Source organism: Thiobacillus sp. (assembly GCF_030696885.1).
In the GTDB taxonomy this organism is placed as follows: Bacteria; Pseudomonadota; Gammaproteobacteria; order Burkholderiales; family Thiobacillaceae; genus Thiobacillus.
Window position 1 is genome coordinate 1 of the sequence record NZ_JAUYRI010000027.1, and the last position, 55696, is coordinate 55696.

At 64.6% G+C, this 55696-nt stretch carries 54 protein-coding genes, 1 pseudogene and 1 riboswitch (1 of these 56 cut by a window edge); of the genes and pseudogenes, 33 read left to right on the forward strand and 22 right to left on the reverse strand.

Annotation, left to right across the window (positions count from 1 at the left end):
• The 6 genes from glyQ to gloA all read left to right on the forward strand — a co-directional run.
• Positions 1–696, forward strand: a 696-nt coding sequence (glyQ, locus tag Q8R61_RS12610; RefSeq protein ID WP_305537788.1) for a glycine--tRNA ligase subunit alpha, incomplete at its 5' end; no start/stop codon positions are given.
• Complete coding sequence (gene glyS, locus Q8R61_RS12615; RefSeq protein WP_305537790.1) at positions 693–2828, forward strand: glycine--tRNA ligase subunit beta; 2136 nt, start codon at positions 693–695, stop codon at positions 2826–2828. The genes glyQ and glyS, both read left to right, overlap by 4 nt.
• A gap of 10 nt (positions 2829–2838) precedes the next feature.
• A complete protein-coding gene (gene gmhB / locus Q8R61_RS12620; protein WP_305537792.1) occupies positions 2839–3381 on the forward strand; it encodes a D-glycero-beta-D-manno-heptose 1,7-bisphosphate 7-phosphatase in 543 nt (180 codons plus the stop codon).
• Entirely contained in the window at positions 3378–4100 is a 723-nt protein-coding gene (locus Q8R61_RS12625) for a 1-acyl-sn-glycerol-3-phosphate acyltransferase (protein ID WP_305537794.1), read from the forward strand. Before gmhB ends, Q8R61_RS12625 begins: the two co-directional genes overlap by 4 nt.
• A 4-nt stretch (positions 4101–4104) precedes the next feature.
• Positions 4105–4788 (forward strand): M48 family metallopeptidase, encoded by a 684-nt coding sequence (locus Q8R61_RS12630; protein ID WP_305537796.1) that lies wholly within the window; start codon positions 4105–4107, stop codon positions 4786–4788.
• A gap of 141 nt (positions 4789–4929) precedes the next feature.
• Positions 4930–5343, forward strand: a complete 414-nt coding sequence (gene gloA / locus Q8R61_RS12635; RefSeq protein WP_305537798.1) for a lactoylglutathione lyase — start codon at positions 4930–4932, stop codon at positions 5341–5343.
• Positions 5344–5366: 23 nt separating this feature from the next.
• Here gloA and Q8R61_RS12640 read toward each other — a convergent pair whose 3' ends face one another.
• The gene (locus Q8R61_RS12640) at positions 5367–5960 is read right to left on the reverse strand and encodes a DUF4202 domain-containing protein (RefSeq protein ID WP_305537800.1); all 594 of its coding nucleotides are present in this window, start codon (positions 5958–5960) and stop codon (positions 5367–5369) included.
• Between the two features lie 114 nt (positions 5961–6074).
• Here Q8R61_RS12640 and Q8R61_RS12645 point away from each other — a divergent pair, with 114 nt between their 5' ends.
• The gene (locus tag Q8R61_RS12645) at positions 6075–7154 is read left to right on the forward strand and encodes an alkene reductase (RefSeq protein ID WP_305537802.1); all 1080 of its coding nucleotides are present in this window, start codon (positions 6075–6077) and stop codon (positions 7152–7154) included.
• 3 nt (positions 7155–7157) lie between these two features.
• Here the strand turns inward: Q8R61_RS12645 and rsmA are convergent, their stop codons facing one another.
• The 4 genes from rsmA to Q8R61_RS12665 all read right to left on the reverse strand — a co-directional run bounded on the left by rsmA (position 7158) and on the right by Q8R61_RS12665 (position 12496).
• Entirely contained in the window at positions 7158–7940 is a 783-nt protein-coding gene (gene rsmA, locus Q8R61_RS12650; RefSeq protein WP_305537804.1) for a 16S rRNA (adenine(1518)-N(6)/adenine(1519)-N(6))-dimethyltransferase RsmA, read from the reverse strand.
• 68 nt (positions 7941–8008) lie between these two features.
• Positions 8009–9001 (reverse strand): 4-hydroxythreonine-4-phosphate dehydrogenase PdxA, encoded by a 993-nt coding sequence (pdxA, locus tag Q8R61_RS12655; protein ID WP_305537806.1) that lies wholly within the window; start codon positions 8999–9001, stop codon positions 8009–8011.
• Between the two features lie 11 nt (positions 9002–9012).
• Positions 9013–10326: a peptidylprolyl isomerase gene (locus tag Q8R61_RS12660; protein WP_305537808.1), complete on the reverse strand. Its 1314-nt coding sequence runs from the start codon at positions 10324–10326 to the stop codon at positions 9013–9015.
• Positions 10304–12496, reverse strand: coding sequence for an LPS-assembly protein LptD (locus Q8R61_RS12665; protein ID WP_305537810.1), 2193 nt, complete (start codon positions 12494–12496; stop codon positions 10304–10306). Before Q8R61_RS12665 ends, Q8R61_RS12660 begins: the two co-directional genes overlap by 23 nt.
• 42 nt (positions 12497–12538) lie before the next feature.
• On the opposite strand from Q8R61_RS12665, the gene Q8R61_RS12670 reads away from it, so the two are divergent.
• Genes Q8R61_RS12670 through Q8R61_RS12705 form a run of 8 tightly spaced genes read left to right on the forward strand, consistent with a single transcriptional unit; the run spans position 12539 to position 19802 of the window.
• Entirely contained in the window at positions 12539–13546 is a 1008-nt protein-coding gene (locus tag Q8R61_RS12670) for an aminoglycoside phosphotransferase family protein (protein ID WP_305537812.1), read from the forward strand.
• Positions 13547–13602: 56 nt separating this feature from the next.
• Complete coding sequence (locus tag Q8R61_RS12675; protein ID WP_305537814.1) at positions 13603–14133, forward strand: TonB C-terminal domain-containing protein; 531 nt, start codon at positions 13603–13605, stop codon at positions 14131–14133.
• Between the two features lie 60 nt (positions 14134–14193).
• Complete coding sequence (gene murU / locus Q8R61_RS12680; RefSeq protein WP_305537816.1) at positions 14194–14883, forward strand: N-acetylmuramate alpha-1-phosphate uridylyltransferase MurU; 690 nt, start codon at positions 14194–14196, stop codon at positions 14881–14883.
• Positions 14876–16174, forward strand: coding sequence for an aminopeptidase P N-terminal domain-containing protein (locus Q8R61_RS12685; protein WP_305537818.1), 1299 nt, complete (start codon positions 14876–14878; stop codon positions 16172–16174). The genes murU and Q8R61_RS12685 overlap by 8 nt, the downstream gene beginning before the upstream one ends.
• On the forward strand, positions 16171–17307 hold the full coding sequence (locus tag Q8R61_RS12690) for an FAD-dependent oxidoreductase (RefSeq protein WP_305537820.1): 1137 nt from the start codon (positions 16171–16173) through the stop codon (positions 17305–17307). The genes Q8R61_RS12685 and Q8R61_RS12690 overlap by 4 nt, the downstream gene beginning before the upstream one ends.
• On the forward strand, positions 17304–18461 hold the full coding sequence (locus tag Q8R61_RS12695; RefSeq protein ID WP_305537822.1) for a UbiH/UbiF family hydroxylase: 1158 nt from the start codon (positions 17304–17306) through the stop codon (positions 18459–18461). The genes Q8R61_RS12690 and Q8R61_RS12695 overlap by 4 nt, the downstream gene beginning before the upstream one ends.
• A 28-nt stretch (positions 18462–18489) precedes the next feature.
• Complete coding sequence (locus Q8R61_RS12700) at positions 18490–19200, forward strand: DsbC family protein (RefSeq protein WP_305537824.1); 711 nt, start codon at positions 18490–18492, stop codon at positions 19198–19200.
• Positions 19197–19802: a class I SAM-dependent methyltransferase gene (locus Q8R61_RS12705; RefSeq protein WP_305537826.1), complete on the forward strand. Its 606-nt coding sequence runs from the start codon at positions 19197–19199 to the stop codon at positions 19800–19802. Before Q8R61_RS12700 ends, Q8R61_RS12705 begins: the two co-directional genes overlap by 4 nt.
• 31 nt (positions 19803–19833) lie before the next feature.
• Here Q8R61_RS12705 and hmpA read toward each other — a convergent pair whose 3' ends face one another.
• Complete coding sequence (hmpA, locus tag Q8R61_RS12710) at positions 19834–21027, reverse strand: NO-inducible flavohemoprotein (RefSeq protein WP_305537828.1); 1194 nt, start codon at positions 21025–21027, stop codon at positions 19834–19836.
• A 125-nt stretch (positions 21028–21152) separates the two neighbouring features.
• Between hmpA and Q8R61_RS12715 the strand changes: the two genes are divergently transcribed.
• Positions 21153–21590, forward strand: a complete 438-nt coding sequence (locus Q8R61_RS12715) for an Rrf2 family transcriptional regulator (RefSeq protein ID WP_305537830.1) — start codon at positions 21153–21155, stop codon at positions 21588–21590.
• Positions 21591–21597: 7 nt separating this feature from the next.
• On the opposite strand, the gene Q8R61_RS12720 is transcribed toward Q8R61_RS12715, so the two are convergent.
• A complete protein-coding gene (locus tag Q8R61_RS12720) occupies positions 21598–22449 on the reverse strand; it encodes a LysR family transcriptional regulator (protein ID WP_305537832.1) in 852 nt (283 codons plus the stop codon).
• A gap of 102 nt (positions 22450–22551) precedes the next feature.
• Here Q8R61_RS12720 and Q8R61_RS12725 point away from each other — a divergent pair, with 102 nt between their 5' ends.
• Together Q8R61_RS12725 and Q8R61_RS12730 are read left to right on the forward strand one after the other, a co-directional pair.
• On the forward strand, positions 22552–22890 hold the full coding sequence (locus Q8R61_RS12725; RefSeq protein ID WP_305537834.1) for a TusE/DsrC/DsvC family sulfur relay protein: 339 nt from the start codon (positions 22552–22554) through the stop codon (positions 22888–22890).
• Complete coding sequence (locus Q8R61_RS12730; RefSeq protein WP_305537836.1) at positions 22890–23609, forward strand: HPP family protein; 720 nt, start codon at positions 22890–22892, stop codon at positions 23607–23609. The genes Q8R61_RS12725 and Q8R61_RS12730 overlap by 1 nt, the downstream gene beginning before the upstream one ends.
• 24 nt (positions 23610–23633) lie before the next feature.
• Here Q8R61_RS12730 and Q8R61_RS12735 read toward each other — a convergent pair whose 3' ends face one another.
• The 4 genes from Q8R61_RS12735 to katG form a co-directional block, all read right to left on the reverse strand.
• The gene (locus Q8R61_RS12735) at positions 23634–24566 is read right to left on the reverse strand and encodes a ZIP family metal transporter (protein WP_305537837.1); all 933 of its coding nucleotides are present in this window, start codon (positions 24564–24566) and stop codon (positions 23634–23636) included.
• Between the two features lie 75 nt (positions 24567–24641).
• A complete protein-coding gene (locus tag Q8R61_RS12740) occupies positions 24642–25154 on the reverse strand; it encodes a GNAT family N-acetyltransferase (RefSeq protein WP_305537838.1) in 513 nt (170 codons plus the stop codon).
• 105 nt (positions 25155–25259) lie between these two features.
• Positions 25260–25565 (reverse strand): hypothetical protein, encoded by a 306-nt coding sequence (locus tag Q8R61_RS12745; RefSeq protein ID WP_305537840.1) that lies wholly within the window; start codon positions 25563–25565, stop codon positions 25260–25262.
• Between the two features lie 68 nt (positions 25566–25633).
• The gene (gene katG, locus Q8R61_RS12750) at positions 25634–27814 is read right to left on the reverse strand and encodes a catalase/peroxidase HPI (protein WP_305537842.1); all 2181 of its coding nucleotides are present in this window, start codon (positions 27812–27814) and stop codon (positions 25634–25636) included.
• A 117-nt stretch (positions 27815–27931) separates the two neighbouring features.
• Between katG and Q8R61_RS12755 the strand changes: the two genes are divergently transcribed.
• The 6 genes and pseudogenes from Q8R61_RS12755 (at position 27932) to Q8R61_RS12780 (ending at position 35371) form a co-directional block, all read left to right on the forward strand.
• Complete coding sequence (locus tag Q8R61_RS12755) at positions 27932–28837, forward strand: hydrogen peroxide-inducible genes activator (protein ID WP_305537844.1); 906 nt, start codon at positions 27932–27934, stop codon at positions 28835–28837.
• Positions 28838–28974: 137 nt separating this feature from the next.
• Positions 28975–29427 (forward strand): annotated as a pseudogene (locus Q8R61_RS12760) (TolC family protein); the annotation flags it as partial.
• 61 nt (positions 29428–29488) lie between these two features.
• Positions 29489–30334, forward strand: a complete 846-nt coding sequence (locus Q8R61_RS12765; protein WP_305537846.1) for a TolC family protein — start codon at positions 29489–29491, stop codon at positions 30332–30334.
• A gap of 8 nt (positions 30335–30342) precedes the next feature.
• Positions 30343–31506, forward strand: coding sequence for an efflux RND transporter periplasmic adaptor subunit (locus Q8R61_RS12770; protein WP_305537848.1), 1164 nt, complete (start codon positions 30343–30345; stop codon positions 31504–31506).
• Positions 31507–31525: 19 nt separating this feature from the next.
• Positions 31526–34615 carry an efflux RND transporter permease subunit gene (locus Q8R61_RS12775; protein ID WP_305537850.1) on the forward strand — a complete coding sequence of 1030 codons (3090 nt, stop codon included), beginning with the start codon at positions 31526–31528 and terminating at the stop codon, positions 34613–34615.
• Between the two features lie 3 nt (positions 34616–34618).
• A riboswitch (yybP-ykoY riboswitch) is annotated at positions 34619–34787 on the forward strand.
• 8 nt (positions 34788–34795) lie between these two features.
• On the forward strand, positions 34796–35371 hold the full coding sequence (locus tag Q8R61_RS12780; protein ID WP_305537852.1) for a TMEM165/GDT1 family protein: 576 nt from the start codon (positions 34796–34798) through the stop codon (positions 35369–35371).
• Between the two features lie 7 nt (positions 35372–35378).
• Here the strand turns inward: Q8R61_RS12780 and Q8R61_RS12785 are convergent, their stop codons facing one another.
• Together Q8R61_RS12785 and Q8R61_RS12790 are read right to left on the reverse strand one after the other, a co-directional pair.
• Positions 35379–35786: a YqaA family protein gene (locus Q8R61_RS12785; RefSeq protein WP_305537854.1), complete on the reverse strand. Its 408-nt coding sequence runs from the start codon at positions 35784–35786 to the stop codon at positions 35379–35381.
• Positions 35787–36224 carry a DUF3617 family protein gene (locus Q8R61_RS12790; RefSeq protein WP_305537856.1) on the reverse strand — a complete coding sequence of 146 codons (438 nt, stop codon included), beginning with the start codon at positions 36222–36224 and terminating at the stop codon, positions 35787–35789. It abuts the gene before it with no gap.
• 306 nt (positions 36225–36530) lie between these two features.
• On the opposite strand from Q8R61_RS12790, the gene Q8R61_RS12795 reads away from it, so the two are divergent.
• The 3 genes from Q8R61_RS12795 (at position 36531) to Q8R61_RS12805 (ending at position 38480) form a co-directional block, all read left to right on the forward strand.
• Positions 36531–37004: a rubrerythrin family protein gene (locus tag Q8R61_RS12795; protein WP_305537858.1), complete on the forward strand. Its 474-nt coding sequence runs from the start codon at positions 36531–36533 to the stop codon at positions 37002–37004.
• 44 nt (positions 37005–37048) lie between these two features.
• On the forward strand, positions 37049–37222 hold the full coding sequence (locus Q8R61_RS12800; protein ID WP_305537860.1) for a rubredoxin: 174 nt from the start codon (positions 37049–37051) through the stop codon (positions 37220–37222).
• A 61-nt stretch (positions 37223–37283) separates the two neighbouring features.
• Complete coding sequence (locus Q8R61_RS12805; protein WP_305537861.1) at positions 37284–38480, forward strand: FAD-dependent oxidoreductase; 1197 nt, start codon at positions 37284–37286, stop codon at positions 38478–38480.
• A 3-nt stretch (positions 38481–38483) separates the two neighbouring features.
• Here Q8R61_RS12805 and merR read toward each other — a convergent pair whose 3' ends face one another.
• Positions 38484–38891 (reverse strand): Hg(II)-responsive transcriptional regulator, encoded by a 408-nt coding sequence (gene merR / locus Q8R61_RS12810; protein ID WP_305537863.1) that lies wholly within the window; start codon positions 38889–38891, stop codon positions 38484–38486.
• A 62-nt stretch (positions 38892–38953) separates the two neighbouring features.
• Between merR and Q8R61_RS12815 the strand changes: the two genes are divergently transcribed.
• Positions 38954–39205, forward strand: coding sequence for a GDCCVxC domain-containing (seleno)protein (locus tag Q8R61_RS12815; RefSeq protein ID WP_305537865.1), 252 nt, complete (start codon positions 38954–38956; stop codon positions 39203–39205).
• Here the strand turns inward: Q8R61_RS12815 and Q8R61_RS12820 are convergent.
• The gene (locus Q8R61_RS12820; RefSeq protein WP_305537867.1) at positions 39202–39648 is read right to left on the reverse strand and encodes a rhodanese-like domain-containing protein; all 447 of its coding nucleotides are present in this window, start codon (positions 39646–39648) and stop codon (positions 39202–39204) included. The genes Q8R61_RS12815 and Q8R61_RS12820 overlap by 4 nt on opposite strands.
• Before the next feature lie 111 nt (positions 39649–39759).
• Positions 39760–40785, reverse strand: coding sequence for a triacylglycerol lipase (locus Q8R61_RS12825; protein ID WP_305537869.1), 1026 nt, complete (start codon positions 40783–40785; stop codon positions 39760–39762).
• A 265-nt stretch (positions 40786–41050) separates the two neighbouring features.
• On the opposite strand from Q8R61_RS12825, the gene queD reads away from it, so the two are divergent.
• A complete protein-coding gene (queD, locus tag Q8R61_RS12830; RefSeq protein WP_305537871.1) occupies positions 41051–41404 on the forward strand; it encodes a 6-carboxytetrahydropterin synthase QueD in 354 nt (117 codons plus the stop codon).
• Between the two features lie 106 nt (positions 41405–41510).
• On the opposite strand, the gene Q8R61_RS12835 is transcribed toward queD, so the two are convergent.
• The 6 genes from Q8R61_RS12835 to Q8R61_RS12860 form a co-directional block, all read right to left on the reverse strand.
• Positions 41511–41681, reverse strand: a complete 171-nt coding sequence (locus Q8R61_RS12835) for a hypothetical protein (protein WP_305537873.1) — start codon at positions 41679–41681, stop codon at positions 41511–41513.
• A 230-nt stretch (positions 41682–41911) separates the two neighbouring features.
• On the reverse strand, positions 41912–42223 hold the full coding sequence (locus Q8R61_RS12840; RefSeq protein WP_305537875.1) for a hypothetical protein: 312 nt from the start codon (positions 42221–42223) through the stop codon (positions 41912–41914).
• A 56-nt stretch (positions 42224–42279) separates the two neighbouring features.
• Positions 42280–43425: a hypothetical protein gene (locus Q8R61_RS12845; protein WP_305537877.1), complete on the reverse strand. Its 1146-nt coding sequence runs from the start codon at positions 43423–43425 to the stop codon at positions 42280–42282.
• A 157-nt stretch (positions 43426–43582) separates the two neighbouring features.
• Positions 43583–46096 (reverse strand): outer membrane beta-barrel protein, encoded by a 2514-nt coding sequence (locus tag Q8R61_RS12850; protein WP_305537879.1) that lies wholly within the window; start codon positions 46094–46096, stop codon positions 43583–43585.
• 319 nt (positions 46097–46415) lie between these two features.
• Positions 46416–47120: a Crp/Fnr family transcriptional regulator gene (locus tag Q8R61_RS12855; protein ID WP_305537881.1), complete on the reverse strand. Its 705-nt coding sequence runs from the start codon at positions 47118–47120 to the stop codon at positions 46416–46418.
• 365 nt (positions 47121–47485) lie between these two features.
• On the reverse strand, positions 47486–47929 hold the full coding sequence (locus tag Q8R61_RS12860; protein ID WP_305537883.1) for an Hsp20/alpha crystallin family protein: 444 nt from the start codon (positions 47927–47929) through the stop codon (positions 47486–47488).
• A gap of 190 nt (positions 47930–48119) precedes the next feature.
• Here Q8R61_RS12860 and Q8R61_RS12865 point away from each other — a divergent pair, with 190 nt between their 5' ends.
• The 4 genes from Q8R61_RS12865 to nirB all read left to right on the forward strand — a co-directional run.
• Complete coding sequence (locus Q8R61_RS12865; protein WP_305537885.1) at positions 48120–49514, forward strand: bifunctional diguanylate cyclase/phosphodiesterase; 1395 nt, start codon at positions 48120–48122, stop codon at positions 49512–49514.
• 156 nt (positions 49515–49670) lie between these two features.
• Positions 49671–52352: a nitrate reductase gene (locus tag Q8R61_RS12870; protein WP_305537887.1), complete on the forward strand. Its 2682-nt coding sequence runs from the start codon at positions 49671–49673 to the stop codon at positions 52350–52352.
• Positions 52353–52416: 64 nt separating this feature from the next.
• Entirely contained in the window at positions 52417–53382 is a 966-nt protein-coding gene (gene ybiB / locus Q8R61_RS12875) for a DNA-binding protein YbiB (RefSeq protein ID WP_305537889.1), read from the forward strand.
• Between the two features lie 206 nt (positions 53383–53588).
• On the forward strand, positions 53589–55696 hold the 5' portion of the coding sequence (gene nirB, locus Q8R61_RS12880) for a nitrite reductase large subunit NirB (protein WP_371133630.1). Its footprint extends 349 nt past the window's final position; only the first 2108 of its 2457 coding nucleotides appear in the window; the start codon lies at positions 53589–53591; the stop codon falls past the right edge of the window.

Below are 55696 nucleotides of genomic sequence, written 5' to 3' on the forward strand. Positions count from 1 at the left end.
TACCAGTTCCAGGTGGTGCTCAAACCCGCGCCGGCGGAAATTCTGGAGTTGTATCTCGGCTCGCTCGAAGCGCTGGGCTTCGATCTGAAGAAGAACGACGTGCGCTTCGTCGAGGACGACTGGGAGAATCCCACGCTGGGCGCCTGGGGGCTGGGCTGGGAGGTGTGGCTGAACGGCATGGAGGTGACGCAGTTCACCTACTTCCAGCAGGTCGGTGGAATCGACTGCAAGCCAATCACCGGCGAAATTACCTACGGCCTCGAGCGCCTCGCCATGTACCTGCAGGGCGTGGAAAGTGTGTACGACCTCGTCTGGACCGAGGGCCTGACTTACCGCGACGTCTACCACCAGAACGAGGTTGAGCAGTCAACCTACAATTTTGAGCACAGCGACGTCGATTTCCTGCTCACTGCGTTCGGCGCGCACGAGAAGAAGGCGCAGGAACTGATGGGCGCGCATCTCGCCCTGCCGGCGTACGAACAGGTATTGAAAGCCGCACACACCTTCAACTTACTCGATGCGCGCGGCGCGATTTCGGTGACCGAGCGTGCGGCCTACATCGGCCGCATCCGTAATCTGGCGCGTGCGGTGGCGAAGAGTTATCTCGACAGCCGCGCTCGACTCGGATTTCCGATGGCGCCCAAGGCCTGGGCAGACGAAGTGCTGGCACAGATTGAAAAGAAGGCCGCAGCATGACCGCCGCAAATTTGCTCGTTGAACTTTTTGTCGAAGAACTGCCGCCCAAGGCGCTGAAAAAGCTGGGCGAGGCCTTTGCCGAGAAAATATTTGAAGGCTTGAAGCTGAATGATTTTCTGGAACCGGGCTCCCAGCTGACATCCTATGCCACGCCGCGTCGGCTGGCCGTTCACATCACCAGTGTTCGAGGCATTTCACAACCCCGCCCCCAACCCCCAAAAACACTCATGCCTGCCTCAGTGGGCCTCGATGCGGAGGGTAAACCGACCGCTCCGCTTCTCAAGCGATTGCGTTCGATGTATCACGATGATGTAGATATCCAGTGGTTAATGAGCGAACGAGTTTTCGTTGAAGAGGAGGCTGGGAAAAAGGTACTTAAGCACCGCGATGATCTCGCTGCGGGTGCTCCTTTATTCATCAGTTTGGAAGGTGCACTTGAAGACGCACTGGAAAACCTACCCATCCCCAAGGTGATGACATATCCCAATCCATCAGGCGATGGCTGGGAAACTGTTAATTTCGTACGCCCCGCCCACAGCCTGATTGTTATGCATGGCGGCGAGATCATGAAAGAAGTTTCCGTGCTGGGCTTACAGGCTGGGTGCAATACACAAGGCCATCGCTTTGAAGCGCGTGTGAACCCGGTCGTTGTACAGAATGCAGACAGCTACGCTAGCCAATTGAAAGACGACGGCGCGGTGATCGCGAGCTTCGCCGAACGGCGTACGGAGATCATCCGCCAGCTGCAGGCGGCTGCTGCCCCGTCAGGCTTGAAGCCGATCGAGGACGATGCGCTGCTGGACGAGGTCACGGCACTGGTCGAGCGTCCCAATGTGCTGGTCGGCAAGTTCGAGGAGGCTTTCCTAGAAGTGCCGCAGGAATGCCTGATTCTGACCATGAAGGCAAACCAGAAATACTTCCCTCTGCTCGACGCCGCAGGCAAGCTGACCAACCAGTTCCTCATCGTTTCAAACATCTCGCCTGCCGACGCGTCTGCCGTGATCCAAGGCAACGAACGCGTGGTGCGTCCGCGTCTGGCCGATGCCAAGTTCTTCTTCGACCAGGACCGGAAGAAGGCGCTGGATTCGCGCGTGCTGGGGCTTGCCAAGGTGGTCTACCACAACAAGCTTGGGACCCAGGGCGAGCGTGTGACGCGGGTGCAGGCGATTGCCCGCGCTATCGGTGAAAAGCTGGGCGGCGAGACCTTGGCATTACGGGCCGACCAGGCTGCGCTGCTCGCCAAGGCCGACCTGCTCACCGACATGGTCGGCGAGTTCCCCGAGCTGCAGGGCATCATGGGGCGCTATTACGCGCAGCACGATGGGCTGTCGGACGACATCGCCTTTGCCATCGAGGATCACTACAAGCCGCGCTTTGCTGGTGACGAACTGCCGCGCAGCGATGTGGGCGTATGCGTGGCGCTGGCGGACAAGCTGGAAACACTGGTGGGGTTGTTTGGCATTGGTGAGAAGCCGACCGGCGACAAGGACCCGTTCGCGCTGCGCAGGCACGCGTTGGGAGTCATCCGCATGCTGATCGAGAAGAGCTTGCCGCTGAGCCTGGACGATCTGGTCAACATCGCCTTCGCCGGTTTCCGGAAGGGCATGCTGGGACAGGCGCACACCGATGTGTACCAGTTCGTGTTCGAGCGCTTGAGCGGGGCGATGCGCGAACAGGGCTATTCCGCAAATGAGGTCGATGCGGTGCTGAGCCTGAATCCAACGCAGATATATCTGGTGCCCAAGCAACTGGAGGCGGTGCGGGCCTTTGCGGGCTTGCCCGAAGCCCCCGCGCTCGCTGCCGCCAACAAGCGCGTCGGCAACATCCTGAAAAAGGCCGAGGGCGAAGTAGGCGGTACGGCTGACCCGGCGCGCTTCGTTGAAGCGGCGGAAACGGCGCTGTTTGCCGCGCTTTCGGAGATCGCGCCGCGCGCCGATGTGGCCTTTGCCGCGGGCGACTACACTGGCTCGCTGCAGGCGCTGGCTGCGCTCAAGACCCCCGTCGATGCCTTCTTCGACAGCGTAATGGTCAACGCCGACGATCCCGTCCTCAAGGCCAACCGGCTGGCGCTGCTGAACCAGTTGCACCGGACGATGAACCGGGTTGCGGACTTGTCGCGTCTGGCGGCGTAAACTTTCGTTTATGAAACTGATCATTCTCGACCGCGACGGGGTCATCAACTTCGGCTCCGAGCAGTTCATCAAGACGCCCGACGAGTGGAAACCCATTCCCGGCAGCCTGGAGGCGATCGCGCGTCTGACGCGTGAGGGCTGGCGCGTGGTGGTGGCGACGAATCAATCCGGACTGGCGCGAGGGCTGTTCGAGATGGCGACGCTCAATGCCATCCACGCCAAGATGCACAAGGCGGCGGCGCAGGCGGGCGGTCGTATCGAGGCGGTTTTTTACTGCCCGCACGCGGCCGAGATGGAGTGCGACTGCCGCAAGCCCAAAGCGGGTCTGTTCGACGAGATTGCCGCGCGCTATGGTCGTGACCTTGCCGATGTGCCGGCGGTGGGCGATTCGCTGCGCGACCTGATGGCGGCGACCAGCGTGGGGGCACGACCGGTGCTGGTGCGCACCGGCAAGGGCGAAAGAACACTGGCTGCGGGCGGCCTGCCCAAAGACACGCCGGTGTTTGCCGATCTGAACGAGGCCGTCGAATTCTTGTTGTCGACAGCAGCATGAGTCTGGTGCGCTCGCTGATTTTCGCGGCCTTGCAGACCGTACTGACGATCTTTTTCAGCCTGGTTGCCTTCCTCAGCTTTCCGTTTTCGGCGCATGCGCGCTACCAGCTGATCACCGGCTATAACCACACGGTGATCTGGCTGGCGCGCTGGGTGCTGGGCATCCGCTATGTGGTGGAAGGGCGCGAGCACCTGCCGACGCAGCCCGCGATCATCCTCGCCAAGCATCAATCGGCCTGGGAAACGGTTGCTTTTCTTTTCCTGTTCCCGCCTGTCGCCCCGGTCATCAAGCAGGAGTTGCTGAACGTGCCGTTCTTCGGCTGGGCGTTTCGCCTGCTGTCGCCGATTGCGATCGACCGCAGCGCCGGACGCGAAGCCTTGAAGCAGATCGTCAGCCAGGGCCGCGACAAGCTGGCACAGGGATTCTGGGTGCTGGTGTTCCCCGAGGGCACGCGCGTGGCGCCAGGCGAAAAGGGCCGCTACGGCATCGGCGGCGCCTGGCTGGCGGCGGAGACCGGCGCGCCGATCGTTCCGGTGGCGCACAACGCCGGCGAAGTGTGGCCGAAGAATGCCTTTATTAAACACCCCGGAACCATCACCGTGCGCATCGGCCCGGTGATCGACAGCACCGGCAAGAGCGCGGCCGAGCTCACGCGTGCGGTCGAGGCCTGGATCGAGACTGAAATGACGAGGTTGCCCCCTGCTGCCGCGCGTCAATAATGGCGTGCTGCAGCTCGGCGACGTCGACGTGCCGTACCAGCTGCGGCGCTCGCACCGCCGTCGCACGCTGGGCCTGACCGTCACGGCCAACGAAGTGCGTATCCATGCGCCGAGCTGGACCCCGCGTGCCGAAATCGAATGCTATGTGCTGCTGCAGCGCGACTGGCTGCGCCGGACCTGGGCGCGCATGCGGGTGCGCAAGCCGGACATGCGGGCAGACAAGGCAGGCGAGGTGCGCTACCTCGGCCGCATGCTGGCGCTCGACATTCGGGATTCCCTGTTCGTCGAGGTGCAGCGACATGGCGACACGCTGCGCGTGCATGCACCGCTGGATGCCGATATCGGATCCCTTGTACGCGCCTGGTTAAGCGCGCAGGCCCAGCGCCTGCTGGCCTGGCGGCTCGCGCGCCTGGCCCGCAAACTGGGACGCGCCCCCAGCCGCTTTGCCTTGTCCGACGCACAAACGCAATGGGGCAGCTGCACCCGCCACGGCCACATTCGGCTCAACTGGCGCCTGGTGCAGGCGCCGCTGGCGCTGATCGACTACGTCGCCGCGCACGAACTCGCCCATCTCGTCCATCTCGATCATTCGCCGCGCTTTTGGGCCCAGGTGGGCGCGCTGTATCCCGACGCCTTGGCAAGGCGGACCGAGTTGCGCAAAATGGGTCAGTCCTTGTTTCAAGTGTAACTCTTATGCGCATTCTTCACACCATGCTGCGGGTGGCGCCCAGAAGCGTTGGGCGAGGGGCCCCCGCAGGGGGATCGACCCGCAGGAGGGATGCCCCTACCCGCATGTGGATGTTCAAACGAAGCCAGAAGGGATAGCCCCATGAGATTACTTCATACCATGTTGCGGGTAGGCGATCTCGATCGTTCGATCGATTTCTACACCCATGTCCTCGGCATGAAGCTGCTGCGCCGCAAGGACTATCCCGGCGGCAAGTTCACGCTGGCCTTCGTCGGCTACGATACTGAAGACAAGGCGGCTGTACTCGAACTGACCTACAACTGGGGCGTGGACAAATACGAGGTCGGCAGCGGCTACGGCCACATCGCGATCGAGGTCGATGATGCCTATGCCGCCTGCGATGCCGCTGCGGCCAAGGGCGGTAAGGTGCTGCGCCCGGCCGGGCCGATGTCGCACGGCAGCACGGTGATTGCCTTCATTGAAGACCCGGACGGCTACCCGATCGAATTCATTCAGAAGGGCACCGCAGGCTGGGTCAAGGAGTGGGCTGAGTAATATCCTTGCTCGCGCCAGGCCGGTTAGCTGATCGCCTTGGTGATCAGCGGCACCAGGGATTCCGGCAGCGTGAGCTGGCCGGACAGCGCAAAGGCCTGGGCTCGCTTTGACATTTTCTTCCACGTCTTGCGGATGATTTCCAGCCACTTCGCCTCGTCGTAATCGGGCTTGCTCTGCGCAAAGGCCAGCATGTAGTGCTCGATGAAGACCAGGCTGGCGACGTCCTCCAGCATCTGCGTCTCGGGATTGCTCTTGATGCCGCGTTTCCCCACCGCCTTCTTGACGCGCTCGATCATCACGTCGTCATGGCCGGCCTGGCGCATCAGGTCGCCGGCCGTGTCTGCCTGGAACGCATACAGCCCGGTGCGCCACGCGTGGTAGCCTTCCTTCGTTATCGGGTAGGTGTTGCGCGGCACTTTCCAGCGCTGGATATGCTGGGCGCGCACCGCCAGCTGCGCCGCTTCGGAGGCGTCCGGCGCAAAGCGGGCGATCATGTCCGACATGCGCTGGGCGTATAACAGCTCTTTCGGCTGGCCTTCATCCCGATTGGGATCCTGCGCATTGGCGGCATCGAACAGCGCGAGGGTTCGATTGAAGCGTTCCTGATTCTCGATCATCTTGGTCCTTGTTCGCGGGGCGCGGCGGAAACTTTATGGCCCTTGCCGTCCTCAACACACATTGATATTGATTATTCCCACTCGCCCTCGAGGCGCACCTCAAAGGATTCCAACGTGACTGATTTGTTTTCGCCGGCCCGCTTCGGCGCCATCGACCTCGCCAACCGGGTGGTCATGTCTTCGCTGACGCGCAACCGGGCCGGTGCCGGCAACATGCCGACGCCGCTGATCGCGGAATATTATCGCCAGCGCGCATCGGCGGGGCTGATTCTCACCGAGGCGACGCCAATCTGCGCCGAGGGCCACGGCTATCCACGCACGCCGGGCATTCATACGGCCGAGCAGATTGCCGGCTGGAAGCAGGTGACACAGGCGGTGCAGGGCGCCGGCGGCAAGATCGCGCTGCAGTTGTGGCATGTCGGGCGGATTTCGCACCCCGACCTGCAGCCGGACGGCGCGCTGCCGGTTGCGCCGTCGGCGATTCGTCCCGCCGGCCAGGTGTTCACCGAGCAAGGCATGAAGGATTACGTCACCCCGCGTGCGCTGGAGCTGGCGGAAATCCCCCGCCTGATTGCGCAGTTTGCCCAGGCTGCGCTCAATGCGATGGAGGCGGGGTTCGACGGGGTTGAAATTCATGCCGGCAATGGTTATCTGCTGGACCAGTTTTTGCGCGCGTCGACCAACCACCGCACCGATGCCTATGGCGGCAGCAAGGAAAAGCGCGCGCGACTGCTGCTGGAAGTGCTGGACGCGGTGTGCAGCGCGATCGGCAGCGACCGCGTCGGCCTGCGACTGTCGCCGGTGACGCCGTTCAACGACATTGCCGATGACGATCCACAAGCCACTTTCGAGTATGTCGTGACGCAACTCAATCCGCTGAAGCTGGCCTTCCTCGACGTGCTGCAGGGGACCGGTGGTGCGCCCCGTGAACAGTGGCCTCTGTTCGACTATGACAGGCTGCACGCGCTGTATGAAGGCAATTTCATTCGCAACAACGGCTATGACTTCGAGACGGCCCAGCAGGCGGTGGTCTCCGGCGCGGCCGATGCGATTGCATTCGGCCGGCTGCTGCTGGCCAATCCCGATCTGGTCGAGCGCTTCCGCCGCGGCGCACCGTTGAACGCGCCCGATTACGACAGGCTCTACACGGGCGAGGAAAAGGGCTACACCGACTATCCCTTTCTGGCTGACTGAGCTTTATCCAGCGGACCGTTGCAAGCCGGAGAGGTGCCGAGTGATGGCCTCGTAGTCGGCGACGGCGAGATTCTCGGCGCGCTTGCCGGCGTCGATCCCGATCGCCGCGAAGTCTTCCGGTTTCATCAGGCTGCCGAGCGTGTTCCGCAGCGTCTTGCGGCGCTGCGAAAACGCGGCGGCAACCACGCGCGAAAACAGCGCTTCGTCGAGGGCGACGATTTCTGCAGGCGTTTTCGGGATCAGCCGCACCACGGCCGAGTCGACCTTGGGCGGCGGATTGAACGCGGTGGGCGGCACGTCGAGCAGCCATTCCAGGTGGAAGCGGCGCTGCAGCATGATCGACAGCCGCCCGTAATCGCCGCTGGACGGTTCGGCGACCATGCGCTCGACCACTTCCTTTTGCAGCATGAAGGTCATGTCGCGGATGTGCGCAGCGAACTCCATCAGATGGAACAGCAGCGGCGTGGAAATGTTGTAGGGCAGGTTGCCAATGATGCGCAGCTCGTGGCCCAGCGAGCCGAAATCGAACTTCAGCGCGTCGCTGCTGTGCAGCGTCAGCCGCTCGGCCGGCCAGGTGCGCTGCAGGCGCGCAACGATGTCGCGGTCGAGTTCGACGGCATGCAGGTGTGGCAGGCGCTCGAGCAGGGGCCGGGTCAGTGCGCCGAGGCCGGGACCGATCTCGACCACGGTTTCGTTCGCCTGCGGGCGCACCGCGTTGACGATGGCATGGATGATGCCGTCGTCGATCAGGAAGTTCTGGCCGAAGCGTTTGCGCGGGGTATGCATGTTAGGGGCCAGGAATTAGGGGCTCGGGGTTTTGGAGAAGCGCGGCGAAGCCGCACATCCCCTAAATCCTAGCTCCTGGATCCTATCTCCTTTTTCTCCACCATCTCCATCGCCACTTGAATCGCCATCAGCAGACTGCCGACTTCCGCGCGCCCGGTACCGGCCAGATCGAGCGCGGTCCCATGGTCGACCGAGGTGCGGATGAAGGGCAGGCCCAGCGTGATGTTCACGCCGGCGCCGAAGCTGGCGTATTTCAGCACCGGCAGCCCCTGGTCGTGGTACATCGCCAGCACGGCGTCGCAGGGTTCGCTGCGAATGCGCGAGAACAGCGTGTCGGCCGGTAGCGGGCCGACCAGATTCATGCCTTCGTCGCGCAGTCGAGCGAGCGTGGGTTCGATGAGGTCGATTTCCTCGCGCCCGAGGTGGCCGGATTCACCGGCGTGCGGGTTGAGTCCGGCGACCAGGATACGCGGCCGGGCGATGCCGAATTTGTCCCGCAGGTCGGCGTTCAGGATGCGGATCACCGCGTCGAGCAGCGCCGGCGTGATCGCATCGGCCACCGCGCGCAGCGGCAGGTGGGTGGTGGCCAGCGCGACGCGCAGGCCACCGCCGGCGAGCATCATCACCACTTTATGCGTGCCGCTGTGGTCAGCCAGGTATTCGGTGTGGCCGGTGAAGGCGAAGCCGGCATCGTTGATGATGCCCTTGTGCACCGGCGCGGTGACGATGGCGTGATAGGCGCCGTTCAGGCAGCCCTCGATCGCAGCATCCAGCAGGGCCAGCACGTGGGCGCTGTTGTCGGCATCGAGCACGCCGGGGGTGACGGGCGACGCCACCGGGATGTGGCGCACGTGCAGCGCGCCGGGCGTGTGTTCTGGAATGGCATCCCCGTCCAGGAAGTCGACCGCGATGCCGAGTAGCGCAGCACGTGCGCGCAGCACTTCAATATCGCCCAGTATCGTCAGTCGGCACGGCAGCGTCTGCTGCGACAGCGCAATGCAGAGGTCGGGGCCGATCCCGGCGGGCTCGCCCGCGGTGAGCGCGAGCACGGGCAGTTCCATGCCAGGGTCGGTCAGTCGAGCGGGCGCAGTTCGACGTAGGCCGAATCGCGGATCTGGCGCACCCAGTCCTCGAAAGCCTCCGCAGCCTTGCGCTCACGCAGGGCCTGGCGTGCCACGAATTTCTGGCGTTCCTGCGTGACGTCCTGGTCGCGGCGCTCCAGCACCTGGATCAGGTGCCAGCCGAACGGCGACTGGATCGGCGCACTGACCTGGCCCGGCTGCAGGGCATCCATCGCCTTCTCGAAGTCGGGAACGGTGTCGCCGGGGTTGATCCAGCCGAGGTCACCGCCCTTGGCGGCGGAGCCATCCTCGGAATGCAGGCGCGCCAGTCCGTCGAATTTCACGCCGTTGTCGATGCGCTCCTTCAATTGCAGCAGACGGGCGCGGGCATCGGCTTCGGAGGTGATCTCGTTGGTCTTGATGAGGATGTGGCGGACGTGCGTCTGGGTGACGCTGAGCGTGGCATCGAGGCCGCGCTTGTCGTGCAGCTTGAGGATATGGAAACCGTTGCCGCTTCTCAGCAGTGGGCTGACCTGGCCGGGTTGCAGCGGCTTCAGGGCTTCGGCGTACAGGGTTGGCATCTTGCCGCTGGCACGCCAGCCGAACGTGCCGCCCTCCAGCGCGTTGGGCGCGTCGGAGTGGCTGGCGGACAACTGGGCGAAATCGACGCCGCTGGCCAACTGCGCCAACACGTCCTCGGCGCGGGCGCGACGTGCCTGCACCTGCTCGGACGACGCGTTTTCCGGCACCGTGACGAGGATGTGGGAAAAGTTGTATTCGGTCTCGACCCCCTGCTGCACCTGCGTTTGCAGATAGCCCTCGATCTCGGCGTCGCTGACTGTGATGCGGTTGTCGACATCGCGTTCGCGCGCGCGCGCGATCAGCATTTCGTTGCGGATGGTGGCGCGCATGCTGTCGAGCGTCTGGCCTTCGCGCTCCAGCGCGGCGGCCAGGCCCGCCATGTCGAGCTTGTTCTGTGCGGCGATGCGCTGCACCGCACGCTCGACCAGCGTGGGGTCGATCCGCACGCCGGTGGTGCGGGCATGCTGCTGCAGCGCCAGTTCGGTCACCATGCGCTCGAGCAGCTGTTTCTCGATCACGTCGCGCGGCGGCATCGGCGTGTTCTGGCGCGCGAGGTTGCGGGTGACCTCGGCGTAACGCCGGTTGAGTTCCTGGCGCGTGATGATCTCGTCGTTGACGACGGCGACAATGTGGTCGAGCGGCGTGATGGCCGCGTGCACCGGCAGCAGCGTCGAGGCGGCGATCAGCAGCAGTGCCAGCACGGACTGCGGGCGATACCATTCAGGGCGTTTGAAGGAGTTCATTGCTTGGCCTGTATCCGGGAACACTTTGTTTCAAAACGTCGAGCGGGTTGGAGCCGAGACGCCCCATGCCGCTCAACTCGAGCTGGAAGAACAGCGCATCGGTGGACTGGTCTTCCTTGGTGGCCAGGCGCTGGAACACCGCGCGCACTGCCCAGCAGCCGCCATTGTATTCAACCCCAGCCAGGCCTTCGACAAGCTTGTCGTCCTGGAAGGAATAGTTGTAGCGGAACATGCCGTACCAGCGATCGCCCAGCGGCCATTGCCCCGACAGATCGATCTGCTCCGTGGTTTGGTCAATGAAGCGGTAGCCGAAGTTCAACGCGCGGCCGGGGCTGGGCCGGTAGGATGCGCCCAGGTTCTGGCGGATGGTGGTGCCGTTCTGGGTGTCGAACTGCCAGGCAGTGTTGATGCGCCAGTCGCGCGTGATCTGTCCGCTGACGGCCACCAGCAGGTCTGTCGCATTGCTGGTGCGCGGCGCCACGCCGGGCAGCGTCACCAGCTGGTCACTGAAATAATAGCGCTGGCCGAGGGTGACCTGCAGCCGTTCCAGTCCGCTGCCCGCTTCGACGAAGCGGCTGGTGATGGCGAACGTCAGCTGGTTGGCGTCGTTGATGCGGTCGCCTCCGACGAACTGGTTTTCGGTGAACATCTGGGCGTAGCTGAAGTCCATCGCTCCCGTGTCGAATATCGGGATCGCGCTTTGGTCGCGATAGGGCGCATACACATAATAGGCGCGCGGCTCCAGCGTCTGCTCGTAGTCCACACCGGCAAACCGGAACGGACGGTCGAATGCCACGCCGGTGTCGAGGCTGAAGATGGGCACATTGCGTGTGATACGGCGCTCGGGTGCACTGTCGTCCAGCGCGTAATGGCTGCTGTGCCAGCCGATCTGCGGGGTGAGGAAACCGAATTGGTTGGTGAGCGGCAACCGCAGCGTGGGGTAGGCCAGCAGCCGGGTCCCTTCGATATTGGTGGGGTGGGCAAACCGGGTGGCCTCGCTGTCCAGCTTGAACTCCAGGCCATTGCCGAATGTGCGCCACGTGCCGAGGCGCGCGTGCGGCAAGCGCGCATAGGGCTCGGCAATGGGCGTGAGCGAGGTGGAATCCTGCAGCGTCTGGAAGCTTTGCGCGCGCAGATCGGCATACCAGTTGGCATGCTGCGTGGTGACCCATGCTTCGCGGTTGAGGTGGGTGATGGAGGTGATGGAAATGAGGTTGGACAGGTCGCGAAAATAATCGTCGTCCGACACGCGGTTGAACTGCATGCCGGCGTGTGTCTGCGCGTTCAGGCGATAGGTGTTGTTGAGCACCGCGCTCCAGCGCGAGCGGCCGGCTTGGTTGTCATTGGGCAGGTACTCGAGGCGGTTGTCCCCGTAGGCGTTATCCAGCAGGTAGCGGAATTCACCGCCCAGCTGTACGCCCCGCTTGGACAGCAGGCGGGGATACAGCGTGGCGTCGTAATTGGGCGCGAGGTTCAAATAGTAGGGCACCAGGATGTCGAGGCCGCTGCGTTCGGTGGTGCCGATGGTGGGTGCCAGCATGCCGGTCTTGCGCTGATTGTCGAGCGGGAAGTTCATCCACGGCGTATACAGGATGGGGGCGCCGAGAAAATGCAGCGAGGCATTGCGCGCAGTGCCCACGTTGCGGGTCTTGTCGATGTCGAGGTCGGCCACCTTGAGGTACCAGTCCTCGTTGTCGGCCGAGCAGGTGGTGTAGGTGGCGTCGCGCAGCTTGTAATGGTTCTTGTCGATGAAGTCGATGTGTTCGGCATCGCCGCGCCCCGGCTGGTCCGTCAGCTGGTACACCGGCTGGGTGAGCTCGCCGCTGTAGTCATCGAGATCGAGTTTGAGCAAATCGCCGCTCACCAGCAGCGCAGGCTGCTCCAGCCGCACCTGGCCCCGCGCCTCGACGGAATTGAGTGAGGTATCGTAGCGCAGCCAGTTGGCAAAGAAATTCTGCCCGGCCTGACGGGCTTCGACATGGCCGCTGGCTTCGATGACATTGGGCTCGGTCGATTCGATGCGGTCGGCGGTCAGGAACATCGGGCCGTCCGGGCCGGCCACACCAGAGCCTTGCAGTTCGACATCCTTTTTCAGTGCGAGTCCGTCCGCCGCTGCGGACGAGGCAGCCAGCAACAGGACGACATACGCAAAGCCGGGCAGGGTGGGCAAGGATGTAAAATCCGGAAGTTCGTTATTCGGAGCAGTGTGGCTGTGGAACGTTTGCAAGCATTACAGGACTGGGCCGCCCGACAGCTGGGGGGCGATTCACTCGATATCGCCCCGGCGTCGGCGGACGCCAGCTTTCGCCGTTATTTTCGCGTCACTGCCAAAGGCCGCGATTATATCGTGATGGACGCCCCCCCGGCGCACGAGGATTGCCGGCCTTTCATTGCGGTCGCTCGGCTGTTTGCCGACGCCGGGGTACATGTGCCGCAGGTGCTGGCGCAGGACTTGGACCAGGGCTTTTTGTTGTTGACCGACCTCGGCGACACCACGTACCTGTCGGCGCTCAGCGAAGCCGGAGCCGATCAGGGCGCGGTGCGCGCGCTCTATCTGGCGTCGAACGACGCGCTGATCCGCATTCAGCAGGCCAGCCGCCCCGGCGTGCTGCCGGACTATGACCGCGTGCTGCTGACCCGCGAGCTGATGCTGTTCCCGGACTGGTACGTGACGAAGCACCTGGGCGTCGACATGAAAGACGAGCAGAAGGCCCTCCTCGACACCGTGTTCGAACGGATCCTGACCAGCAACCTGGCGCAGCCGCAAGTCTACGTGCACCGCGACTGGCATTCGCGCAACCTGATGGTGTCCGACCCCAACCCCGGCATCCTCGACTTCCAGGACGCGGTCTACGGCCCCATCACCTACGACCTCGCGTCGATCTACCGCGACGCCTACGTCCAGTGGGACGAGGAGCAGCAGCTCGACTGGGTGATCCGCTACTGGGAGAAAGCGCGAGCCGCCCGTCTGCCGGTACCCGAGGATTTCGGCGCATTCTGGCGTGATTTCGAATGGATGGGCGCGCAGCGCCACATCAAGGTGCTCGGCATTTTTGCACGGCTGTATCACCGTGACGGCAAGGACGGGTATTTGAAGGACATGCCACGGGTGATGGGCTACTTGCGGCGGGTGTGCGAGCGGTATGACGAGTTGAAGCCGTTGCTGTTTTTGCTGGATGGGTTGCAGGATAAGCAGCCGCAGGTGGGGTATACGTTCTAATTTGGAATTCCGTTGGCCGGGGGCAATGTGATTTAACCCCAAGTTGGAGAACTACCATGTGGGGGTTTCGTAAAGCGATAGTGTCGGTAATGGTCAGTTTTAGCTTTAACTATTCTTCTGCAGCCGATATTCCAAGAACAGCAGATGAATTAAATATGCGAAACGCAGAACAGCAGGTCCCCCGCTGTCTTGAGGATTACACGGGAGTATCAAATCGGCCCCGTCGGTTTTTTGTTGGGGTCAACAGCATTATTCGTGACCAAGCTTTTGCCCACTATGCAAAGCGTTGGGCTGAATTGCTTCAGAAAGAGATGGACCGCGATCAGGCTATGTTGAAGGCGACTTCCAATGTTGGCCCAGAGCTTCGGTTAACAGTCGAGACTTTCCCGAGAGGACAAGTTGGTTCAGTGGACATTGATAAAACTTCAGGTTCGAATGCATTCGATGGTTTGATGACGGCGCTTATTAAAAGCGTTGCTGTGCATGTGCCATTTCCGCCGGAGGTGTGTATGAAAGCGGACATCGTGTACCTTACGATCAGCATTGAAAACACAGTCAATGGTCCTCGTGTTCTTCAGCCAAAATAGTGTGGTCTGGGATTGTCTTTGGTAGGTAGAAAATTGATTAACACTTCCCAAAAAACAGCCATGATCCTCGCCGCCGGCCGCGGCGAACGCATGCGTCCGCTCACCGACCGCACGCCGAAGCCTTTGTTGCAGGTCGGCGGCAAGCCGCTGATCGTCTGGCATATCGAGCGCCTGCGTGCGGCGGGTTTTGACCGCATCGTCATCAACCACGCCCATCTCGGGCAGCAGATCGAGGATGCGCTGGGGGAGGGGGCGGCGTTCGGCGTGACGATTGCGTATTCGCGCGAGGGCAGCGCGCTGGAAACGGCGGGCGGCATTGCCACGGCGTTGCCGCTGATCGGGGTCGACGTTTTTCCGGTGGTCAACGGCGACATCTATTGCGAATACGATTTCAGTCGGCTGGCCGAGCCGATGGCGCGGCTTGCTGCCGGGCAGGACCAGGCGCACCTGGTGTTGATCGACAACCCGCCGCATCATCCGCAGGGTGATTTCGTGCTGGAAGCTGGCCGCGTGACAGCTACACCCCTAGCCCCTAACCCCTCACCCCTGACCTTCTCGGGCATCGGGGTTTACCACCGCGCGCTGTTCACCGACACCCCGGCGGGCGAAAAAGCGCCGCTGGCGCCGCTGCTGCGGCAGGCGATCGACGCCGGGCGTGCGAGCGGCGAACATTTCGGCGGCCGCTGGGTCGATGTAGGGACGCCCGAACGATTGCAACAACTCGACGAAAGCCTGCGCACCCATGTTTGACCCTGCCATCCACGCCGACCGCCGCGCGCGGCTTGCCGCCCAGCTTGGCGACGGCATCGCCATCGTTGCCACCGCGCCGGAAGTGCCGCGCAACCGCGACACCCACTACCCTTACCGGCACGACAGCTATTTCTACTGGCTAAGCGGTTTCGCCGAGCCCGAGGCGGTGGTGGTCGTGATCGGCGGCGACGCGCCCGAGACCATTCTGTTCTGCCGCGACCGGGACGAGACGCGCGAGATCTGGGACGGGTTCCGCTATGGTCCGGCGGCGGCGCAGGCGCACTTCGGCTTCGACGCCGCCTATTCGATTACCGAGCTCGACGCCCGGCTACCCGACCTGATGGGCAACCGCACGCGCCTCGCCTACGCGGTGGGACAGGATCCGGCGTGGGATGCGCGGGTGATCGGCTGGCTCAACGCAGTGCGCACGAAGACGCGGCAGGGCATTCTCGCGCCGGGCGAAATCCTCGACGTGCGGCATGCACTCGACGAGATGCGCCTGATCAAGGATGCCCACGAGTTGGCCCTGATGCGCCGCGCCGCCGAGATTTCCACCGGCGCGCATCGCGCCGCCATGCGCGCCACCCGGCCGGGCGGTCACGAATACGAGATCGAGGCGGAGCTGCTGTCCGCCTTCCGCCGCGGCGGTGCCGAAGCGCCGGCCTATACCTCCATCGTCGCCAGCGGCGCCAACGCCTGCGTGCTGCATTACGTCTTCAACAACCAGCCACTCAAGGACGGCGACCTGCTGCTGATCGATGCCGCCGCCGAGTTCGGCAGCTATGCGGCCGACATCACCCGCACCTTCCCGGTCAACGGCCGCTTTTCGCCGGCGCAGAAAGATGTGTACGAACTGGTGCTGGCGGCGCAGGCGGCGGCCATCGACGCGGTGCGCCCGGGCAATCACTGGAATGCGCCGCACGACGCGGCGGTGCGCGTGCTGACCCAGGGCATGGTCGATCTCAAGCTGCTGGCGGGCGAGGTCGACGGCCTGATCGAATCGAAAGCCTACGACCGCTTCTACATGCACCGCACCGGCCACTGGCTGGGGCTCGACGTGCACGATGCCGGTGAATACAAGCTCAATGGCGCGTGGCGGCCGTTGCAGCCCGGCATGACGCTGACCGTCGAGCCCGGACTCTATATCCGCCCGGCGGACGACATTCCCGAAGCGCTGTGGAATATCGGCATCCGCATCGAGGACGACGTGGCGGTGACCGAATCCGGGTGCGAGGTGCTGACCACGCCGCCGAAAACCGTGGCGGAGATCGAAGACTGGATGCAGCAGTGAGCAGCGTGCTGATCGTCGGCGCCGGTCCGGTTGGGGCAGTGTGTGCGCTGGCGCTGCAGCAGCAGGGTATCGCGGTGCAGGTGATCGAGGCGCAGCCTGAAGACGCCCGTGCCGACAGCCGCACCCTGGCGCTGTCGCACGGCGCGCGGCTGATCCTCGAGCGGCTCGGCGTGTGGGACCGGCTCGACCCTGTCACCCCGATCACCCGCATCCATGTTTCGCAGCGCGGCGCACTGGGCGTCGCGCGCTTGTCGGCGGATGAAGTCAAGGTGCCGGCACTCGGCTATGTGCTGCCCTACGCCACGCTGACAACGGCATTGAAGCAGGTGCTTGCCGATGCCGCTATCGCGATCGATTACGGCGTGGCGGTGGAGCGCATCGAATCTGCTGCGGACGCGGCGACGCTGCATCGGGCCGATGGACGAAGCGACAGCGCCCCCCTGGTCGTGGTGGCCGACGGCGGACGCGGCGAAGCCGTACCCACACCCAAGTTCGAACGCGATTACGACCAAATGGGGGTGGTGTGCGACGTGCAGACCGAGCTGCCACACGCCAACCAGGCTTACGAGCGCTTCACCCCCGAAGGGCCGGCGGCGCTGCTGCCCAAAGGTGAACACTATGCCCTGGTGTGGACAGCCAGCCGCGAAGACGCCGAACGCATTGTCCAGTTGACCGACGCCGAATTTCTCGCGGCGCTTTATCGCCACTTCGGGGGACGCCAGGGCCTTTTCCTGCAGGCCAGCCCGCGCAAGGCTTTCCCGCTGAAGCTCGTCTATGTCGGCAGCGAGGCCGCCGACCGCGTGGTGCGCATCGGCAACGCCGCGCAGACGCTGCATCCGGTGGCCGGCCAGGGCTTCAACATCGGCCTGCGCGACGCCTGGGAACTGGCGGCGCTGTGCGGGGAGTCGCCGACCGGTGAAATCGGCAGCGCCGCCATGCTGGCCGCCTACGCGCGGGGGCGGCGCGTCGACGTGCTGGGCGGCGTCGGCTTCACCGATTTTCTGGTGCGGGTGTTCTCCAACGACATTGGGCCGCTACGCCACGCGCGGGGGCTCGGCTTGCTGGCGCTGGAAGTGCTGCCGCCGCTGAAAAGCTTTGTCGCGCGGCGGATGATGTTCGGGGCGCGCGGATGAGTGGCGACCGTTACCAGATCGTCATCGTCGGTGCCGGCCTGGTGGGCGCCGCTGCGGCACTCGCGCTCGGCCGTCAGGGCCTGCGCGTTGCGCTGATTGAGCGCCAGCCGCCCCAGTGTCCAGTCGAAACCTGGGACACCCGCATCTACGCCATCAGCCCCGCCAGCCAGCGCTTTCTCGAGCGCCTGGGCGCCTGGCAGCGGCTGGATCGCGATCGCGTGCAGCCGGTCTTCCGCATGGACGTGGCGGGCGATGCCAGCGGTGCGATCCGTCTCGATGCCTATGAAGCCGGCGTGTCGCATCTGGCCGCCATCGTCGAAAGCGGCCGTTTGCAGGACGCCTTGTGGCAGTCGCTGCAGGCCGACGGCAGCGTGGTGCTGCATTGCCCGGCCGCGATCACGTCGATCGAATCTGGCACGCCGTATACGCGGATCGAGCTGGACGACGGGGTGGTGCTCGAAGCCGAACTCGTTGTCGGCGCCGACGGCGCCGCCTCGCGCATCCGCGAATGGGCGGGCCTGGCGTCCACGCAGACGCCCTATGGCCAGAGCGGTGTGGTGGCCAATTTCGACTGCGAGCGGCCGCATCGCGGCACCGCGTTCCAGTGGTTTTTCGAGGGCGATATTCTGGCCTGGCTGCCGCTGGGCGGAACCCGGATGTCGATGGTCTGGTCTACCCAGTCGGCGCATGCGGATGCGCTGCTCGCGCTGGATCCGGCCGCGCTGGCCGCCACCGTGCAGGCGGCAGGCCACGACCGGCTCGGCGCGTTGCGCGTGCTGACGCCGGCGGCGGCTTTTCCGTTGCGTCTGATCCGGGTCGAGGCCATTGTGGCGCCGGGTGTGGCACTGATCGGCGACGCCGCGCACGGCGTGCATCCGCTGGCGGGACAGGGCGTCAACCTGGGTTTTGGCGATGCCGAAGCGCTGGTTGAAACGCTTGCACAGCACCGCCGAACCCGTTTGGGCGATCTGCGGGTGCTGCAATCCTATGCCCGCCAGCGGGCCGAACCGGTGCAGCGCATGCAGGCGCTCACCCATGGCCTGCATCATTTGTTTTCCGGCAGCCGGGCTGCCTGGCTGCGCAATGCCGGCATGACGCTCGTCAACCAGGTGCCGCCACTGAAGGCTGCGCTGGTGCGCGAGGCCATGTCCTGATTTTTTTGTTTTTCCCCTGGAGCTTTAAATGAAATTCACTTCTCTGGCGCTGGCCGCTACCCTGATGTGTGCCGCGACCGCGCAGGCCAACGAATCCGTCATCCGCAAGGCACTGTCGGAGCAGTTTCCCGGCGCGCAAATCAGTTCGGTGACGAAGACGCCCTACAGCGGCCTGTTCGAGGTCTATCTCGACGGCCAGATCGTCTACATCGATGCCAAGGGGCAATACGTGTTCATTGGCGACATGGTCGATCTGAAAAACCGTACCAACCTGACGCAGGCCCGGCTGAACAAGCTGCAGGCGGTCAAATGGGACACGCTGCCGCTCAACAATGCTTTGAAGACCGTCAAGGGCAAGGGCGAACGCAAGCTGGTGGTGTTCTCCGACGTCGATTGCCCCTACTGCCGCAAGTTCGAGGAAGAGCTGGTCAAGGTCGACAACATCACCGTTTACACCTTCCTCTATCCGATCGAGGGCTTGCACCCCAAGGCGGTGCAGACCTCGAAGCAGATCTGGTGCGCGCCAGACCGCAACAAGGCGTGGAACGACTACATCACGGGCGGCACCGTACCGCGCAACGATGGCAAATGCGCCAACCCGGTCGACGCCACCATCGCGCTCGGCAGCAAGCTTAAAGTGTCGGGTACGCCGACGCTGATTTTTGCCAACGGCCAGCGCGTGCCCGGCATGGTGCCAGCGGCGCAACTCGAGCGCCTGCTTGTCACCAATGCGAAGTGAGTTCGGATTTCTGGAACGCGCGCTACGCCACTAACGACTACATCTTCGGCACCGCGCCGAATGTTTTCCTGGCGAGCCAGAAAGACCTGATCCGCCCCGGCATGCGTGCGCTGGCGATAGCCGACGGCGAAGGCCGCAATGGCGTATGGCTGGCCGAACAGGGCGCCTCGGTCCACGCCATCGAGGTGTCGCCCCGCGCATTGGACAAGGCGCGCAAGCTCGCTGCCGCGCGCGGCGTGACGCTGGAATTCGAACAGGCCGACGTGCTCGACTGGCGCTGGCCGGAGGCGGCCTACGATCTGGTCGCGGCGATCTTCATCCAGTTCGTCGCGCCGCCCGAGCGCGATCGCATCATCACCGGCATCCGCCGTACGCTGAAGCCGGGCGGCACGCTGATCCTGCAGGGCTACACGCCCAGGCAGATCGAATTCGCCACCGGCGGGCCGTCCAACCCGGCCAATCTGTATACCGCCGAGCTGCTGCGTGCGTGGTTCGGCGACTGGGATATCGTGCATCTGCATGAACACGAATCCATCATCAGCGAAGGCACGCACCATCACGGCATGTCGGCGCTGATCGACCTGGTCGCGAAGAAGCCCTGAAAAAAAAGAGCCCGTCAGGCTCCTTTTTCGTTTAGTGCGTCACTAAACGCGTACTGGGTCCGAACACCTCGTAGTGCAATTGCGCGTCCGTGTAGCCCATGTCGAGCAGCTGGAGATTGACCGCAGCCATGAAGGGCCTGGGCCCGCAAAAATACACGTCGGCGTCCGGTTGCGTGAGCCAGCGCGAAAGGACAGGCCGGTCGAGGTAGCCCTGGTGGTCGGCACTGCTGCCGGTTTCGTAGCTGACGTAGTAGTGGAAACCGTGCTGGGTGCTAAGCAGGCGCAGCTCATCCCGCATCACATGGTGCGCCTCATCCCGGCAGCAATGGATGAAGATCAGGTCGGTGACGTCCGCGCCGCTTTCGATGCGATGCAGCAGCATGCTCAGCAAAGGCGTGATGCCGACGCCACCCGCGATCAGAACCAGCTCCCGGTCGGGATGCTTGATGGTGAAATCCCCGGTCGGCGGCTGCACCCACACCCGGTCGCCCGGCTGGGCGCCGTGCAGATGATTGGAAACCTTGCCTTCGTGGCTCGGCGGCGTGCTTTCAGCCTTGACGGTGATGCGATAGGTGTCCTTGCCGGGTGCATCCGAGAGTGAATACTGGCGGATCTCGTCGTATTCGTGCCCGGGCACCCTGACCTTGATGCCGAGATATTGGCCGGGCTCGAAGCCGGCGATGGGCTGGCCGTCCTCGGCTTGCAGATACACCGACTTGATGTCGCGGGCCTCGTCCCGGATCTCACGCACGACAAACGGGCGGAAGCCGCGCCAGCCGCCGGGTTTCATTGCATTGTGGCTGTAGATGCCTTCCTCGGTCTGGATGAAGATGCCGGCCAGCTGGGCATAGGCTTCGGCCCAGGCGCCGAGCACGGGATGGTCCGCTTCCAGGCCCAATTGGTCCTGGATGGCTTCCAGCAGATATTTCCCAACGATGGGATAGTGCTCGGGCGCAACCTGCAGGCTGGCGTGTTTGTGGGCGATGCGGCTGACCATCGGCCCCAGGTTCTGCAGCTTGTCGATGTGGGTGGCATACATGAACACCGACTCGGCCAGCGCGCGCGATTGCTCGCCCTGCGCCTGATTGGCCATGTTGAAGATGTGCTGCAATTCCGGATGCTGCGCGAACAGCTTGGAATAAAACAGGTCGGTAATCGCCTTGCCCTGCTCGGCGAGGAGGGGAGCGGTGGATTTGATCGTGGCCAGCGTTTCTGCAGACAGCATGGGTTCTCCCTTGAATAAGACCGTTCAAACATTCATATCATATGAATCAAAGAATGCGAATATTAGGTGAATCTTATGGGGCGGGTCAACTAGAATGACGCCATTCGCTTAACGGGTGTCGACACATGCGGCTTACCAAACATACGGACTACGCATTCCGGGTGCTGATTTATCTGGCGTCGATGCCGGAGGATCGGCTGTCGACCGTGCAGGAGATTGCCGAGAAATTCGACGTGTCGCGCAGCCACATCATGAAGATTGTGCACAAGCTGGCAGGAGCTGGCCTGATCCATGCAAGCCGCGGCCAGCAGGGCGGAATCCGGCTTGGGCAGCCGAAGGACGCGATCAATCTGCGCAGCGTGATCGAGCTGATGGAAGCCACGCTGGTGCCGGTCAATTGCGACGACCCGGTGTGCCTCATCCGAAAAAACTGCACGCTGAAAAACATCCTGTTCGAGGCGCAGCGGCAGTTCCTCGAGCATGTCGAGCAGTACACGCTGGCCGATCTGGCAGAGCCGGCGGTGGCGATCGTCAGTCTGCTGAACCGGCCCCGGCGGGCCTGAGCAGCGCTCAGCCGGCTTGCTCTTCGCGTGCCAGGGTGCGCAGGCCGTCGAGCGCATTCCGGAGTGTGGCGCTGTCGTTGTCGCGCGGGAACACCATCCAGGCGGGCAGCTTGAACTGCGGGCTGTCGGGCACGCGCCACAACTGCCCCGCCTCGATATAGTGCCGCACCAGGCGCCGCGGGAAATAGCCGCTGCCGCCGTAGGTCAGCAACTGCTGCACGCCCAGCCAGCCAATGTTGGCGACCAGTGTGGGTGGCGGCGCATCGGGGTAATGGTCGCTGAACTGGGCGTGGAATTCCGGCCCCCAGTCGATGTGGATGTAGCCTGCGTCGGGCCAGCCGCGCGCCAGATCGCTGGTCACCAGCAGCAGGGTCTCGTCGAACAGAGGTTCCACCACGAGGCCGGCGCGCGAAGTCGGCGTGTACATCACGCCGATGTCGACCGTGCCTTCGATCAGGCCCTGCATGATGTCGGCTTCGAAGCCGATCTCCAGCCGCAGCGACACGTCCGGCGCGGCCTCGCGCATCCACGCCACCCAGTGCGGCAGAAAGCCTTCCCACAGCGCGATGCGTCCCGACAGCGTCAGCACGTCATGGAAGCCCTGCGGCAGACCGACGTCGTGCACCGCCTGCTCGACCGTGCGCACCAGATGTTTGGCGTGGCGCAGGAAGCGCTTGCCGGCAGGCGTCAGTTCCGCGCCATTGCGACCGCGCTGGAACAGGCGTGCGCCGAGTGTGGTCTCCAGCGTGTGGATGCGTGCGCTGACAGTCGACTGCGTGACGTGCAGGCGGCTGGCGGCGGCGACGAAGTTGCCGGTGGCGGCAACGGTCAGGAAAGTGCGCGCGAGTTCAGTGTCCATGGCTGTATATCGATATTTCCGATATTAAACACCAAAATTAATCGTTGGATGGATATATAAGAATTCCCTAAACTGGCTTCAACGTATGTAAAGGAGCCAGCCATGAACCAAACATCCGATCTGACGGCCGTGATGCCCGAGCGCGATGCCGAGGGCTATCTGGTCGAGCCCGAAAACTGGAACGAGGACATCGCCCAAGTCCTCGCCCAGGAGGAGAACATCGAACTCGACGACGACCACTGGGACACGATTCACTTCATGCGCGATTATTTCGACGAGCACCAGGTCATCGCCGATGCCCGTTTCGTCATCAAGCACCTGGCCGAGCGCTACGGCCGCGACGCGCAGAAGAAGCTGTTCGAACTGTATCCCTACGGCTACGTGAAGCAGGCCTGCAAGATCGCCGGCATGCGGCGCCCACGCGCCTGGAGCACGGGCTGATGGTGCGCAAGCTCGCCTATACCGTCTCGGAGCGCGAACACTGGATCTCGGCGACCGGCGGCCTGCTCGCCATGCTCGCGGTGTGGTGGATCAGTTCGCTCATGCTCGACAGCCAGGGCGCGGTGCTGGTCGCCACGTCGATGGGCTCGACCGCGGTCATGCTGTTCGCCGCGCCGCACGGCCCGATGTCGCAGCCGTGGCCGCTGATCGGCGGGCATCTGGTCTCGGCGCTGACCGGGGTGGCTTGCGTGCAATGGCTCGGCAGCGAGCACGTGCTGACGGCGCCACTTGCCGTCGGATTGTCGATCGCAGCAATGTACAGCCTGCGTTGCCTGCATCCGCCGGGCGGCGCCACTGCGCTGGGCGCCGTGCTGGGCGGCGAGTCGGTACTGGCGTTGGGTTACGTCTACGTGCTCAGCCCCATCCTGCTGAATGCGCTGGTCATTCTGGTGGTGGCGGTGGCGTTCAATTATCCCTTTGCGTGGCGGCGCTACCCGCAATGCTGGCATCGCCGCGAAGAACCGGCGGACGAGCCCGACGAGAAGCACATGATTCCGCATAGCAGCCTCGTCTATGCCTTGAGCCAGATCGACACTTTTGTCGACGTCAGCGAAGACGACCTGCAGCGGATTTATGCGCTGGCACTGGGACAACACCATCCTGCCCCGGCCAAGGAATCCCCCTCAGGGCAGGCCAAGCCCGCCGAGGCGCTGCGCTAGCCGCGCCGCCGGGCCGGGCGAGCCTCAGCCCAGCGTGGTATCCAGCACCATCATCACCGCAAATCCCGCCATCAGGCCGAGCGTCGCCGGGGTCTGGTGGCCGTTGCGGTGGGTTTCCGGAATCACTTCGTGGCTCACTACGAAAATCATCGCGCCGGCCGCCAGGCCGAGACCGATCGGATAGGCCAGCACCAGCCCGCTCGCCAGCCCGATGCCGAGCAGTGCACCGACCGGTTCCATCAGCCCGCTCAAGGCCGCGATCCCCACCGCGCGCTGCGGGGAGAGGCCGGCGGCCTTGAGCGCCATCGCGACCGCGAGCCCTTCGGGGATGTCCTGGATGGCGATCGCGGTGGTGAGCGGCAGGCCCACGGCGAGGTCGCCCTGAGAAAACGACACGCCGATCGCCATGCCTTCCGGCAGGTTGTGCAACGCGATCGCGAATACGAACAGCCACACCCGGCTGACCCGGTCGCTGCCTGCGCCGTGGGTCCCGAGGTGTTCGTGCGCATGCGGCGTGAACTGGTCGAGGCCGAGCATCAGCAGCACGCCCAGCCCGAGGCCGGCGACCACGGTCAGCGCGCCGAGCGTGGCGCTTCCAGTAAGCGATTCACCGGCCGCCAGGCCCGGCAGGATCAGCGAGAAGGAGCTCGCGGCCAGCATCATGCCTGCGGCCAGGCCGAGCATGGTGTCCTCGGTACGACTGGACAAGTTACGCAGGAACAGCGCCGGCAGCGCGCCGAGCGCAGTGGCGACAAAGCCGGCCATGCCGCCCAGCAGTCCCAGCCGCAAGGCCGCATCGGCCTCGCCCTGGCTCACCCGCCACACGCTGGCCAGCAACAGCCAGACAACGACCGCGACCGCCAGCGCCAGTCCGGCGCTGGTATAGGGATGGGCGTGCGCCTGCGCGAGCCAGGTGGCGCGCCAGCTGAGCGGCGCTTCGTTGTGGGCGAGTTCCATGCGCGTGTGGCCTCCTTTTTTATTCCAGATGCCGAGCGTTATCGCTTCGCCGTAGGCAGCGGCAAGGCGTTCGACTCAAGCGTGCGCGGTCAGCCAGAAGCGATGCGGATAATCGCGTGCCGGGTCTTCGACCGGTAGCGCGTGCAAGCCGCGCGATTTGAAAAACGCAACGGCCGCTGCCTGCGCCTTGACCAGCACGCCATCCAGATCTTGCGCCCGTGCGGCCGCTGCTGCTGCATCAAGCAGCCGGCTGCCGACGCCGCGGCGTTGACGATCCGGATCAACATAGAGGCCATGCAGCAGCAGTCCACGCCGCCCGGCCGGCAGATCGCGCGGGTGGGCCGGCTCCCAGGCGGCGACGCCGACGGCGATGCCGCCGGCATCCTCCGCTAATACCAGATGCAGATGATCGAGATCGTGCGGCTGATAGCAGTAGCTCGGCAGCGTCAGGCGCTTCACGCGCTCGGGCAGCGGCCAAGTGGCGATGGCGCGCTCGATCACGCCGTTGAGCGCGGGCAGGTCTGCCGCGTGCGCCGGTCGCAGGCGGAAGCCGGTCGTCGGCGATTGCACGAAGACTGCAGGCCTCATTCCGGCCATTCCAGCGTCACGCCTTCGAGGCCGGCGCCGAGCAGCGCCAGCGCGGCAAGCAGGTGATCTCGTACGTTCCCGATCATGGTGGAATTCTCCTTCCGTCTACAAATACTGGATGCGGCTGCGCACGTCTTCGATGTCCGTTGCGACGTCGCGCAACGTGGCGCCGTCGTCGGCGGTGCCGACAATCACTGCGCGGCCCGATACCGGAATGATGCGGTCGATCTGGAAGCGTCCGCCGGTGCCGCGCAGGAAGCATTCCTCGTCGAAAAACAGGCGGTCGCCTGCGGTGCCGACGGCGTCGGATTCGAGCGTGTCGTAGCCGACCAGTCGGACGATGTCTGCGTGGTTGTCGAGGTCGACGGTTTCAATGCTGCGGGTGTCGGGTGTGATCAATAGCGCTTTCATGGGTCCAGCCTTAAGAAAAGTTGTTCGGTGCACGGCGCCTGCCCGGCTCTGGCAGGCGCCTGCCTCCATCAGGCGAGATCGAAGTGATCCAGATTCATTACCTTGGTCCACGCCGCCACGAAGTCGCGGACGAATTTCTCCTGCGCGTCCGAACAGCCATAGGCTTCTGCCAGTGCCCGCAGCTGGGAATTCGAGCCGAAGATCAGATCGACGCGGGTGGCCGTCCACTTCGTTTCCCCGCGCTTGCGGTCGCGCCCTTCGAACATGTCGTCGGCGTCCGAGGTAGCCTTCCACGCCGTACCCATGTCGAGCAGGTTGACGAAGAAATCATTGGTGAGCGCCCCCGGCCGCTGGGTGAGCACGCCATGCCGGGACTGTCCGACATTCGTGTCCAGCGCGCGCAGGCCGCCCACCAGCACCGTCATCTCGGGCGCGGAGAGCGTCAACAGCTGTGCGCGGTCGAGCAGCAGTTCCTCCGCTGCAACGGTGAATCGTGCCTTCTGGTAATTGCGGAAGCCATCGGCGACCGGTTCGAGTACGGCGAAGGCGTCGACGTCGGTCTGTTCCTGCGAGGCGTCCATGCGGCCCGGCGTGAACGGCACCGTCACCGAGTGCCCCGCATTGCGGGCGGCCTGCTCAACCCCGGCGCAACCCGCTAGCACGATCAGGTCGGCCATCGAGACCTGCTTGCCGCCTGCTTGCGCGCGGTTGAATTCGCCCTGAATGTCGCCGAGCGTGCCCAGCACCTTGGCCAGCTGCGCCGGCTGGTTGGCTTCCCAGTCCTTCTGTGGTGCAAGGCGAATGCGTGCGCCGTTCGCGCCGCCGCGCTTGTCTGAACCGCGGAATGTCGACGCCGAGGCCCAGGCGGTCGAGACCAGTTCCGAAACCGACAGCCCGGACGCCAATACCTTGGCCTTCAGCGTGGCGACATCCTGCTCGTCGATCAGGGGATGGTCGACGGCCGGAATCGGGTCTTGCCAGAGCAGTTCTTCCGCGGGCACTTCGGGGCCGAGGTAACGTGACTTGGGCCCCATGTCGCGGTGCGTCAGCTTGAACCAGGCGCGGGCGAAGGCGTCGGCGAATTCGTCCGGGTTCTGGTGAAAGCGGCGCGCAATCTTTTCATAGATCGGATCCATGCGCATCGCCATGTCCGCGGCGGTCATGATGATCGGCACGTTCTTCGACGCATCGTGCGCGGCCGGCGCCATATTGCTGTCGGTCGCCTGTTTCGGCGTCCATTGATGCGCGCCCGCCGGGCTCTTCGTCAATTCCCACTCGTTGCCGAACAGCATGTCGAGATAGCTCATGTCCCACTGCGTCGGCGTCGGTGTCCACGAGCCTTCCAGGCCGCTGCCGATCTGGTCGCCGCCGATTCCGCTGCCATGACGGCAGGTCCAGCCCAGGCCCTGTTCGGCGAGCCCGGCTGCCTCGGGTGCCGCGCCGACCAGCGCTGCATCGCCGGCACCGTGGCATTTGCCGAAGGTGTGACCGCCGCAGGTCAGCGCCACCGTTTCCTCGTCGTTCATCGCCATGCGCGCGAAGGTCTCGCGCACGTCGCGACCCGACGCGACCGGATCCGGGTTGCCGCCGGGGCCTTCCGGATTGACGTAGATCAGCCCCATCTGCACCGCCGCAAGCGGGTTTTCAAGCTCGCGCTCGCCGGTATAACGCGCCTTGTCGTCCAGCCACTTTTGCTCGTTGCCCCAGTAGACATCCAGTTCGGGCGCCCAGATATCTTCGCGCCCGCCGGCAAAACCGAAGGTCTTGAAGCCCATCGATTCCAGTGCGACGTTGCCGGTGAGAATGATGAGGTCGGCCCAGGAGAGCTTCCTGCCGTACTTCTGCTTGATCGGCCATAGCAGCCTGCGCGCCTTGTCGAGGTTGACGTTGTCGGGCCAGCTGTTCAGCGGCGCGAACCGCTGGTTGCCGTGCCCGGCGCCGCCGCGGCCATCGCCGGTGCGGTAGGTGCCTGCGCTATGCCACGCCATGCGGATGAAGAAAGGCCCGTAGTGGCCGTAGTCCGCCGGCCACCAGGCCTGCGAGTCGGTCATCAGGGCCGTGAGGTCCTGCTTCACGGCCGCCAGATCGAGCGTCTTGAATGCTTCGGCGTAGTCGAAGTCTTCGCCCATCGGGCTGGCCTTGGGGGAATGCTGGTGCAGAATTTCCAGCGGCAACTGGTTCGGCCACCAGTCCCGGTTCGACGTACCGCTCCCGACTTTGTGATGAAACGGACATTTGCTGTCAGACATGGCGCTTTCCCTATTTAATTCGACTCCACAGCGGAGTGACTGTATTAAAGACCCCTGCGGCAGATTTGTCACATGAATAGTCTAGAATGGATCCATTGACAAAATCGAACGGATGTCATGACCCTGCAAGAATTGAAATATCTGGTGGCGCTCGCCGACCACGGCCACTTCGGGCGCGCGGCCGAGGCCTGCTTCATCACGCAGTCTACGCTGTCGACCCAGATCAAGAAGCTGGAGGATTTTCTCGGCGTGACGCTGTTCGACCGCAGCCTCAAGCGCGTCAGCCCGACGCCGATCGGTCGCGAGATCCTGCAGGCGGCGCGCAACATCGTCGAGGAGGCCGAGCGCATCCGCGAAGTCGCCAAGCACGCGCAGGATCCGATGACACGCACGATTCATCTCGGCGTCATCCCCACGCTGGGGCCGTATTACCTGCCGCATGCGCTGACGCTGGTGCACAAGAAGCATCCCGGTCTGCGCCTGCTGTTGCGTGAGGAAATGACACCGCAGATTCTTGAGCATCTGGCTGAGGGCAAACTCGATGCCGGCCTGCTGGCACTGCCGGTCACCGACGACAGCCTGCGCGCCGAACCGCTGTTCTACGAGCCGTTTTATGCTGCGCTGCCCGCCGGGCATCCGCTCGCCAAGCGCGATGTGCTGAAGGTGTCAGACATCATGGCGGAGAAATTGCTGCTGCTCGATGAAGGGCATTGCCTGCGTGACCAGGCGCTCGATGTCTGCGGCACCGGCTCGCGCGGCCGCGAGGAGGTGCGCGCGACCAGCCTGGAAACCCTGCGTCAGATGGTGGCCATGGGTCTGGGACTGACGCTGCTGCCGGCGCTGGCGGTAGATGCCGCGCCGCGCGTCAACAAAAAGGCTGTCGAGATCCGTCCCTTCAAGGCGCCGCCGCCGGGCCGCACCATCGCGCTGGTGTGGCGTAAGCGCGCGCCGTTTCCGGAAACGTTCGAGCGCCTCGCGCAGACGCTGAAAAATGCGCTGCCCGCCGAGGTGGACGCAGTTTGAATCACCGCAGCGCCCTGACGATCGTGTCAGCCTGTCCTAGCGGAGCGGGTCGGCGGAACTTGCTTGCGCCTGCCGGGGTCGTGATGAGACGCGTTCCGAATCGGCCCCCCTTGAGCATCGTCCCGCTTTCCCTGTTGATGTGCGCCTTGCTGTGGCCGCTTGCGTCTCATGCGGCTGCGCTCGACCTGCCCGATCGCCCCGGCAGCTTCTGGCTGCAACTCGACCGGCTCCCCGAACAGCCCGGGGCGCCAGCGCTACAGACCGATACCCTGCGCTTCGACAGTCTGGCCGCGTTGACTGAGCACGCGCTGCGCGCGCGCCCGGAAACGCGCGCGGCCTGGCTCGGCATCCAGGCCGAGGCGGCGCGGCTTGATGCTGCAACGGCCGCCAACTGGCCGACACTGACCGGGCAGATCGGCTTCACGGTGAGCCGCGCGCTGTCGAGTTCCGGCGCGAGTGCCCCGACGTTGCACCGCTACGGTCCCAGCCTGGGCCTCGCCTATGTGCTGTATGACTTCGGCGCGCGCGCGGCCAGCATCGATGCACAGCGTTATCAATTGATCGCCACGCTCTTGAGCAACAACCGCAACCTGCAGGACAGGGTGGTCGAAGTCGAAACCGCGGCCTTTGCGTTGCTGGCCGCGCGCGCAGGTGGCTGCGCAGGCGGAGCAGGAGGCCTCGCTGCGCACCAGCCTCGATGCTGTCGACGTGCGACTGCGCGGCGGGCTGGCCTCGCGTGCCGATCAGTTGCGCGCGCGCGCGGCGCTGGCCGAGGCGCAACGCATTCGCCAGACTGCCGAGCGCGACCAGGCACGTGCGGAAGCAGCGCTGAAGCAGGCAGCGGGTGTCGCGCAGACGCAGACGCTGGCGCTTGACTGGAACCCCGCGCTGCCCACGCTGCTGGAAGCCGATACCCTGCTGGCCGATCTGCTGGCCGAAGCGCAGCGCCAGCGCCCCGACCTGCAGGCGCTGCAGGCGGCCGCTGCCCGAGCGCGCGCCGATGCCGATCGCGCACGCGCGGCACGCTGGCCGAGCCTGGCGTTGACCGCCAACGTGGGCCGCACCTATTTTCTGGAAGACGACCGCACCGCGTCCAACACCTACAACGCCGGCGTGAACGTGTCGGTTCCGTTGTTCGACGGCGGCCGCCTGGCGGCCGAGGCGCGCGCGGCTGCGCGCGATGCCGAACGCCTGCAGGCCGAAACCGAGACGCAGCGCAGCCTGATCGCGCGCGCCGTGACCGAGGCCTATCACGATGTGCGTCATGCACAGGCCCAACGCGCCGGCGTGGCGGTGCAATTCGACAGCGCGAGCGAGTCGGCACAGGCGGCCGAGGCGCGCTATCGCGCCGGCGTCGGCAACCTGCTCGAATGGCTGACCGCGCAGGCCGATCTGGCGCGCGCGCGCCAGGTCCAGGCGCAGGCCGACGCCGACTGGCTGGCCGCCTTTTCCCGTTTGAACCACGCGCTGGGCCGCCTGCCGACGGCAACCCCATAAGGACAACCATGAAAACCCGCATCCTGCTTGCCGTTGTCGTGCTGGCGCTCGTCGCCGGCGTCGTCTATCGCACCCAGTTCGAATCTGCCGATGGTCCGGCAGGCGGGGGCGGCGGCGCGATCGAGGTGAAGACCGTTGCAGTGGACGTGAGCGACTTTCCCCTCGTGATCGAATTGCCCGGCACGCTGGAAGCCGCCCGGCAGGTGGACATCCTGGCGCAGGTCGGCGGCAGCCTGATCAAGCAGCACGTGCAGGAAGGTGACGCGGTGCGTGCCGGGCAGGTGCTGTTCACCCTCGATGCGCGTCCCGCGCAGGCGCGTATGGCGCAAAGCCAGGCGGCGCGCGCCGGCGCGCGCGCCGAGACCGCCGAAGCGGAACAGAAGCTCGAGCGCCTGGCTCCGCTGATGCAGTCCGGCTACATCAGCCGCCAGGAATACGACGAGGCGCGGGTGGCGTTCGAGTCGGCGCGCGCGCGCGTCGGCACGACCACAGCCGAGCTCGAAGTGGCGCGCCTCGACGCGCAGTATGCGCAGATCCGCGCGCCCATCGACGGCCGCGTCGGCCGCATCAACGTGCGGGCCGGCGCGCTGGTGCAGGCCGGGGGCGAGGCGCTCACCACGATCGTCGCGCCGGGTGCGCTCGACGTGCGCGCCTGGCTGCCCGAAGTCGACTGGGCCGCGGTCGTCGCGGCGCGCGCGGCCGGCAAGATCGCAGCCGAGATCCATTCGGACGCATTGACGCAGGCTGACCGCGGCACGCCGCTGGCGCAAGGCGAACTGGTGTTCATCGATGCGCAGGTCGATCCCGCCACCGGCGCGGTACCGATCAAGGTGCGGATGCAGGACCGGCCTGTTGCGCTGCTCTCCGGGCAAGGGGTGCACTTGCGGCTGCTGCTGGGCAAGGCCTCGGGCAGCAAGGTGCTGCCCGAGGCCACGCTGCAGCACGGCCAGCAGGGCACGTATGTGTATGTCGTGCGCGACGGCGTCGCCGCGGTGCAGCCCGTGACAGTGAAGCACCGGCTCGACGGCATGCTGGCGATCGAGGGCGAACTCGCGGCCGGCGAACGGGTGCTGCTTGAAATTCCCAAGCGGCTGAAGGCCGGCGGCAAGGTGCGGCTCGAAGGCGAGCAGCCCGCCGGCAAGCAGGGCGCGGACAAGCGCGCGCAGCCATGAGCCAGCACAGGGCTGCCGCATGAATCTCTCGCGTCCCTTCATCGAGCGGCCGGTCGCCACGCTGATGCTGGTGCTGGCGATGGTCCTGTTCGGCACCATCGCCTACAAGCAACTGCCGGTGAACGACCTGCCGCAGGTCGACTTCCCCACGTTGCGCATCACTGCCTCGCTGCCCGGCGCCAACCCCGAGACCATGGCCAACACCGTGGCGATGCCGCTGGAGCGGCAGCTGGCGACGGTGCCGGGCATCGAGTCGATGAGTTCGCAATCGAGCCAGGGCACGACGTCGATCACGCTGCAGTTCGAGTTGTCGCGCGACATCGACGCTGCCGCGCAGGACGTGCAGACGGCGATCGCGCAGGCGCAGCGCAACCTGCCCGCCGGCATCGATCCCCCGCAATTACGGAAAATCAACCCGGCCGACTCGCCCATCCTGTTCCTGGCGCTGTCGTCCGACCGCCTGCCGCTGACCGAGCTCGACCACATTGCCGACTCGCGTGTGGCGCAGCGCATGTCGGGCATGAGCGGCGTCGCCCAGGTTCAGGTATTCGGCTCGCAGAAATATGCGCTGCGCCTGTACGTCGATCCGGCCAAACTTCAGCAGCGGGGCCTGAGCTTTACCGAGGTGATCACGGCGGTGCAGACCGCCAACGCCAACCTGCCCTCGGGTACGCTCGACGGCGCCACCCAAAGCTATTCGGTGAAGGCGCCGGTGGCGCTTGCCAACGCCCGGGACTTCGGCGAGATCATCGTTGCCTACCGGGATGGCGCCGCGATCCGGCTGAAGGATCTCGGCCGCGCCGAGGACAGCGTCGAGAACGACAAGGCGCGCACCTGGTACAACGGCAACCGCGCCATCGTGCTCGCGGTGCAGCGCCAGCCCGGCGCCAACACGGTCGAGGTCGCCGAACGAATCAAGGCGCTGCTGCCGCAGATCGAAGCCGACCTGCCCGACGGCGTGCGTCTGGAAACCTTCATTGACCGCGCGGTCTTCGTCAAGGACACGCTGCACGAGGTCAACATCACGCTGGTACTGGCACTGGTGCTGGTGATCCTGGTCATCTTCGCCTTCCTGCACAACGTGCGCGCCACGCTGATCGCCGCGCTGGTGCTGCCGAGCTCGCTGCTCGGCACCTTCGCCTTCATGCACCTCGCCGGCTACAGCCTCAACAACCTGTCGCTGATGGCGATCATCCTGGCGATCGGTTTCGTCGTCGATGACGCGGTGGTGGTGATCGAGAACATCGCGCGCCACATGGAAATGGGCAAGCCGCGCTACCAGGCCGCGGTCGACGGCGTGCAGGAAATCGGCTTCACCGTGGTGTCGATGACGGTCTCGCTCGCCGCCGTGTTCCTGCCGATCCTGTTCATGGGTGGCATGATCGGCCGCCTGTTCCAGGAATTCGCCGTCAGCATCGGCGTCGCCGTGCTGCTGTCCGGCGTGGTGGCGCTCACGCTTACCCCCATGCTGTGCGCGCGCGGCCTGTCGCACGAAACCCTCAACAATCCGCTGTCGCGCGGCTTCGAGCGTGCTTTCCTCGCTTTCCGCGATTTTTACGGCGACACCCTGCGCGCCAGCATGCGCCACCGCGGCGCGATGCTGCTGCTCTCGGCAGCGGTGCTGGGCGCCATGGTGTGGCTCGCTGGCGAGGTCAAGCAGGGTTTCATCCCGCGCGTAGACTCGGGGCGCATCTTCGCCAGCATCCAGTATCCGGAGGGCATTCCCTTCGAGGAACTGTCGCGCCGGCAGCAGCAGATTGCGGACATCGTGGCGAAGCATCCTGCGGTCGATGCGCTCATGTCGTCCGCCGGGCAGGGCGGCGGCGGCGTCACCGGCAGCAACATCGGCCGCCTGGTGATCCGCCTCACACCGCCCAACACGCGCATTGGCGCCGATGCGCTCATCGAGGAACTGCGTGCCGCCACGCGCGGCGTCGGCGGCGCCAACATCAGCTTTCAGAATCCCGCCTCGATCAACGTGGGGTCGCTGATTTCCAGCAGCGACTACCAGCTCACCCTGACGTCGATCGATTTCGAGGCGCTCAAGGCCACGGCGCAGGAAGCCGAAAAGCGCCTCGACCAGGTGCCGCTGCTGATTGACGTCAACAGCAACCTCGAACTGCGCAACCCGGAACTGCATGTCGCGCTCGACCCGGTGCAGGCGGCCCGATTGGGCATCACCGCGCGGCAGGTGCAGCAGGTGCTGTACGACGCGCTCGGCGACCGTCGCATCAGCGAAATCTACGGCGTCGACGACCAGTACACGGTCAGTCTCAAGATCCTGCCCGAAGCGCAGCTCGATCCCGCCATCATCGGCCAATTGCCGCTGCGCACCGCCTCGGGCGAGCTGACAAGGCTCGACGCGGTGGCGAAGGTCGAGGCCGGCGTCGGCCCGATCGCCGTGCACCGCTACGGCCAGCAGCTCGCGGTCACGCTGTCGTTCGGGCTCGCGCCCAACGTGTCGCTCGACGTCGGTCTCAATGCCGCGCTGGACGCGGTGGGCGAGGCGCTGCCGGCCGAGGTTAGCGTGGAGCTGACGGGGGCGGCGCAGAAATTTCAGGAATCGACCGTCACGCTGCCGCTATTGCTGCTGTTCACCATCGTCATCATCTACATGGTGCTGGCGGTGCTGTACGAGCACCTCGGCCATCCGCTCACCATCCTGACCGCGCTGCCGCTGGCCGGGTTTGGCGCGCTGCTGGTGCTGCTCTTGACGGGCGAGGAACTCAACATCTTTAGCTTCGTCGGCCTCATCCTGTTGGTCGGTCTGGTGAAGAAGAACGGCATCATGATGATCGACTTCGCACTGACGCGGCAGCGCGCCGGCATGAGCGCCGAGGACGCGATCGTCGAAGCGTGTCTCGTCCGCCTGCGCCCGATCATGATGACGACGCTGTCTGCGATTGTCGCCACCCTGCCGATCGCGATCGGCTTCGGTGCCGGCGGCGAGGCGCGCCGCCCGCTCGGCATCGCCGTGGTCGGTGGCCTGGTGTTCTCACAGTTCCTCACGCTCTACATCACGCCCACCTTCTACGTCAGCATGGCGCGCATGGAAGGCTGGGTGCGGCGCAAGACCGGCAAGCTGGACGAGGCACCTGCGTCCAGGTAGGATGCGGCCGTCATTGGGGAGTAGTCGCCCGCAGCAGGTTCAGCGGGGCGTGCGTCAACATACTTGGCCGTTCGGTCATGGCACACGCGGCACCCACGCTTGGCAAGACCTTTGACCTGATTGCCCCGGTTGGCCGGCGTGGCAGTCGGGTCATTGCGTGGAACCGGCCCGGAGCTTCAATTGGACGCATTCCTTATATCTACAGGCGTGGTGGCGCTGGCCGAAGTCGGCGACAAAACGCAGCTGCTCGCCTTCCTGCTCGCCGCGAAATTCCGCAAGCCGCTGCCCATCATTCTCGGCATCCTCGTCGCCACGCTGGCGAACCACGGCCTGGCCGGTGCACTCGGCGCCTGGATCACCACGCTGCTTTCGCCCGAAGTGCTGCGCTGGGTGCTGGGCCTGTCGTTCATCGCGATGGCGGTGTGGATCCTGATTCCCGACAAACTCGACGAGGGCGACGCCCGGCTGGTCCAGTTCGGCGTCTTCGGCACCACGCTGATCGCGTTCTTCCTGGCTGAAATGGGCGACAAGACCCAGATCGCCACGATTGCGCTGGCGGCACAGTACGGCGATTTCCTGTGGGTGGTGGCGGGCACCACGCTCGGCATGATGATCGCCAACGTGCCGGCGGTGTATCTCGGCGATCGCGTGGCCCATCGCATACCGGTGAATCTGGTGCACGGCATCGCCGCGGCGATCTTTGCGGTGCTCGGCGTGGCAGTCCTGTTCGGGTTGGGCGAGCGTTTCGGCTTTTAAGCCGCGCCTACATCAGCCAGGCCAGCGCAGCGTAACGACCGAGCTTGCCGAGCGTCACCAGCAGCAGGAAGACCGGCACGCCGACCCGCAGCACGCCGGCCACCAGGCATAGCGGATCACCGACGACCGGCAGCCAGGCGAACAGCAGACTGGGCCGGCCGTAGCGAGCAAACCAGCGCTCAGCGCGGGCGGCGCGCAGCTCGGCTTTTTCGCTGCGCCGCACCGCCTGCCGGCCGAAGCGCCCCATGCCGTAGGTGATCAGGCTGCCGAGCACATTGCCGACGGTGGCCGTCGCCACGCTGGCGAACGGATCGGCGCCCTGGTGCAGGCGGTACAGCAGCAGCGCTTCGGAGCCGCCGGGAAACAGGGTGGACGACAGCAGCGCCGACCCGAACAGCGTCCAGTCCATTGTCATTCAGCGCAGCGTGCAGTCGCCGATCCGCCGGGCTTGCGCGCGCTGGGTGAATTCGCGCATGCCCTCCAGCGACGGGACGTAACGGCCGCCCATCAGGACGTCCCAGCCGGTTGCGTGGCTGCTACCGCTGGCGCGGCCGACCATGCGCCCGCCACCGGATGTCGGACAGGTGAAGTGGTAATTCACCTTGTCGCCGTATTGCTGTAGCCGGCTGACCGTGCAGGGCAGTCTGGTCTCGCTGGCCGCATAGGCGCTGCCGTTGACGATCTCGCGCGGCGTGACGCATTGCTGCACCACCCGCACAGGCAGTTGCAGCGGCGTGCCGCGCATCATCAGTTGCAGCGAGACTTCGTACAGGCCGGGCTGCAGCGCGGCGGCGCTTGCGACGGCGGGCAGCGCCGCCAGCACGAGCGGGGCGAGGCGGAACAACGGGTGCATGGGGTTCTCCGGAACAGCTTCAGGGGGCAGTGTTACACAGCCCCGGCGCGGATTGAAGCGAAAGACTCAGGGGGGCGATCGCGGCGGCGGGCCGGCGGGGATGTGCCGGGTTTTCAGCCAGGTCCCGGGTGCGCCGGGGGCCAGCGGCTTGCGCATGTAATTGTCCTGCGCGTGCATCGCATCCAACATAGCGATTGATGACGTCAATCGAATATATACATATAATCCGTTGGATCGATTTATTGATGATCTCTACCATGGCACCTGTCTTGATTGACATTGCAAATCAACTTACAGGAGCCCACCATGCAGAATACGACGTCCCCGACCATCCAGAACCTCGAGGCCGCCTTTGCCGGCGAGTCGATGGCCCACATCAAGTACATGTGGTTTGCCCGCCAGTGCCGCAAGGTCGGCGACGAAGCGACCGCCAAGGTGTTCGAGGACACCGCCGCGCAGGAAATGCTGCACGCCTTCGGCCATGCCGAGCTGCTGTTCGCCGACGAGACGATGACGCCGGCCAAGTGCCTGCAGTACGCGATCGATGGCGAGACTCACGAGTACACCGAGATGTACCCGAAATTCCGCCACGAGGCGATGATCGAGGGCAACACCGCCGCGGTGACCGAGATGGACGAGCAGATCGCCGAATCGAAGGAACACGCGGAAATGTTCAAGCAGGTGCTGGAAAAGGCCGCCAAGCGCTTCGCCGCGCTGGCCAAGGTCGAAGAAAAGCACGCAAAGCACTACCAGGCACAAAAAGACGCGATTGCGGCCTGAGCGATACCCGAACACTCTTTATTGACTGAATGAAAGGACACATCATGAAAGCTTGGCAATGCATCGTTTGCGGTTATGTTTACGACGAATCCAAAGGCGACCCGGAGCACGGCATCGCCCCCGGCACCCGCTGGGAAGACGTGCCGGAGAGCTGGGAATGCCCGGACTGCGGCGTCTCCAAGGCCGATTTCGACATGGTCGACGTCACCGCAGTCTGACTGTGCGCTGTACCGGGAGGCGCGTGATGCGCCTCCCGCCATCTGAATCCAGGAGCTTGTCATGCACGCCCTCTCCCCAACCCTCTCCCCCCAAGGGGCGAGGGAGCAAACGCCAGGCCCAAACCGATCAATCGTCATCGTCGGTTCCGGCCTCGCCGGCTACACCCTGCTGAAGGAAATCCGCAAGCGCGACGCTGCCACGCCGGTCACGCTCGTGACGGCAGACGATGGCGCCTTCTACTCCAAGCCCAACCTGTCGAACGCCCTGGCTACCGGCCGCACGGCTGCGGCGCTCGCCAGCGCCAGCGCGGAAAAGATGGCGGTCGATCAGAATGCGACGGTGCTGACGCACACCCGGGTCACCGCGATCGACACACAGGGTCAGCGCGTCCGCACTGAAAACGGCGAACTTGAATACAGTCAACTGGTGCTTGCGCTTGGCGCCGACCCGTTCGCGCACGGCCTGTCCGGTGACGGTGCGGGAGACGTACTGACGGTGAACGATCTGGCCGATTATGCAGCCTTCCGCAGCGCTATCGACGGCAAGCAACGTGTCACCGTACTCGGCGGCGGTCTCATCGGCTGCGAGTTCGCCAACGACTTGGTGCATGCCGGGTTCGCTGTCGACGTGGTGCACCTGGGCGAGTGGCCGCTGGAGCGCCTGCTTCCGGTGGAAGCGGGTCAGCGCCTGGCCGACAGCCTCGCTGCCCTCGGGGTGAACTGGCATTTCGGTCGCACCGGAAAAAGCGTCGAGCGGACGGCAGCGGGCTATTCGATCACGCTCGACAACGGCGAAACCGTCGCGGCCGACGTTGTCCTGTCGGCGATCGGCCTCAAGCCGCGTACCCAATTGGCGCAGGTGGCCGGCATCAAGGTCGGCCGCGGCATCCAGACCAATGGCCTGCTCGAAACCAGCGCGCCCCATGTGTACGCGATGGGCGACTGTGCCGAGGTCGAAGGCCTCAACCTGCCTTACGTGCAGCCGTTGATGGTGCAGGCGCGCGCGCTCGCCGCCACGCTGACCGGCACGCCGATGCCGGTGGTCTACGCGCCGATGCCGGTGATGGTGAAAACCCCCGCGCACCCGGTGGCGGTGCTGCCGCCGAAAATCGGCGCAGCCGGTGGCTGGAATGTCGAATGCAGCGACACCGGCATCTGCGCGCTGCATACCGACGACTCGGGCCGACTGCAGGGCTTCGCGCTCACCGGCAGCGAAACCGGGCGGCGCAATGCGCTGGCGAAGGAAATCGTGGCCTGAAATTCAGACCGCTGGGGAGGCGGGTTGCAGCGCGGCAATCAGCGGGCAGCTCACCTTGCCGCGGCTGGCTGCGCAGCAATCCACCAGCTTGGCCAGCGCGGTCTCGATACGCTGCAAATCCTGCAAGCGCTGGCGCACATCCGCGAGCTTGTGCTCGGCGATTGCCCGCGCTTCCGAACAGCGGGTCCCGTCGTCCAGTTGCAGCAATTGCGCAATCTCGTCCAGCGTAAAGCCGATGCGCTGGGCCGCCTTGATAAACAGCACCCGAGCCACTTCGGCTTCGTCGTAACGGCGGATGCCGCCCAAGGGTTTGGCGGGCTCGATCAATAGCCCGCGGCGCTGGTAGAAGCGGATGGTTTCGACGTTGACGCCCGCTGCCTGCGCCAGGCCGGAAATGGTCGTGGTCTGCATCTTGACTCCGTACTTGGGTACGGAATTTATACTACGCCCCTTTCAGCCATCCGGAGCAGTCCATGCACGCTCAGTCAGATTTGGGCCCCAATGCTGTCGTGCTGGAATCCACCCTGACCTGCCCCCTCTGCGGTCACGCCAAAATCGAGACCATGCCGACCGACGCCTGCCAGTGGTATTACGAATGCGAAGGGTGTCAGGCCGTGCTGATGCCCCTGCCGGGCGACTGCTGCGTATTCTGTTCCTACGGCACGGTGCCGTGCCCGCCGATCCAGCGGGCGGGCAGGCCGGGTAGTTGCTGCGGGGCGGCCTAGCAGGTCTTGCAGGGTTCCACCGGCAGCCCGCGCGCGACCCAGCCCGGCCCGGCACCGCTACCGACCATGCCTTCCTTGATGTTGTAGACCTGGGTGAAGCCCGCTTCGCGCAGTGCCTTTTGCATATGCGTCGTGCGGTTGCCGGTGCGGCAGATCAGGCCGATCGGCGTGTCGCGTTGTCCGTCGAGTTCGGCACTCACCTGCTGCACGAAGCCGCTCGCGCCCTGCGGGTGAACCATGTTGATCCGCAACGCGCCGTCGGCTACGCCGGTCTTGCGCCATTCATCCGGACGGCGAATGTCGATCAGCGTCAACTGGCCGTTCTGGTGCTTTTCAAAGGCCTCGGGCGCGGTCAGGGTGGGGCCGGATTCCGTGGAGCAGGCGCTGATCGACAGCAGGGTCAAAGCGGCGGCGGCCGCGACGGTCAGGCGTTGCGCAAACATGAAGACTCCAAAAGTGAGAAACGAATATGCGATTGTTAAATCGGGCGGAAGTTCAGTTTTGCCCCGCAGGCGGCCCGGTCGCGGCAGACCGGGTTAGCCCGCCGCCCGCCCTCATTGCCCATACAACTGAACCAGCAGCGCCTGGAACGCTGACTGTCGTTCCGGCGGCGTGGCGCGCACGATGCCTTCGCGCTGAAACACGTCGATCAGCTTGTGCGGCGTGACGCCGGATTCGCCGACGATTTCGACGTGCCCGGCGACGACCTCGACATCGGTGGTGAGGGCTGCGCGGGTGACGGGCGGGTGCCGCTGTTCGTTCAGGCTGAAAATGTAATCGCTCTCGATGCAGCGGCCGGTGTCGCTGCGACGCCGGCAGGAGTCGCGTTCGTCGGTGACGACCTTGAGGTGGCGGCTGACCTGCGTGGCGAGGCTACCCGGCTTCTGGATGAAATCCGAGGCGGCCGTGATCTCGTACCAGTTGTCGCCGCTGATGAGCCAGCAGACCAGGTCGTTGAGGCCAAGCGTGGCCACGCGCAGTGCCGAGGCCGCGCACATGCGCGCCGCGGCAATGCCGGAAAACGGCGCCGAGACCGTCACCAGCCGCAGGTCGATCTGCGTGTTGCGCACCGGTTCCGGGCGGTCTGCGATCAGCGCCTTGCGGGCAACCAGGCCGCCCATGCTGTGGCCGATCACCGTGATTTGCGGCGTATCCAGATGCAGCGCGAGCGTATCGACTGCGTGGGCCAGCTGGCCGGAACTCACCATCAGGCTGTCGCGGTCGTTGTAGGCGAGGCAGGCGCTTTGCTGGCCATGAAAGGCGAGCACCTCGGCCAGCGCGTGGAACCGCCCGGTGGATCCGTTGCAACCATGCACCAGGATGTTGACCGGCTGGCTGGGGTCGATGTGCAGCGTATTCGACGCCCCATCGTTGCACGGGCGCAGCCCGGGAACGCTTACCGCTTTTTGGGCGGAGGGCAGGCGTCCCGGATCCGCCGCCTCGAGGGCAGACTCGCGTTGCGGGGTGGCGCAGCCGCCCAGGCTCAAGGCCAGCAGCAGGGCGACGAACGCAGCCGTCGCCGCCATGCCGGCCAATGCGATCGATTGTGTCCAGATTCTTATGGCGCAAGTGCCCATCATGTCAGCCTCCACCGGGATTCCATCCGCAGCTTGATCGTTGGCGCGGGTTCAGCCTGGCTCGGGTGTTGCCAGTGAACCGCATTGGGGAGACATGGTGCCATTATTTGGCGGACAGTTCATCCGGCAAAGGTCTGCCGGGCTTCAATCGAAAGCGGGCGTTGCGCAACAGGCCATTGCAATGACGCCCGGGCTGCGCGGAGGGCACAACGATGCCCTTGCCGCGTGCCGGCATGGTCAGCGCTCCTGAGTTGCGCGAGAATGTCGCATGGACATCTTCCGCATCTTCCATCTGCAATGCGCGCGGCGCCTGCCGGCGCTGCCCGCTTCCCATCCCTGCGCGCGTCTGCATGGCCATTCGTTCGAGGTCGAATTGATCGTCAGCGGCGAGGTTGACCCGGCACTCGGCTGGGTGCTCGACTTCGCCGACATCGAGGCGGCATGGCAGCCCATCCACGCGGCGCTCGACCACCGCTATCTGAACGAGATCGCCGGGCTCGACAACCCCACCAGCGAAAACCTAGCGGTGTGGCTGTGGGGCCAGCTCAAGCCGGTGCTGCCCGGCCTGTCGCAAATCAAGGTGATGGAAACCCACGACTCGGGCTGCATCTACCGCGGATAAGCCGGCCCCCGGCGGGACGAAACCAAGGCCTGCTTCTGACGGAAACATCCGTCGGAAGCAGGCCTTGGTCAGGTCTGGAACAGCGGGGCGTACGCCCCGGCCGGTCTTAACGACCCATACTGGAAAAATCCAGCGTGCCGTGCGGCGTGTCAGCCACGTTTTCGTCGATCATCAGATAGATGTCTTCGTCGACGATGTCTGCAGCGGGGTGGTGGGCAAAAGCCGAGAACGAGGCGAGCATGGCGGTGAGTACGGCAGCGGTCATAATGCTTTTCATGATCTGTTTCCTTTGAAAATTAAAAAATGGAACGAGCCATTCAGCTGGCGGCGGTTGCGTCGTGCTGCGTTTGCGTCGGCTGATGAAAAGCATTATGAAAATCCGGCGTGCCTGTGGCATGTCCGGGCGGTGTCAGTGTGTGGCAGTGTGTTTCACGGGCCATCAATCATGACCACAAAACAAAGGGGCACACGAATCGTGTGCCCCTTTGTTGCTACCAACTGCCGGAATTAATGGCTGTGCTCGGTGCCACCCTCTTCGTGGTCGCCGCTGCCACCCTTGCCGTGGAAGATCTTGCTTTCCGCCGACTTGCTGCCGCCTTTCGCGCCGTCATGGTGCGAACTGCCGCCCTTGTGCGAACTGCTGCTGTGGCTGGAGCCACGGTCGCCGCCCATGTACTTCGGTCCCTTGCCCTTGCCACCCGAGGTGTGTCCGGAGGAATGGCCGTCGTCGTGGCTGTCGGCCGCGTAGGCGGTTGCCGTGCCTGTTGCCAGGCCTGCAGCCAGCAACGCGATCGTTGCCCATTTGCTGTAAGCGTTCATGCTGATGACTCCTGTTGCGTGTGTTGCACCGGGCGGCGAACCGCCCGGTCTGGCGATTAACGAACCGCGTTGTCGTGCACGAACTCGATCACCTGCAGGTAGTCGTTCGCCGCGGCCGCGAAGTCGTCAGCGCCGCCCACTGCGGTCGGGTCGACCCAGTTGGTACTGCCGAACACAGCCTCGTACAGATTCACCACGGTCGGCACATACACGCCGTCCTTCAGCACCAGCACGGAGGCGGTCGCATCCTTCCAGGCGGTGTAGCGGTCGTAGCTGACGGTGGAGAAGTCATAGTAAGTCGTGCCGCTGTTGATCCCCAGGATGGAGTTCATGTACACCACGGTGTCGACGCTGACGGCGCCGGTTTTGTCCGCAGCAGCAGCCAGCAGTGCAGCCGGGTTGAAGTTGGCCGGCAGCGTAACGCCAGGCAGCGTGCCCGAAGTCATGTACTTGTCGTACAGCGCCAGATTCTCCAGCGGCGAGTCGATGGTCGCGCCGTCCACCACCAGGCGGCCAGTCGAATCGAGTGTCACCGTTCCCGAGGTCAGCTTCGACAGCGCTTCGGTCAGGGCGTGGTCGAGCACCTTGCTCGGCGAACGGCTCACGCTCAGGCGACCCAGATCGACCTCGGCACCGTAAACTTCATAGGTGGTGGTGCCGAGGGTGACGGTCGGCAGCAAATCGCCTTCCGCATTGCGGGGAATGATTACCGGGCTACCGTCCGGGTTGGTCAGCGGAACCAGCGTGGTGCTGCCGGTCGGATAGTAATAGGCGATCACCTGAACCAAGCCATCGGCCAGAATCGGTGCGCCATTGACGTCGCGCAGCAACACGACCATATCGCCGTACAGGTCGCCCTTCTTGCTGCCGGCACCGGCCGGCTTGCCGCCGCCGCCCGACTTGCCGCCCTTGACGCCAGCCCAGACGGGGCGGTCGCTGTCTTCATCGACGCTCGAAACCGGTGCGCGGAAAATCCTGTCGCTGCCCTTGCCCTGGCCGCCCTTGTTGGCTGCCCCCTTTTGGCTACCGCCCTTGCTGGCAGCACCTTTCTTGGCACCGCCATCTTCTGCGGCCTGCGCGGACGAAATCACGCTCAGATTCATGCCCGTCACGGTATTGACAGCCATCGGAACGGCCAGCATGGCGAACATCGTGCCGCCAGCGAGAATGAGTTTTTTGATATTGAATGCGGGGTGTTTCATGTGTTTCTCCCAGATGAATTGAGGACTACGGCCTTCTGCGACTGATCGTGTGACCGATCACAAAGTTATCTTCACTACTATTTCAGACTAGCAAGTCCGGTATAAAAACACATTGATGAATCGCAATTTCACCGGGCTTTTTTGATGGAGCGACCACTCAGAACCGGAAGCCCAGACCCAGTCGAACCAGGGTTTCGCTGTTCTTGAAGTTCATGGCATCGGAGTTGCCATGCGTGGTCACGAAACTGACCGGGTCATCATAGCGGGTGTAGCTGTAATCCATGCGAATAAAGGCGTTGTCCGTTGCCGGGATCTCGGCGCCGAGGCCAAAGCGGGTGCCGTCGAGCTTGTCGCTCTGGTCGATCCAGTTGGCAGCGCTGCCGCCCTTGACATAGCTCGTGTTGAAACGGGTGCGCACGGCGCCGACGCGGCCGTACAGCAGGCTGCCATTGTTGAGTACGTAGCCGAGGCGTAGCCCGGCGCCGTAGCTGCCGCGTTTTTCGACCGAGAAGTCGCGGCCGCCATCGGCGTCGCCGCCGGTCTGGCGCTCGTGATTCCAGCCGAGGTTGGAGGCTTCGGCGTCGAGTTCCAGGCCGACGTAGACCTGATTGAAGGTGTGGCCGTAGCCGGCGAAGAAACCGCCGGTGAAGCCGGTGTTGGCGAAATCACCGGTGAAGTCGTAGGGGCCGCCACCGCTGTCGTTATGGGTGCCGGTCAGCTCGGTGCCCAGGGTGCCATGTCCGAGGCTGGCGCCTGCGTACAGGCCGCGCAGCTCGGTTGCGGAGCGCGTGGCCACTTCGGGACGTGCGCCGCCGAAACGCCAGCCAAGGCCGACGCTGAACACGCTGTCGCGGGTGTCGAAATCGTCCGTCGTGTAGAGGGGGCCGACGTCGGACTGGCGCGTCACGCCGTAGCTGCCGTAGTCGGTATAGCGATAGTCGGTGCGCACGAACAGGTTGCGCGAGGCGGGGATTTCCAGGCCGAGGCCGAAGCGGGTACCGGTCTCGGCCTGGTCGCGGTTGAAGGCGCCGGCGGGGAACTGGTTTTCCGTGTAGTAGGTGCGGAAGTCGGTGCGCACCGCGCCGATGCTGCCGACCAGCAGGCCGCCGTCGAACTGGTAGCCGACGCGCAGGCTGGCGCCGTAGCTGGTGTCCTTGTCGACGAACACGGTCGGTGCTTCCGGTTTGTCCTTGCGGTGATACCAGCCGGCGTCGCTGTCGCCGGCGTCGAGCTCGACGCCGAGATACCAGTTGCCGACCTCGGTGCCCCAGCCGCCGAACAGCGCGTAGCTGGCGCCGAAGCCGCCCATGTCGGCGGCGTCGAAGCCGCCGCCGTCGCGCGGGCCGATGGTCGCGGTGGTGAGGCCACCGTGGCCGAGCTGGGCGCCGAGGTAGAAGCCGGACAGCGTGCCCTGTGCGCGCGGCGAAGCGGGGGCGCCGGCTTCGCGTTCGGGGATGATCGAATAGTCGCGATTGCGCGCCGGCGTGTAGCCCACGCTGACGAACACCTGATTGCGGCTGTACTGGGCATCGCGGTTGTCGGAGTCGCGGTCGGTCACGCGCAGGTCGGCGCCGATGTAAACCTGCGGCAGCACGTAATAGCGCAGACCGGCGCCGGCATCGATGATGCTGTCGCTGCGATCGAAATTCTGGAAATCGCTCTGCGTGTAGGCGGCGCGACCGCTAACCGACAGCTTGCTGGTCAGACGGCGCTCCACTTCGAAGCCGTAGGTGGTGTCGAGCGAGCCGGATGAATAGTCGACTCCGGTAAACACGGTGGTCTCTTCCAGCGAGCGGTCGATGAAACCGGTCACCGTCGTCACCGAAGTCGGTTTCCACTCGGCCAGCGCGCCGAAATACGGCTTCTTGAGATCGGCGAAGCCGCTGTAGTCGTAGTTCTGGCGCATCACGCCGGCGAACACTTCGCCGGTCAGGCGCTGCGGCTGCAGGGTGAACTTCATGCCGACCGCGGCGCGGGTGCCATCCGAATCGCGATTGTAGAGTTGGGTGGGGATCAGGTTGTCGTAATTGCGGGTGTCGGTGGCGAATTGGCCGAATACTTCAATGGCCGGCGACAGCACATAGCCCAGGCGCGCTGCCAGCGAGTTCAGTTCATGGTCGCGGTAGTCATTGTCGACGGCGCCCAGGGTGGAAACACCGTCCTTGTAGTCGTAGCGGTCCCAGGTGCCGCCGGCGCGCAAACGGAAGGCGCCGAAAGCGTGCGCTACGCCCAGATGCGCCTCGTCGTGGTCGTAGCGGGTCGGTTCGGTTTGCGCGCCTGGATTCAGCGCGCCGGGGGTCGAGCGGTCTTCGTGATCGCGTGAATGGCGGGCACCGCCGAAGACGTTGGTGCGTGGGCTGATGTCGTAGCGGCCGTCGATATCCAGCCAGTAGTCGTTGACGTCTTCACTGTCGTTGTTGCGGTAGCGGTCGAAATCCGCGCCGAGACCGAAGTTGAGCGCGTGCTGGGCCCATTTCGACTTGAACTCGACCGAGGGCGACAGGGTATAGACCATGTCCTCGACGACATCCCTGCGCTCGGCGTAGATGTTGTCGTCATAGGTGGCGGCCAGCGATATGTCCGGAAACACCAGGAACGAGCCCCAGGCGATGCCGGGGAATTCTTTCGGCTGGGCCGGGAACACCGAAGTCATCGGGCGGGTGGCCAGCACCGGGGGAAGCGTTGCGGTCGGGGTACTAGTGCCCTGCTGGGGGCCGCTGGGACTCTGGGGCTGCACAGGGGGTGGGGCGGGCGGGGCCGCCAGGATGTTCAGGGGCGTCAGGCCAAACGCAGCCGCCAAGCACGCGGCAAGAGGAGTCAAAGCGAACTTCATGAAATTCTCCGCAGGCGGATGATCCGCCTTCTTATTTGAGTTCTGGTTCTAACAATTAAGAATCGATTGTGAGTCTGATGTTACGAGGTTTTAATGGGGAGCGGAGAAGCGATTGATTTTTGTCAATAAGACACTGTGACTATTACGCAACGCAGTCTTAGGCGGACGCGAGACGCGTCAGGCCGGCGTGGTTGCAATCGACGTAGGTCCCTTTTTCCACATGAACCAGACCGCGCCGTCTGAACTCGGCCATGATGCGGCTGGCGGTTTCGGTGGTGATCCCGAGCAGCGCGCCCATGTCCTCGCGGCCGGGCAACACAAATTCCACGCCGGCGTTGGCACAGCCGAGCGTGAGCAGCAGCCGGGCCATGCGTGATTCGGCCGGGCCGGTCGAGAGCGCGGTAATGAAATGATCGGCTTGATCGATCGAGCGCTGCCAGCGTTGCAGCAACGCCTGATGCACTGCGGGGCTGGTGCGGTCCAGATGCAGCACCACTTCACGCGGAATGCGGCAGACATCGGCCTCGTGCAGGGCGATCGCGGTGTGGTGGTAGCGGTCTCCCACCAGGGTTTCCAGGCCCGCAACGTCGCCCGGTCGCAGCAACCTCACGATGCGCTGGCCGCCATTGGGCAGCTCGATCTTGAGCTTGATGAGCCCGCTGCGCACGGTGTAGACGCTGGGCGCCTCGTTCCCCTGTTCGTACATCACCGCATGCTGTGGCACATGCAGGTTGTCGACGGGCTGCAGGATGGTATCCAGATCGTGCGGCGATAGTCCCGAGAACAGGACGAAATTGCGAACTTCGCACACTGCGCATTTGGCCCGCCCCTGCCACTGAACATCGGTGCAATTCGGTTTCATGGGGCGGCCTCCTCCCGTGGAGAAATGCCTGGGTACTGCTGATGACCATGATGCATTGGATTCCGCTCATTATTTTCTGGAAGTGCGCCTGATGGGCGCGCCGGACACGGGGCCGGCCGGCTGGTATATACCAGACCCTATTCTGCACCTCATTGCGAATAATCAATTTTTTAGAAAAATGGGCCGGCCGGGGCTGCATGGACCGGTTCACGCCCGACACACCGCGCAGTCACGCTGAAGTGATTGGCGTGATCGTGACCGGGTCCGCCGAACTTTCCCCTCCGTGAGCGTCAGCCGTGGGCCAGACGACAAGGGCGGCGCCCGTCTGCGGACGCCGCCCTTTGCACGCGTTGATACAGGCCGGGTTACTGGATTGCCAGTTTTTTGGCCGAGTTGGCCACCTTTTTGGGCAGGGTCAGTTCCAGCACCCCGTCACTGTATTTGGCCTGGGCGTTGGTTTCGTCGACGTCGTGCGCCAGAGTGAAGCTGCGCGCCACCTTGCCGCTGTAGCGCTCGGAACGCAGCACTTTCTCGCCTTCCTTCACGTCCTTTTCCATCTTCGTTTCGGCGCTGATCGAAATCTGGTTGCCGTCGATGCTGACGTGGATGTCTTCTTTCTTCACGCCCGGAATGTCGGCGTGAACGGTATACGCGTTGTCGTTTTCCTTCAGGTCCAGCTTGATCTGCATCTGCGGCTGGCCCTCGAACAGCGCGGGGCGCACGAAAAAGCCCTTGAGCATGTCGTCGATATCGCTGAACGGATCGATGCGGGCAAGATTGAGGGGGTCGTAACGACTGAGGTTGGGCATGATTTTCACTCCTGAAAAAGACCTTGGATAAGCATCCGAGCCGACGGGGCGGCTGTGTATTCAATCTAGATGCGCATCAGGTGATTTCAAGACCCTTGCGACCCGAACGGCGGGCACCGGTCCGGATAGCGGAATCCGGCCGCTCTGCGGGAATGCGGCGGTACGGGCTAAAATGGAGACGCCCCTCATCATGAATACCAGCCTCCCCCTCAGCAAAGTCATGGATCTGCTGCTCGACGCGGTCTGCGTCGTAGACGCACGGGGTGTCTTCGTCTTCATCAGCGCAGCGGGCGAACGCATCTTCGGTTACCGGCCGGAAGAAATGATCGGCCGGCCGGTGCTTGATTTTGTGCATCCCGACGACCGGGCAATAACGCTGCAGACGATCGATGACATCCTGGTCGGCCAGCCCCAGCCCCATTTCGAGAACCGCTATGTGCGCAAGGACGGCCAGATCGTCCACATCATGTGGTCGGCGCGCTGGTCGGCGCCCGACCAGTTGCGAGTGGCGGTGGCGCGCGACATTACCGAGCGCAAGCACGCCGACGCCATGCAGGCCGCGCTCTATGCCATTGCCGAAGCGGCACATGCCGCCGAAGACCTGGTCGCCCTGTTCGAGCGCATCCATCAGATCATTGGTGAGCTGCTGCCGGCGGTCAATTTCTTCGTCGCGCTGTACGACGCCGGCGAGGACGTGTTGACCTTTCCCTACTGCGCCGATGAATTCGGCCAGGCCCCCGCCCCGCAGAAGCTGGATTCGGCGGCGATGAGCGCCGAGGTCATCCGTACCGGCCAGGTGCTGTTGCTGTCGCCGCAGGCCAACGCCGGTCTGAGCGGCCAGGTCTGGCCCGATGTCAGCCGTAACGCGCTGCACTGGCTGGGTGTGCCACTGTCTGCGAAGGAGAACGTCATCGGTGCCCTGGTGGTGCAAAGTTATGACAGCGAGGTGCGCTACACCCAGAAGGACATCGAGCTGCTGCAGTTCGCCGCCAATCAGGTCGCCCCGGTGATCGAGCGCAAGCAGATGGAGCTCTGGCTGCAGCACATTGCCCGGCACGATCCGCTCACCGATCTGCCCAACCGCGAGCTGTTCCACGACCGGTTGCAAACTGCGCTGCGCCTGTCCGAACGCAACCCGTCGCCGCTGTGCCTGCTGTACCTCGACCTGGACCGGTTCAAGCAGGTCAACGACACGCTGGGGCATTCCATCGGCGACCTGCTGTTGCAGGAGGTCGCGCGCCGTCTGCGGCGCTGCGTGCGCGAATCGGATACGGTGGGACGCATCGGCGGCGACGAATTCCTGGTGCTGCTCAACGGCATCGATCCGCCGGAACAGGCCCTGGCGGTCGCCGAAAAGATCCGCGCTGCGCTCGACCAGCCCTTTGAACTGGCCGGCCAGCAGGCGCGGGTTTCGCCGAGCATCGGGGTGGCCTTCTATCCCGGGCATGGCCGCGACTACAAGCAGCTGATTCGCTATGCCGACGAGGCGATGTACGACGCCAAAAAGAAGGGCGGCAACCGCGTCCAGGTCAGCCTCCGTCCCAACCTGCTCGATCCGCCGCGCGCGAACCAATCCACGCCCTGACCCGGCGCACCAATTTGCGGCACCCCGCTTGGCGCATGCACTGCCGCTGAGCATGGCGGCCGTCATTTGCCCGGCCGGATTGGGCCAAACTCTTGAATTCATTGCGCTGCAGGCTTCTGGCACAGACCCTGCTGACAGACAGGGCGAGGAGCCATCATGTCTGTCGTTTCATCTGTCTGCTGTTATTGCGGCACCGGTTGCGGGGTGCTGATCGAGGCCGACGCCGGAAAAATCACCGGCGTGCGCGGCGATCCCGCGCACCCGGCCAACCGCGGCAAGCTGTGCACCAAGGGTGCGGCGCTGGCGCTGTCGGCGCAGGCGTCCGGGCGTGCGCTCTATCCCGAGCTGCGCGCCGACCGCGCCTCGCCGCGGCGGCGGGTGAGCTGGGACGCCGCGCTCGACCACGCCGCCGAAAAATTCCGTACGGTCATCCTCGAGCACGGCCCTGATGCCGTCGCCTTCTATATTTCCGGCCAGCTCACCACCGAGGCGTATTACGTCTTCAACAAGCTCGCCAAGGGCCTGATCGGCACCAACAACGTCGACACCAATTCACGCCTGTGCATGTCGTCTGCGGTGGCCGGTTACAAGGCCACCCTTGGCGCGGATTCGCCGCCGGGCTGTTACGACGATATCGATCATGCCGGCACGATCTTCATCGCCGGCTCCAACACGGCCTATGCGCACCCGATCCTGTTCCGCCGCATCGAAGCGGCGAGGAAGGCCCATCCGGACCTCAAGCTGATCGTGGTCGACCCGCGCCGCACCGACACCGCCGACGAGGCAGACCTGCATCTGGCCATCCTGCCCGGCACTGACGTTGCGCTGTTCCACGCCATGCTCAACGTGATGCTGTGGGAGGAACTGATCGACCGCGCCGCCATCGCCGCTCACACCGAAGGCTGGGAGGCGCTGCGCGATCTGGTGCGCGACTACACCCCGGAGAAAGTTGCGCCGATCTGCGGCGTGGCGGCAGGCGATATCGTTCAGGCGGCGCGCTGGTTCGCCGCCGGGCCGACACTGTCGCTGTATTGCCAGGGGCTCAATCAATCCAGCTGCGGCGTCGATAAGAACGCCGCGCTGATCAACCTGCATCTGGCCAGTGGACAGATCGGCAAGCCCGGTGCCGCGCCGTTTTCGCTCACCGGCCAGCCCAATGCGATGGGCGGTCGCGAGGTCGGCGGGCTGGCCAACCTGCTGTCCGCCCACCGCGACATGAACAATCCCGAGCACCGCGCCGAAGTCGCGCGGCTGTGGGGGGTGGATGACGTGCCGGCGACGCCGGGCAAGACCGCGGTGGAAATGTTCGAGGCGGTGCGGCGTGGCGAGATCAAGGCGATCTGGATCGCCTGTACCAACCCCGCGCAGTCGATGCCCGACCAGAATCTGGTGCAGCAAGCCCTGGAGGCCGCCGAATGCGTGGTGCTGCAGGAAGCGTTTGCCGACACCGAAACCGCGCCGTTTGCGGATCTGCTGCTGCCCGCGTCCAGCTGGGGCGAAACCGACGGCACCATGACCAATTCGGAGCGCTGCATCACGCGCGTTCACGCTGCCGTGCCACCCCCGGGCGAAGCACGCGCCGACTGGGCCATCGTCACCGACTTTGCGCAGCGTCTGATGCCCGACCTGGGTGCGCGCCTGTTCCCCTACACCAGCGCCGAAGCCGTGTTCAACGAGCACCGCGAAACCACGCGCGGGCGCGATCTCGACATCACCGGTCTCTCCTATGCGCTGCTCGACCAGGCGCCGCAACAATGGCCGTTTCCCGAAGGCGCGGCCTCGGGCCAGGCGCGCCTGTATGCCGACGGCGTCTATCCGACCGCCAGCGGTCGCGCGCGCTTTCATGCCGCACCCTACCGACCGGTGGCGGAAGCGATCGACGCGCGTTTTCCGCTGCATCTCAACACCGGCCGCCTGCGCGACCAGTGGCATGCGATGAGCCGCACCGGCCGCGTGGCGCGGCTGTTCGCCCACGCCGACACGCCTGTGCTGAGCATGAACGCGCGCGACCTCGAGCTGCGGCGGTTGAACGCAGGCGACCTGGTCCGGGTGAAAAGTCGTCGCGGCGAAGTGGTCGTGGTGGCCGAGGCCAGCGACAGCGTGCGCCCCGGACAGTGTTTCCTGCCGATGCACTGGGGCGCGCGCTTCATGGGCGGGCGCGGCATCAATGCGCTGACCCTGCCGGCATTCGACGCGGTGTCGAAGCAGCCCGAGCTCAAGCACGCTGCGGTGCAGGTGGCCAAGGCCGTGCTGCCCTGGCGCATGGCCGCGCTGGCGGTGGGCGACGGGGCGAAAATGCTCGATGCCGTGCAGCCACTGCTGCGCGCCTGCGACTACGCCGCGGCGGGGCTGGCCGGGCGCGACCGCGATGTACTGACGCTGCGCCTCGCCCACACGCAGCCGCTGCCCGAATCGTTGTTGGCCGAACTCGACGCCGCGCTGGGGCTGGACGATCCGCTTGCTGTGATGCATTACGAAGACCGTCCACGCGGCATATCCAAGCGCGTGCGGGTCGACGGCGGCACGGTGACCGCCGCGCGGCTGACCGGTGAGACCGCCGCCTTCGACTGGCTGCGCGACGTCATCGTCGATGGCATCGACGCCGCCTCGCTGCGCGCCTGGATGCTGGCACCGGTGGCGCGTCCGCCAGCAGGCGGGGCAGGGCGCGGACGCATTGTCTGTAATTGCTGGAACGTGGCCGAGCCCGACATCCTCGCTGCCATCACGGCCGGCGCCGACCTCGCCACGCTGCAGGCCACGCTCAAATGCGGCACTGAATGCGGTTCGTGCGTGCCGGAACTGAAACGCCTGATCGCAGGCAACCGGGCGGCGGCATGATGAGCCAACGCAATTCCCGTCATTGCGAGTACCCAAGCTTCGCATCCTTCGCGGATACAAAACCATGAGCTACGCGACCCTGATCCGCCAGATCGAAGCCGGCGAGGACCTGAGTTTCACCGAGTCGCGCGCATTGGGGGCGGCCCTGCTCGACGGCGGCGTGCCGGAACTGGAGACGGCGGCCTTCCTGGTCGCCTTCAATCAGCACAACCCGGGGCTCGATGCCTGGCTCGGCCTGCACGCGGCATTGGCCGAGCGACTGCCCGAATTCGGGGTGCCGTCGGGCCCGTTTCGTACCGTGGTGCTGCCCACCTATCACGGTGTACGTGGGTTTCCGCACCTGACGCCGCTTTTGGCCCTGCTGCTCAAAAGCTTTGGCATTCCGGTGCTGATCCATGGCGTGCTCGAAGGCGGCGGCGGCACGGCAGCAGCCTACGTGCTACGCGAGCTCGGCATCATGCCGTGCAGCACCGCGGCGCAGGTCAATGCGGCATTGCTGGATGAGGGCGTCGCATTTGCGCCGGTGGCGCTGTTGAGTCCCGGCCTGGCGTCGCTGCTGGCGCTGCGTTCGCGACTCGGCATCGACGGCTGGGTGACGCGGTTGGCGATGCTGGCCGACGTGGCGGGCGCGCACTCGGTACGGGTGACGCCGGTGCCGACGGCCGCTGACCTGCCTGGCGTGCGCAGCGTGCTGGAAGCGCTGGGCGGGCACGCCCTGCTGCTGCAGGGCTGCGAGGGCGAAGCGTTTGCCGACCCGTTGCAGCGGCCCGAGATGGTGCTGGTACAGGACGGGCAGTCCCTGCCGGTGTACGAGGCACAATCGACGCCGTCGGTGCAGGCCAATCTGCCCGAGGGGGATGCGCGTGCGACCGGCGCCTGGATCGACAGGGTGATGCGCGAGCAGTTGCCGCTGCCGTTGCCGATCCGCAATCAGCTGGCGGTGTGCCTCTTTGCAGCGGGCTATACCGAGGACCTCAACCAGGCGCGCGCAATCACGGCCATCAATGGTTTCGGGCGGGCGGCCGCGTAGACGTGGTGCACGCGCTGCGGTTTGGCACTGCGTTGGTGCATGGCGCCTCGCGCCGATCCCGATGGCCCGAAAAGAATCCCTGTTAAAACAATACCGTTTGCGTGCCCAGCCCGCATGGCATAGCGATTGCTAGGTGTAGGGCAGGTAGACCGAATGCAACGGCGTATCTCGGTCATCACTTTTGATTTTTCGTTTGGAGTGGTGAGATGGATATGAGTACGCCGATGGGACAGGGTCCCAAAATGAAACTCGTGATGGTCGGCAACGGCATGGCCGGAGTGCGCACGCTGGAAGAGCTGCTGAAGCTGGCGCCCGACCTCTACGACATCACCGTGTTTGGCGCCGAGCCGCACCCCAACTACAACCGGATTCTGCTCTCCCCGGTGCTCGCCGGCGAGCAGACGGTCGACGACATCGTGCTGAACCCGCTCGACTGGTACAACCAAAACAACATCACGCTGCACCTGGGCAAGAAGGTGGTGAAGATCGACCGCACCGCGCGCGCGGTCGAAGCCGACGACGGCACCCGCGCCGGCTACGACCGCCTGCTGCTTGCCACCGGCTCCAATCCCTTCATCCTGCCGGTGCCCGGCGCCGACCTGCCTGGTGTCATCAGCTTTCGCGACATTGCCGACGTCGACGCGATGATCCGCGCTTCCAGCCAGTATCGTCATGCCGTCGTCATCGGCGGTGGCCTGTTGGGTCTCGAAGCCGCCAATGGCCTGATGAAGCGCGGCATGGACGTGACCGTCGTGCACATCGGTCCGTGGCTGATGGAGCGCCAGCTCGATGAACCGGCCGCGCGCCTGCTGCAGAAGAGCCTGGAAGAAAAAGGCATGAAGTTTCTGCTTCAGAAGCAGACGGCCGAGTTGGTTAAGGGCGAGTCCGGAAGGGTGTGTTCGATCAAGTTCAAGGACGGCGACAGCGCGCCGGCCGATCTGGTCGTGATGGCCGTGGGCATCCGTCCCAACACCGAACTCGCCGAATCATCGGGCCTGCACTGCAACCGCGGCATCGTCGTCAACGACACGATGCAGACCTTCGACCCGCGCATCTACTCGATTGGTGAGTGCGCCGCGCACCGCGGCATCGCCTACGGTCTGGTTGCGCCGCTGTTCGAGCAGGCCAAGGTGTGCGCCAACCATCTCGCACACTACGGCATCGGCCGTTATCAGGGCTCGATCACCTCGACCAAGCTCAAGGTCACCGGCATCGATCTCTTCTCGGCCGGCGATTTCATCGGCGGCGAAGGCACCGAGGCGATCCTCTATTCCGACCCCATCGGCGGTGTCTACAAAAAGCTCGTCATCAAGGACAACAAGCTGGTCGGCGGCGTGATGTACGGCGACACCGTCGACGGCGCCTGGTATTTCTCACTGCTGCGCGACGGCAAGGACGTGTCCGAGCTGCGCGACCACCTGATGTTCGGCCAGGACCATTGCGGCAACCTCGGCCACCAGGGCATCAACAAGGCCGCGACCATGACCGACGACATGGAAGTGTGCGGCTGCAATGGCGTATGCAAGGGCGACATCGTCAAGGCGATCCGCGAGAAGGGCCTGTTCACGCTGGAAGATGTGCGCAAGCACACCAAGGCCTCGAGCTCTTGCGGATCGTGCACGGGTCTGGTCGAACAGATCCTGGCGGTCACCGCGGGCGGCGATTATTCCGCCACGCCGAAGACGAAATCTATGTGCGGCTGCACCGACCACACCCACGAAGCGGTACGCGAAGCAATCCGCCAGAACAAGTTCCTGACGATTCCGCAAGTCATGACCTTCATGGAATGGCGCACCCCAAACGGCTGCGCAAGCTGCCGCCCGGCGCTGAATTACTACCTGATCTCCACCTGGCCGGGCGAGGCGGAGGACGATCCGCAGTCGCGCTTCATCAACGAGCGCGCCCACGCCAACATTCAGAAAGACGGCACCTATTCGGTGATCCCGCGCATGTGGGGCGGGCAGACCACGCCGTCCGAGTTGCGCCGCATCGCCGACGTCGCCGACAAATACGCGATCCCGTCGGTCAAGGTCACCGGCGGTCAGCGCATCGATCTCTTGGGCGTGAAGAAGGAAGACCTGCCGGGCGTATGGGCCGACCTCGACATGCCGTCGGGCCACGCCTATGGCAAGGCGCTGCGTACGGTGAAAACCTGCGTCGGCTCGGAGTGGTGCCGCTTCGGCACCCAGGATTCGACCCAGATGGGCATTGACCTGGAGAAGGTGTTCTTCAAGATGTGGGCGCCGCACAAGGTCAAGCTCGCGGTATCCGGCTGCCCAAGGAACTGCGCCGAAGTCGCGATCAAGGACGTCGG

What these genes read in the sequence shown, in the direction of transcription:
- hmpA (WP_305537828.1), bottom strand. Translation starts at nt 21,027, where the DNA reads ATGCTGTCTGCAGAAACGCTGGCCACGATCAAATCCACCGCTCCCCTC.
- Q8R61_RS12725 (WP_305537834.1), top strand. Translation starts at nt 22,552, where the DNA reads ATGAACCAAACATCCGATCTGACGGCCGTGATGCCCGAGCGCGATGCC.
- Q8R61_RS12755 (WP_305537844.1), top strand. Translation starts at nt 27,932, where the DNA reads ATGACCCTGCAAGAATTGAAATATCTGGTGGCGCTCGCCGACCACGGC.
- Q8R61_RS12840 (WP_305537875.1), bottom strand. Translation starts at nt 42,223, where the DNA reads ATGAACGCTTACAGCAAATGGGCAACGATCGCGTTGCTGGCTGCAGGC.
- Q8R61_RS12805 (WP_305537861.1), top strand. Translation starts at nt 37,284, where the DNA reads ATGCACGCCCTCTCCCCAACCCTCTCCCCCCAAGGGGCGAGGGAGCAA.
- Q8R61_RS12835 (WP_305537873.1), bottom strand. Translation starts at nt 41,681, where the DNA reads ATGAAAAGCATTATGACCGCTGCCGTACTCACCGCCATGCTCGCCTCG.
- queD (WP_305537871.1), top strand. Translation starts at nt 41,051, where the DNA reads ATGGACATCTTCCGCATCTTCCATCTGCAATGCGCGCGGCGCCTGCCG.
- Q8R61_RS12735 (WP_305537837.1), bottom strand. Translation starts at nt 24,566, where the DNA reads ATGGAACTCGCCCACAACGAAGCGCCGCTCAGCTGGCGCGCCACCTGG.
- Q8R61_RS12855 (WP_305537881.1), bottom strand. Translation starts at nt 47,120, where the DNA reads ATGAAACCGAATTGCACCGATGTTCAGTGGCAGGGGCGGGCCAAATGC.
- Q8R61_RS12700 (WP_305537824.1), top strand. Translation starts at nt 18,490, where the DNA reads ATGAAATTCACTTCTCTGGCGCTGGCCGCTACCCTGATGTGTGCCGCG.
- murU (WP_305537816.1), top strand. Translation starts at nt 14,194, where the DNA reads ATGATCCTCGCCGCCGGCCGCGGCGAACGCATGCGTCCGCTCACCGAC.
- ybiB (WP_305537889.1), top strand. Translation starts at nt 52,417, where the DNA reads ATGAGCTACGCGACCCTGATCCGCCAGATCGAAGCCGGCGAGGACCTG.
- Q8R61_RS12720 (WP_305537832.1), bottom strand. Translation starts at nt 22,449, where the DNA reads ATGGACACTGAACTCGCGCGCACTTTCCTGACCGTTGCCGCCACCGGC.
- Q8R61_RS12790 (WP_305537856.1), bottom strand. Translation starts at nt 36,224, where the DNA reads ATGCACCCGTTGTTCCGCCTCGCCCCGCTCGTGCTGGCGGCGCTGCCC.
- Q8R61_RS12775 (WP_305537850.1), top strand. Translation starts at nt 31,526, where the DNA reads ATGAATCTCTCGCGTCCCTTCATCGAGCGGCCGGTCGCCACGCTGATG.
- Q8R61_RS12640 (WP_305537800.1), bottom strand. Translation starts at nt 5,960, where the DNA reads ATGATCGAGAATCAGGAACGCTTCAATCGAACCCTCGCGCTGTTCGAT.
- gmhB (WP_305537792.1), top strand. Translation starts at nt 2,839, where the DNA reads ATGAAACTGATCATTCTCGACCGCGACGGGGTCATCAACTTCGGCTCC.
- Q8R61_RS12845 (WP_305537877.1), bottom strand. Translation starts at nt 43,425, where the DNA reads ATGAAACACCCCGCATTCAATATCAAAAAACTCATTCTCGCTGGCGGC.
- Q8R61_RS12770 (WP_305537848.1), top strand. Translation starts at nt 30,343, where the DNA reads ATGAAAACCCGCATCCTGCTTGCCGTTGTCGTGCTGGCGCTCGTCGCC.
- Q8R61_RS12825 (WP_305537869.1), bottom strand. Translation starts at nt 40,785, where the DNA reads ATGATGGGCACTTGCGCCATAAGAATCTGGACACAATCGATCGCATTG.
- Q8R61_RS12820 (WP_305537867.1), bottom strand. Translation starts at nt 39,648, where the DNA reads ATGTTTGCGCAACGCCTGACCGTCGCGGCCGCCGCCGCTTTGACCCTG.
- Q8R61_RS12785 (WP_305537854.1), bottom strand. Translation starts at nt 35,786, where the DNA reads ATGACAATGGACTGGACGCTGTTCGGGTCGGCGCTGCTGTCGTCCACC.
- Q8R61_RS12715 (WP_305537830.1), top strand. Translation starts at nt 21,153, where the DNA reads ATGCGGCTTACCAAACATACGGACTACGCATTCCGGGTGCTGATTTAT.
- katG (WP_305537842.1), bottom strand. Translation starts at nt 27,814, where the DNA reads ATGTCTGACAGCAAATGTCCGTTTCATCACAAAGTCGGGAGCGGTACG.
- pdxA (WP_305537806.1), bottom strand. Translation starts at nt 9,001, where the DNA reads ATGGAACTGCCCGTGCTCGCGCTCACCGCGGGCGAGCCCGCCGGGATC.
- Q8R61_RS12800 (WP_305537860.1), top strand. Translation starts at nt 37,049, where the DNA reads ATGAAAGCTTGGCAATGCATCGTTTGCGGTTATGTTTACGACGAATCC.
- Q8R61_RS12695 (WP_305537822.1), top strand. Translation starts at nt 17,304, where the DNA reads ATGAGTGGCGACCGTTACCAGATCGTCATCGTCGGTGCCGGCCTGGTG.
- Q8R61_RS12865 (WP_305537885.1), top strand. Translation starts at nt 48,120, where the DNA reads ATGAATACCAGCCTCCCCCTCAGCAAAGTCATGGATCTGCTGCTCGAC.
- merR (WP_305537863.1), bottom strand. Translation starts at nt 38,891, where the DNA reads ATGCAGACCACGACCATTTCCGGCCTGGCGCAGGCAGCGGGCGTCAAC.
- gloA (WP_305537798.1), top strand. Translation starts at nt 4,930, where the DNA reads ATGAGATTACTTCATACCATGTTGCGGGTAGGCGATCTCGATCGTTCG.
- glyS (WP_305537790.1), top strand. Translation starts at nt 693, where the DNA reads ATGACCGCCGCAAATTTGCTCGTTGAACTTTTTGTCGAAGAACTGCCG.
- Q8R61_RS12660 (WP_305537808.1), bottom strand. Translation starts at nt 10,326, where the DNA reads ATGAACTCCTTCAAACGCCCTGAATGGTATCGCCCGCAGTCCGTGCTG.
- Q8R61_RS12675 (WP_305537814.1), top strand. Translation starts at nt 13,603, where the DNA reads ATGTGGGGGTTTCGTAAAGCGATAGTGTCGGTAATGGTCAGTTTTAGC.
- Q8R61_RS12730 (WP_305537836.1), top strand. Translation starts at nt 22,890, where the DNA reads ATGGTGCGCAAGCTCGCCTATACCGTCTCGGAGCGCGAACACTGGATC.
- Q8R61_RS12870 (WP_305537887.1), top strand. Translation starts at nt 49,671, where the DNA reads ATGTCTGTCGTTTCATCTGTCTGCTGTTATTGCGGCACCGGTTGCGGG.
- rsmA (WP_305537804.1), bottom strand. Translation starts at nt 7,940, where the DNA reads ATGCATACCCCGCGCAAACGCTTCGGCCAGAACTTCCTGATCGACGAC.
- Q8R61_RS12625 (WP_305537794.1), top strand. Translation starts at nt 3,378, where the DNA reads ATGAGTCTGGTGCGCTCGCTGATTTTCGCGGCCTTGCAGACCGTACTG.
- Q8R61_RS12740 (WP_305537838.1), bottom strand. Translation starts at nt 25,154, where the DNA reads ATGAGGCCTGCAGTCTTCGTGCAATCGCCGACGACCGGCTTCCGCCTG.
- Q8R61_RS12685 (WP_305537818.1), top strand. Translation starts at nt 14,876, where the DNA reads ATGTTTGACCCTGCCATCCACGCCGACCGCCGCGCGCGGCTTGCCGCC.
- Q8R61_RS12745 (WP_305537840.1), bottom strand. Translation starts at nt 25,565, where the DNA reads ATGAAAGCGCTATTGATCACACCCGACACCCGCAGCATTGAAACCGTC.
- Q8R61_RS12815 (WP_305537865.1), top strand. Translation starts at nt 38,954, where the DNA reads ATGCACGCTCAGTCAGATTTGGGCCCCAATGCTGTCGTGCTGGAATCC.
- Q8R61_RS12795 (WP_305537858.1), top strand. Translation starts at nt 36,531, where the DNA reads ATGCAGAATACGACGTCCCCGACCATCCAGAACCTCGAGGCCGCCTTT.
- Q8R61_RS12860 (WP_305537883.1), bottom strand. Translation starts at nt 47,929, where the DNA reads ATGCCCAACCTCAGTCGTTACGACCCCCTCAATCTTGCCCGCATCGAT.